At 73.6% G+C, this 55,052-nt stretch carries 56 protein-coding genes; 24 read left to right on the forward strand and 32 right to left on the reverse strand.

The features are described 5' to 3' along the window. The coding region (locus tag ACZ6JT_RS02405) for a histidine kinase dimerization/phospho-acceptor domain-containing protein (RefSeq protein ID WP_469206326.1) at window positions 1-1,053 on the reverse strand (1,053 nt) is incomplete at its 3' end. Between the two features lie 5 nt (window positions 1,054-1,058). Further along, the gene (locus ACZ6JT_RS02410; protein ID WP_469208141.1) at window positions 1,059-1,748 is read right to left on the reverse strand and encodes a response regulator transcription factor; all 690 of its coding nucleotides are present in this window, start codon (window positions 1,746-1,748) and stop codon (window positions 1,059-1,061) included. A gap of 351 nt (window positions 1,749-2,099) precedes the next feature. Between ACZ6JT_RS02410 and thpR the strand changes: the two genes are divergently transcribed. The 13 genes from thpR to ACZ6JT_RS02475 all read left to right on the forward strand — a co-directional run bounded on the left by thpR (window position 2,100) and on the right by ACZ6JT_RS02475 (window position 15,608). Further along, entirely contained in the window at window positions 2,100-2,687 is a 588-nt protein-coding gene (thpR, locus tag ACZ6JT_RS02415; protein ID WP_469206328.1) for an RNA 2',3'-cyclic phosphodiesterase, read from the forward strand. Window positions 2,688-2,757: 70 nt separating this feature from the next. Continuing rightward, the gene (gene bla, locus ACZ6JT_RS02420; RefSeq protein ID WP_469206330.1) at window positions 2,758-3,693 is read left to right on the forward strand and encodes a class A beta-lactamase; all 936 of its coding nucleotides are present in this window, start codon (window positions 2,758-2,760) and stop codon (window positions 3,691-3,693) included. 40 nt (window positions 3,694-3,733) lie between these two features. Further along, window positions 3,734-4,393, forward strand: coding sequence for a maleylpyruvate isomerase N-terminal domain-containing protein (locus ACZ6JT_RS02425; protein ID WP_469206332.1), 660 nt, complete (start codon window positions 3,734-3,736; stop codon window positions 4,391-4,393). Between the two features lie 71 nt (window positions 4,394-4,464). After that, on the forward strand, window positions 4,465-7,899 hold the full coding sequence (locus tag ACZ6JT_RS02430) for a hypothetical protein (RefSeq protein ID WP_469206334.1): 3,435 nt from the start codon (window positions 4,465-4,467) through the stop codon (window positions 7,897-7,899). Window positions 7,900-7,994: 95 nt separating this feature from the next. Then, window positions 7,995-8,498, forward strand: coding sequence for a metallophosphoesterase family protein (locus tag ACZ6JT_RS02435; protein WP_469206336.1), 504 nt, complete (start codon window positions 7,995-7,997; stop codon window positions 8,496-8,498). Window positions 8,499-8,723: 225 nt separating this feature from the next. Next, window positions 8,724-9,593, forward strand: a complete 870-nt coding sequence (locus ACZ6JT_RS02440; RefSeq protein WP_469206338.1) for a CAP domain-containing protein — start codon at window positions 8,724-8,726, stop codon at window positions 9,591-9,593. 192 nt (window positions 9,594-9,785) lie between these two features. Beyond that, window positions 9,786-10,340, forward strand: a complete 555-nt coding sequence (locus ACZ6JT_RS02445) for a hypothetical protein (protein WP_469206340.1) — start codon at window positions 9,786-9,788, stop codon at window positions 10,338-10,340. 265 nt (window positions 10,341-10,605) lie between these two features. Then, complete coding sequence (locus tag ACZ6JT_RS02450; protein WP_469206342.1) at window positions 10,606-11,376, forward strand: thioredoxin family protein; 771 nt, start codon at window positions 10,606-10,608, stop codon at window positions 11,374-11,376. Further along, window positions 11,373-11,987, forward strand: coding sequence for a TlpA family protein disulfide reductase (locus tag ACZ6JT_RS02455; protein ID WP_469206344.1), 615 nt, complete (start codon window positions 11,373-11,375; stop codon window positions 11,985-11,987). The genes ACZ6JT_RS02450 and ACZ6JT_RS02455 overlap by 4 nt, the downstream gene beginning before the upstream one ends. Further along, window positions 11,984-12,772: a cytochrome c biogenesis CcdA family protein gene (locus ACZ6JT_RS02460; protein ID WP_469206346.1), complete on the forward strand. Its 789-nt coding sequence runs from the start codon at window positions 11,984-11,986 to the stop codon at window positions 12,770-12,772. Before ACZ6JT_RS02455 ends, ACZ6JT_RS02460 begins: the two co-directional genes overlap by 4 nt. Window positions 12,773-12,851: 79 nt before the next feature. Continuing rightward, the gene (locus ACZ6JT_RS02465) at window positions 12,852-13,430 is read left to right on the forward strand and encodes a hypothetical protein (protein ID WP_469206348.1); all 579 of its coding nucleotides are present in this window, start codon (window positions 12,852-12,854) and stop codon (window positions 13,428-13,430) included. A gap of 37 nt (window positions 13,431-13,467) precedes the next feature. After that, window positions 13,468-14,190: a response regulator transcription factor gene (locus ACZ6JT_RS02470; protein WP_469206350.1), complete on the forward strand. Its 723-nt coding sequence runs from the start codon at window positions 13,468-13,470 to the stop codon at window positions 14,188-14,190. After that, window positions 14,187-15,608: a sensor histidine kinase gene (locus tag ACZ6JT_RS02475; protein ID WP_469206352.1), complete on the forward strand. Its 1,422-nt coding sequence runs from the start codon at window positions 14,187-14,189 to the stop codon at window positions 15,606-15,608. Before ACZ6JT_RS02470 ends, ACZ6JT_RS02475 begins: the two co-directional genes overlap by 4 nt. Before the next feature lie 185 nt (window positions 15,609-15,793). On the opposite strand, the gene ACZ6JT_RS02480 is transcribed toward ACZ6JT_RS02475, so the two are convergent. From ACZ6JT_RS02480 to ACZ6JT_RS02490, 3 genes are all read right to left on the reverse strand, one after another. After that, window positions 15,794-17,566, reverse strand: a complete 1,773-nt coding sequence (locus ACZ6JT_RS02480) for a methyltransferase (RefSeq protein ID WP_469206354.1) — start codon at window positions 17,564-17,566, stop codon at window positions 15,794-15,796. Window positions 17,567-17,674: 108 nt separating this feature from the next. Continuing rightward, on the reverse strand, window positions 17,675-18,886 hold the full coding sequence (locus ACZ6JT_RS02485) for a 4-hydroxybenzoate 3-monooxygenase (protein ID WP_469206356.1): 1,212 nt from the start codon (window positions 18,884-18,886) through the stop codon (window positions 17,675-17,677). 145 nt (window positions 18,887-19,031) lie between these two features. Continuing rightward, the gene (locus tag ACZ6JT_RS02490; protein ID WP_469206358.1) at window positions 19,032-19,436 is read right to left on the reverse strand and encodes a hypothetical protein; all 405 of its coding nucleotides are present in this window, start codon (window positions 19,434-19,436) and stop codon (window positions 19,032-19,034) included. Between the two features lie 171 nt (window positions 19,437-19,607). Here ACZ6JT_RS02490 and sigJ point away from each other — a divergent pair, with 171 nt between their 5' ends. Beyond that, the gene (gene sigJ, locus ACZ6JT_RS02495) at window positions 19,608-20,561 is read left to right on the forward strand and encodes an RNA polymerase sigma factor SigJ (protein ID WP_469206360.1); all 954 of its coding nucleotides are present in this window, start codon (window positions 19,608-19,610) and stop codon (window positions 20,559-20,561) included. 349 nt (window positions 20,562-20,910) lie between these two features. On the opposite strand, the gene ACZ6JT_RS02500 is transcribed toward sigJ, so the two are convergent. Beyond that, entirely contained in the window at window positions 20,911-21,324 is a 414-nt protein-coding gene (locus ACZ6JT_RS02500) for a response regulator (RefSeq protein WP_469206362.1), read from the reverse strand. Window positions 21,325-21,397: 73 nt separating this feature from the next. Here ACZ6JT_RS02500 and ACZ6JT_RS02505 point away from each other — a divergent pair, with 73 nt between their 5' ends. Further along, on the forward strand, window positions 21,398-21,586 hold the full coding sequence (locus ACZ6JT_RS02505) for a three-helix bundle dimerization domain-containing protein (RefSeq protein ID WP_469206364.1): 189 nt from the start codon (window positions 21,398-21,400) through the stop codon (window positions 21,584-21,586). Window positions 21,587-21,669: 83 nt separating this feature from the next. On the opposite strand, the gene ACZ6JT_RS02510 is transcribed toward ACZ6JT_RS02505, so the two are convergent. Further along, window positions 21,670-22,257 (reverse strand): hypothetical protein, encoded by a 588-nt coding sequence (locus ACZ6JT_RS02510; RefSeq protein ID WP_469206366.1) that lies wholly within the window; start codon window positions 22,255-22,257, stop codon window positions 21,670-21,672. Between the two features lies 1 nt (window position 22,258). Then, entirely contained in the window at window positions 22,259-22,801 is a 543-nt protein-coding gene (locus ACZ6JT_RS02515) for a hypothetical protein (RefSeq protein ID WP_469206368.1), read from the reverse strand. Window positions 22,802-22,950: 149 nt separating this feature from the next. Here ACZ6JT_RS02515 and ACZ6JT_RS02520 point away from each other — a divergent pair, with 149 nt between their 5' ends. Continuing rightward, entirely contained in the window at window positions 22,951-23,472 is a 522-nt protein-coding gene (locus tag ACZ6JT_RS02520; RefSeq protein WP_469206371.1) for a flavin reductase family protein, read from the forward strand. A 39-nt stretch (window positions 23,473-23,511) separates the two neighbouring features. On the opposite strand, the gene ACZ6JT_RS02525 is transcribed toward ACZ6JT_RS02520, so the two are convergent. From ACZ6JT_RS02525 to ACZ6JT_RS02540, 4 genes are read right to left on the reverse strand one after another with little or no spacing between them, the layout of a single operon-like run. Further along, window positions 23,512-24,180 carry an HAD family hydrolase gene (locus ACZ6JT_RS02525; RefSeq protein ID WP_469206373.1) on the reverse strand — a complete coding sequence of 223 codons (669 nt, stop codon included), beginning with the start codon at window positions 24,178-24,180 and terminating at the stop codon, window positions 23,512-23,514. Continuing rightward, window positions 24,177-25,241, reverse strand: a complete 1,065-nt coding sequence (locus ACZ6JT_RS02530) for an iron-containing redox enzyme family protein (protein ID WP_469208143.1) — start codon at window positions 25,239-25,241, stop codon at window positions 24,177-24,179. Before ACZ6JT_RS02530 ends, ACZ6JT_RS02525 begins: the two co-directional genes overlap by 4 nt. 5 nt (window positions 25,242-25,246) lie before the next feature. Continuing rightward, entirely contained in the window at window positions 25,247-25,450 is a 204-nt protein-coding gene (locus tag ACZ6JT_RS02535; RefSeq protein ID WP_469206375.1) for a CDGSH iron-sulfur domain-containing protein, read from the reverse strand. A 40-nt stretch (window positions 25,451-25,490) separates the two neighbouring features. Continuing rightward, window positions 25,491-26,177, reverse strand: a complete 687-nt coding sequence (locus ACZ6JT_RS02540; protein ID WP_469206377.1) for a HemK2/MTQ2 family protein methyltransferase — start codon at window positions 26,175-26,177, stop codon at window positions 25,491-25,493. Between the two features lie 316 nt (window positions 26,178-26,493). Between ACZ6JT_RS02540 and ACZ6JT_RS02545 the strand changes: the two genes are divergently transcribed. Next, a complete protein-coding gene (locus tag ACZ6JT_RS02545; protein WP_469208146.1) occupies window positions 26,494-27,231 on the forward strand; it encodes a VOC family protein in 738 nt (245 codons plus the stop codon). A gap of 227 nt (window positions 27,232-27,458) precedes the next feature. On the opposite strand, the gene ACZ6JT_RS02550 is transcribed toward ACZ6JT_RS02545, so the two are convergent. Then, window positions 27,459-27,821, reverse strand: coding sequence for a transglycosylase family protein (locus tag ACZ6JT_RS02550; protein ID WP_469206379.1), 363 nt, complete (start codon window positions 27,819-27,821; stop codon window positions 27,459-27,461). Window positions 27,822-28,194: 373 nt separating this feature from the next. Here ACZ6JT_RS02550 and ACZ6JT_RS02555 point away from each other — a divergent pair, with 373 nt between their 5' ends. Continuing rightward, window positions 28,195-29,109 carry an SAM-dependent methyltransferase gene (locus ACZ6JT_RS02555; protein ID WP_469206381.1) on the forward strand — a complete coding sequence of 305 codons (915 nt, stop codon included), beginning with the start codon at window positions 28,195-28,197 and terminating at the stop codon, window positions 29,107-29,109. After that, on the forward strand, window positions 29,106-30,233 hold the full coding sequence (locus tag ACZ6JT_RS02560; RefSeq protein WP_469206383.1) for a terpene synthase family protein: 1,128 nt from the start codon (window positions 29,106-29,108) through the stop codon (window positions 30,231-30,233). The genes ACZ6JT_RS02555 and ACZ6JT_RS02560 overlap by 4 nt, the downstream gene beginning before the upstream one ends. 57 nt (window positions 30,234-30,290) lie before the next feature. On the opposite strand, the gene ACZ6JT_RS02565 is transcribed toward ACZ6JT_RS02560, so the two are convergent. From ACZ6JT_RS02565 to ACZ6JT_RS02585, 5 genes are read right to left on the reverse strand one after another with little or no spacing between them, the layout of a single operon-like run. After that, window positions 30,291-31,688: a cytochrome P450 gene (locus ACZ6JT_RS02565; RefSeq protein ID WP_469206385.1), complete on the reverse strand. Its 1,398-nt coding sequence runs from the start codon at window positions 31,686-31,688 to the stop codon at window positions 30,291-30,293. Next, complete coding sequence (locus ACZ6JT_RS02570) at window positions 31,685-32,305, reverse strand: GTP-binding protein (protein WP_469206387.1); 621 nt, start codon at window positions 32,303-32,305, stop codon at window positions 31,685-31,687. The genes ACZ6JT_RS02565 and ACZ6JT_RS02570 overlap by 4 nt, the downstream gene beginning before the upstream one ends. Next, window positions 32,286-32,645 carry a DUF742 domain-containing protein gene (locus ACZ6JT_RS02575; RefSeq protein ID WP_469206389.1) on the reverse strand — a complete coding sequence of 120 codons (360 nt, stop codon included), beginning with the start codon at window positions 32,643-32,645 and terminating at the stop codon, window positions 32,286-32,288. Before ACZ6JT_RS02575 ends, ACZ6JT_RS02570 begins: the two co-directional genes overlap by 20 nt. After that, window positions 32,642-33,049, reverse strand: coding sequence for a roadblock/LC7 domain-containing protein (locus ACZ6JT_RS02580; RefSeq protein WP_314245219.1), 408 nt, complete (start codon window positions 33,047-33,049; stop codon window positions 32,642-32,644). Before ACZ6JT_RS02580 ends, ACZ6JT_RS02575 begins: the two co-directional genes overlap by 4 nt. A 6-nt stretch (window positions 33,050-33,055) precedes the next feature. After that, on the reverse strand, window positions 33,056-34,591 hold the full coding sequence (locus tag ACZ6JT_RS02585) for a sensor histidine kinase (protein WP_469206391.1): 1,536 nt from the start codon (window positions 34,589-34,591) through the stop codon (window positions 33,056-33,058). Window positions 34,592-35,073: 482 nt separating this feature from the next. Here ACZ6JT_RS02585 and ACZ6JT_RS02590 point away from each other — a divergent pair, with 482 nt between their 5' ends. Then, entirely contained in the window at window positions 35,074-35,415 is a 342-nt protein-coding gene (locus ACZ6JT_RS02590; protein ID WP_469206394.1) for a hypothetical protein, read from the forward strand. A 247-nt stretch (window positions 35,416-35,662) separates the two neighbouring features. Here ACZ6JT_RS02590 and ACZ6JT_RS02595 read toward each other — a convergent pair whose 3' ends face one another. From ACZ6JT_RS02595 to ACZ6JT_RS02615, 5 genes are all read right to left on the reverse strand, one after another. Then, entirely contained in the window at window positions 35,663-37,897 is a 2,235-nt protein-coding gene (locus ACZ6JT_RS02595; protein WP_469206396.1) for a sulfatase-like hydrolase/transferase, read from the reverse strand. A gap of 128 nt (window positions 37,898-38,025) precedes the next feature. Then, window positions 38,026-39,162: an aryl-sulfate sulfotransferase gene (locus tag ACZ6JT_RS02600; RefSeq protein ID WP_469206398.1), complete on the reverse strand. Its 1,137-nt coding sequence runs from the start codon at window positions 39,160-39,162 to the stop codon at window positions 38,026-38,028. A gap of 32 nt (window positions 39,163-39,194) precedes the next feature. Then, on the reverse strand, window positions 39,195-40,190 hold the full coding sequence (locus ACZ6JT_RS02605; protein WP_469206400.1) for an ABC transporter substrate-binding protein: 996 nt from the start codon (window positions 40,188-40,190) through the stop codon (window positions 39,195-39,197). 142 nt (window positions 40,191-40,332) lie between these two features. Continuing rightward, on the reverse strand, window positions 40,333-41,049 hold the full coding sequence (locus ACZ6JT_RS02610; protein ID WP_351594392.1) for an ABC transporter ATP-binding protein: 717 nt from the start codon (window positions 41,047-41,049) through the stop codon (window positions 40,333-40,335). Continuing rightward, a complete protein-coding gene (locus tag ACZ6JT_RS02615) occupies window positions 41,046-41,825 on the reverse strand; it encodes an ABC transporter permease (RefSeq protein WP_469206403.1) in 780 nt (259 codons plus the stop codon). Before ACZ6JT_RS02615 ends, ACZ6JT_RS02610 begins: the two co-directional genes overlap by 4 nt. A gap of 128 nt (window positions 41,826-41,953) precedes the next feature. Here ACZ6JT_RS02615 and ACZ6JT_RS02620 point away from each other — a divergent pair, with 128 nt between their 5' ends. Next, entirely contained in the window at window positions 41,954-42,523 is a 570-nt protein-coding gene (locus tag ACZ6JT_RS02620; protein WP_469206405.1) for a helix-turn-helix domain-containing protein, read from the forward strand. Between the two features lie 22 nt (window positions 42,524-42,545). On the opposite strand, the gene ACZ6JT_RS02625 is transcribed toward ACZ6JT_RS02620, so the two are convergent. From ACZ6JT_RS02625 to ACZ6JT_RS02635, 3 genes are all read right to left on the reverse strand, one after another. Then, window positions 42,546-43,832 (reverse strand): extracellular solute-binding protein, encoded by a 1,287-nt coding sequence (locus tag ACZ6JT_RS02625; RefSeq protein WP_469206407.1) that lies wholly within the window; start codon window positions 43,830-43,832, stop codon window positions 42,546-42,548. A 393-nt stretch (window positions 43,833-44,225) separates the two neighbouring features. Beyond that, window positions 44,226-44,690 carry a hypothetical protein gene (locus ACZ6JT_RS02630; RefSeq protein WP_469206409.1) on the reverse strand — a complete coding sequence of 155 codons (465 nt, stop codon included), beginning with the start codon at window positions 44,688-44,690 and terminating at the stop codon, window positions 44,226-44,228. Window positions 44,691-44,789: 99 nt separating this feature from the next. After that, window positions 44,790-45,575, reverse strand: a complete 786-nt coding sequence (locus ACZ6JT_RS02635) for an alpha/beta fold hydrolase (protein WP_469206411.1) — start codon at window positions 45,573-45,575, stop codon at window positions 44,790-44,792. A 147-nt stretch (window positions 45,576-45,722) separates the two neighbouring features. Here ACZ6JT_RS02635 and ACZ6JT_RS02640 point away from each other — a divergent pair, with 147 nt between their 5' ends. After that, window positions 45,723-46,139, forward strand: a complete 417-nt coding sequence (locus ACZ6JT_RS02640; protein WP_030722205.1) for a YciI family protein — start codon at window positions 45,723-45,725, stop codon at window positions 46,137-46,139. Further along, entirely contained in the window at window positions 46,139-47,284 is a 1,146-nt protein-coding gene (locus tag ACZ6JT_RS02645; protein WP_469206413.1) for an RNA polymerase sigma factor, read from the forward strand. The genes ACZ6JT_RS02640 and ACZ6JT_RS02645 overlap by 1 nt, the downstream gene beginning before the upstream one ends. Window positions 47,285-47,399: 115 nt before the next feature. On the opposite strand, the gene ACZ6JT_RS02650 is transcribed toward ACZ6JT_RS02645, so the two are convergent. The 5 genes from ACZ6JT_RS02650 to ACZ6JT_RS02670 form a co-directional block, all read right to left on the reverse strand. Continuing rightward, window positions 47,400-48,503 (reverse strand): sensor histidine kinase, encoded by a 1,104-nt coding sequence (locus ACZ6JT_RS02650; RefSeq protein ID WP_469206416.1) that lies wholly within the window; start codon window positions 48,501-48,503, stop codon window positions 47,400-47,402. Further along, window positions 48,496-49,191, reverse strand: coding sequence for a response regulator transcription factor (locus ACZ6JT_RS02655; protein ID WP_469206418.1), 696 nt, complete (start codon window positions 49,189-49,191; stop codon window positions 48,496-48,498). Before ACZ6JT_RS02655 ends, ACZ6JT_RS02650 begins: the two co-directional genes overlap by 8 nt. Before the next feature lie 9 nt (window positions 49,192-49,200). After that, window positions 49,201-49,905: a VanZ family protein gene (locus ACZ6JT_RS02660; protein WP_469206419.1), complete on the reverse strand. Its 705-nt coding sequence runs from the start codon at window positions 49,903-49,905 to the stop codon at window positions 49,201-49,203. 75 nt (window positions 49,906-49,980) lie between these two features. Beyond that, window positions 49,981-50,442 (reverse strand): MarR family transcriptional regulator, encoded by a 462-nt coding sequence (locus ACZ6JT_RS02665; RefSeq protein ID WP_469206421.1) that lies wholly within the window; start codon window positions 50,440-50,442, stop codon window positions 49,981-49,983. Between the two features lie 226 nt (window positions 50,443-50,668). Continuing rightward, window positions 50,669-51,046, reverse strand: a complete 378-nt coding sequence (locus tag ACZ6JT_RS02670) for a BlaI/MecI/CopY family transcriptional regulator (RefSeq protein ID WP_469206423.1) — start codon at window positions 51,044-51,046, stop codon at window positions 50,669-50,671. A 183-nt stretch (window positions 51,047-51,229) separates the two neighbouring features. On the opposite strand from ACZ6JT_RS02670, the gene ACZ6JT_RS02675 reads away from it, so the two are divergent. Then, entirely contained in the window at window positions 51,230-52,348 is a 1,119-nt protein-coding gene (locus tag ACZ6JT_RS02675; protein WP_469206425.1) for a nucleotide disphospho-sugar-binding domain-containing protein, read from the forward strand. Window positions 52,349-52,541: 193 nt separating this feature from the next. Here ACZ6JT_RS02675 and ACZ6JT_RS02680 read toward each other — a convergent pair whose 3' ends face one another. Next, complete coding sequence (locus ACZ6JT_RS02680) at window positions 52,542-54,983, reverse strand: SpoIIE family protein phosphatase (protein WP_469206427.1); 2,442 nt, start codon at window positions 54,981-54,983, stop codon at window positions 52,542-52,544. Window positions 54,984-55,052: the final 69 nt, after the last annotated feature.

Raw genomic sequence — 55,052 nt, forward strand, 5'->3', positions numbered from 1 at the left:
CCCCACACCCCTCTTCTCAAGCATGGGGGGGGGGGGGGGGTATGGGCAGGGTGGGTGGGGGGGGGGGGGTTGGGGGGTTGTGTTTTTGGCGGCGCCGGCCCCGGCGCCGGTGGGAGCGGGAACGGGAGCCGGAGCGGTGACCACGATGTCCGTGTCGAAGCCGGTCCGCACGACCGCCTCGGAGACGACCGCGCCGAGCGGGACGCGGTCGCGGACCGGCCGTTCGGCGCCGGCGTCCAGCCGGGAGATCTCCAGCAGGTCCTCGACCAGGCGGCGCAGATCGCGCACCCGGGCCCGGAGCAGATCCTCGGTCTCACCGCGCGGCAGCAGATCTGCGGCGGCCAGCAGGCCGCCGACGGGGGTGCGGAGCTCGTGGGCCACGTCCGCGGTGAACTGACGCTCGGTGCGCAGCCGTCGGCTGAGGCTGTCGGCCATGAGGTCGACGGTGGCGGCGATGTCGGCCACCTCGTCGCCGCCCTTGGTGGGCCCGGTCCGGGCGTCCAGGTCCCCGGCGGAGATCCGGCCGGCGGTCTCGGAGACCCGCCGCAGCCTACGGGCGAGCAGCCCGGCTCCGTAGACCGCCGGGGGCGCCGCGGCCGCGAGGGCGACCAGGGAGGCGAGTGCCATGCTCACGTCGAGACGCCGCAGCCGGTGGAGTTCCGAGCTCATGTTGACCCGGACGGCGAGCACCGGACCGTCCGGGCCGGCGGTCCGCTGGGCGGCCCAGACCGTGGGCCCCACGTTGCCTTCGACGTGCCCGTCGAAGGCCACGTGCCGGACTCCGTCGGCGGGGCGGCGCAGTGCGGCGGGCAGCTCGGCCGGGTCGAGCTCGGCACCGTCGATCAGCGTTCCGGTGCGCCGGTAGGTGGCCATGGCGGAGTACACGGTGTTGAAGGCCTGGGCTTCGGCCCGGCCGCGGATGTCCTGCGCGGTCCACAGGTGGACGAGGACGCCCACCGCGGCCACGACGAGGAACGCCGTGGCCGCGGCCAGCGCGGCGATCTTCCAGCGCAGGGACACGCGGGCCGGCCGCGGCCGGTGGAGCGCTCGCACCGGCCTCAGCGCCTGAGCTTGTAGCCGAAGCCGCGGACCGTCTCGATCCGGTCCCGGCCGAGTTTCCTGCGCAGCCGCTGCACGCAGAGGTCGACGACGCGGCTGTCGCCGTCCCAGCCGTAGTCCCACACGTCCCGCAGCAGGGTGTGGCGTTCCAGCACGATGCCCGGGTGGGCGGCGAACACCAGCAGCAGCTTCAGTTCGGTCGGGGTCAGCGCCACCGGGCTGCCGGAGACGAAGACCTCCAGGCCGCCGGTGTCGAGGGTCAGGTCTCCGAAGACCAGCGACTCGCCCTCGGACGGGGCCCGCCCGTCCGAGGGGGAGTCGCCGGCCGTACCGCCGGGATCCGGGGCGGGCGGCGCGGGTGCGTAGGTCGCCCGCCGCAGCAGCGAACGGATGCGGGCCACGAGCACGTACGTGTCGACGGGCTTGACCACGTAGTCGTCCGCGCCGGCCTCGAGACCGGCGACGACGTCGAGTCCGTCGCCGCGGGCGGACATCATCAGGACCGGCACCAGGCTGGTCTCCCGGACCCTGCGGCACAGGCCGATGCCGTCCAGGCCGGGCAGCATCACGTCCAGGATCAGCAGGTCGAAGCTCTCCTCGCGGAAGAGCTCCAGCCCGGCCAGCCCGTCGGCGGCGGTCTCCATCCGGTAGCCGTAGCGCTCGAGGGCGACGGTGAAGGACCGGCGCATCAGGTCGTCGTCCTCCACGAGCAGCACGCGAACGGGTCGCGCGGAGGCCGGGGCCGGTGCGGGGGCCGGGGGCTGGGCGGACGAGGACACGTGCGGATGACTCCTTGTTCGGACGGTCGCGGAACACGGGACCTGAAAGGAACGATATGGCAGACATCGGGCGGGGCCGCCCCCGCGCGGACCGGCGCACGCGTTCGATGGACGACCAAGCGCTCCCTGATACCCGCCCGATACAAACCGTGCCGCCCCGGGGTCGCCGCATCGGTGAGCCTGCTTTCGGCGGGCGGCGCCGCACCGCGCGCCGGGGCCGTGAAGATGACTGGACACGCCCGGACGCGATACGAAGTCCCCGTGAACGAAGAGATCCAGTCCGAGACCGTCCGCGTGTTCATAGCGCTCGCCCCGCCCGACGACGCGAAGGAAGAGCTGGCCGAGCGGCTGCGGCCGGCGTACGCCGCGTACCCGGACATGCGCTGGAACCGCATCGAGGATTGGCACATCACCCTGGCCTTCCTCGGCGAGCTCCCCGTCGCCGCCGTCCCGCTGCTCAAGGCGCCGCTCGCGGATCTCGCCGCGGCCCGGCGGCCCCTGAAGCTGGCCCTGCGCGGCGGCGGGCACTTCGACGAACGGGTCCTGTGGACCGGGATCGAGGGAGAGCTGGAAGGGCTGCACCTCCTCGCCACCGACGTGCGCGCGGCGGTCCGCGCCTGCGGCATCGACTTCCTGGAGCGGCCGCTGCGCCCCCACCTGACCCTGGCCCGCTCCCGCCGCAACGACCGCACCAGCGCGGTGGAAGCCGCGGCCGGGCTGGCCGCGTTCAGCGGCCGCCCGTGGCAGACCCGCCGGCTCCACCTCGTCGGAAGCAACACCGGCCGCGGCCCCGGACCCATTCACTACCGCGACATCCAGGCCTGGGGCTTCGACGGCGACCCGGACTGAGAACCCGTGGCCGGACGGAACCGTAATGATCATTTTTGGCGTCTTTGTCGTCACGTGATCGTCAAACGGAATGAGGAGAGCCGACGTGGAGCAGACCCGTCGAGCGGTACTGACTCTGGGAGCGGGGGCGGCGCTGGCCGCGGCCCTGCCGACGGGCGTGGCGCATGCGGCGCCGCACGGCGGGGACGGTGGGGACGGCGGCGAGGGCCGGGTCGTTCGGCAGCTGCGCGCGCTGGAGCGCGAGTACGGCGCGCGGCTGGGGGCGTACGCCCGGGACACGGCCACCGGCAGGACGGTGGCGTACCGCGCCGACGAGCTGTTCCCCATGTGCTCGCTGTTCAAGACGATGGCAGCGGCGGCCGTGCTGCGGGACCTGGACCGTGACGGCGCGTTCCTCGCCCGGCGCATCCTGTACACGCCGGACGACGTCACGGCCGCGGGCGGCGGCTCGGTGACGGAGCGGCCGGAGAACATCGCCGGCGGGCTGACGGTGGCCGAGCTCTGCTCGGCGGCCATCGCCCAAAGCGACAACGCCGCCGCGAACCTGCTGCTGCGCGAGCTGGGCGGCCCCACCGCGATCACCGACTTCTGCCGTTCGGTGGGGGACCGTACGACGCGGCTCGACCGGTGGGAGCCCGCGCTGAACTCGGCCGAGCCGTCGCGGGTCACCGACACGACCAGCCCGCGGGCCATCGGCCGGACATACGGGCGCCTCGTGCTCGGCGAGGCTCTGGCCCCTCGGCACCGGGAGCTCCTGACCCGCTGGCTGCTGGCCAACACGACGAGCGGTGACCGGTTCCGGGCCGGCCTGCCCGTCGACTGGGTGATCGGGGACAAGACGGGCTCCGGGTCGTACGGGACCAGCAACGACGTGGGCATCGCCTGGCCGCCGGGACGGCCGCCCGTGGTGCTGTCCGTCCTGACCACCAGGCCGGAGGCCGCCGCGCCGCGTGCCGACGCGCTGGTCGCGAAGACCGCCGGGACACTGGCGGCGGCGCTCACCTGACGGCCCGACACATCAGGTTCGTCGTACTAGGCTTGACACCGTGGACCTCTTCTCGGACTCCTGGGCGGCGTTGCGCGCGGCGGTGGCCGACCTGCCCGACGAGGACTTCGCACGGCCGTCCGGATGCGCCGGGTGGCTCGTGCGGGACCTCGTGTGCCATCTGGTCATCGATGCCCAGGACGTGCTGATCACCCTCGTCACCCCCGCCGCGACGGAGCCGACCCGCGACGCGGTGACCTACTGGAACCTCGTCGAGCCCCCGACCGGCGAGGACCCGCTCGACGCGCTGACCGTGCGTCTCGCCGCCGCGTACGGGGAGCCGTGGCTGCTCAGGTTCCACCTCGACGACGTCGGTTCCGCCGCCGGCCGCGCCGCCGCACTCGCGGATCGCGCGGTCCCGGTCGCGACCCGGGACGTGGTGCTCACCACGGGCGACTACCTCACCGCGTACGTGCTGGAGTGGACCCTGCACCACCTCGACCTGATCGCGCACCTCCCGAACGCGGCGGAGCCGCCCGCCGAGGGACTCGCCCGGTCGCGCGAACTGCTGGAGAAGATCGCCGGTGCGGCCTTCCCCGCGTCGTTCTCCGACAAGGACGCCTTGCTGATCGGCACCGGGCGGCGGGCTCCGACGGAAGCGGAGGAGGCCGAACTGGGCAGGTCCGCCACACCGCTCCAGGTCCCCCTGGTCCTCGGCTGACCGCGACCCGCCGGCCCCGCGCCGAATATCCGCTGGGACTCACGGGCGGGTCTCTGTGACAATCCGCCCTGATGATCACCACTGTCGAACAGCTGCTGTCCGCACTCGACTCCCTACCGCACCAGGCCCGCCTCCGGCACACCGCCGTGACCGCGCACGCGCTGGCGGCCCGCGGCGAGCTCCGGCCGCTGCTCACCGCACTCGACCGGCTCGGCCCGTACGAACGGCGGCTCGGTGCGCTCGCCGCGCTGGCCGGGGCGGACACCGACCACCTCGCCGCCCGCCTGGCCGACCCCGACCCGATCGTCCGCCGCTACGCCCTGCGCGCCGCCCGCACCTCGGCCGTACCCGACCGTGCCGTCGAGGCCGCCTACGACAACGCCCCCGCCGTTGTCCGCGCCGACCTCGCCCGGCTGCTGCGCGACGGCGGCCGGCCCGCCCTGGCCGAGCGCCTGCTGCCGCGGCTGCGGGCCGAGCGCGGCGACCGGGACGCGGCCCTGCTGCTGCCGGGCTGCTCACCGGAGTTCACCGCCCGGATGCTGCCCGAGCTCGCCGGCGCCGTCGCCTTCGAGGGCTGGAGCCTGCTGGCCCGCCGTCACCCGGCGGCCGTGCTCGACCAGGCCGAGCGCGACCTCGCCGCGCTGACCCCCCGGTTGCGCGCAGGCTGGTGGCCGCAGCACGCCAACGGGATCGCGGCGGCCCTGCCCGCCGCCCCCGCCCGGGTGCTCGACCTCCTCGAACGCTACGGCCCCGGGGACCTGCCCGACCCGCTGCACGACCGGCTCGCCGACCTCGTCGACGCGGACGCCGAGCGCACGGCGCGCTGGCTCGCCGATCCCGGCCGGCAGAGCTTCCGCTGGGAGCGCACCCCGAACCCGTCGGCGCTGCGCCGGCTGGTCGCGGCCGCACCGCCGTCCCTGCACCGGCTCGCCGCCCGCTGGTCCCACCGGGGCGCCTACGTCACCATGATGCGGGCCGTACCCGTCGCGGACCGGGTGGCCTTCCACGAGGCGGTCGCCGCCGCGAGCCGCCACCCCGTGTCGATGGGCACCCCCGATGCGGTACTGGCCCTGTTCCCCGCGGCCGAACGGCACGCCCGGGCGCGGGCGGAGGTCGCGCGGGGCCGTGCCGAACGGTGGTCCGTGTACGAGGTGTGGTCCTCCCTCGCCATGCTCCCGCCGGCCGAGGCCCGGCCGGAACTCCTCGCCGCCACCGGCTCCGGTGACGCCGACGACCGGGCACTGGCCTGGCGGGAGGTGACGGCCAACGCCGGGTACGCGGCGGACCCGGCGGAAGTGGCCGCCGTACTGGACCTGGCCGCGCGCCGGCTGCGCAACGAACGCGATCCGGTGCGCCGGTCCGTCCTGGAGGCCTTCGCCGCCCTGTCCGCGCCGCTGCTGGCGGCGGCCCTCACCGGGCCAGCGGGCCACGTCGGCCGCGACGACCTGCAACGGCTCTGCCTGGACGCCCTGCGCGCCCGCGACTGCGCGCCGGCCACCCGGACCGCCGTCCACACCCTCGCCGTCACCCTCCTCAACACCTCCGCCGACGGGGAGCTCCTCGGCCTCGCGGTGCAGCTGCTGGGGGCGCTCACCGCCCGCACCGGGGCACTCGCTCCGGCCGTCCGGCTGGACCGGGCACTGCGGCACGGCCGCGAACGGGCCGTGCTGGACGCCGTACGGCCCTGGCTGGAGACCGCGGCCGGGCGGGGCGATCCCACACCGCTGCTCGCCCTGGTCGAGGCGTTCGGCAACCGGGCGCGCCGGATACCCGAGCTCCAGGAGCGCCTCGCCGACGGCCTGCGCGAGTGCCCCGAGGGCGCGTTCGCCGGCCTGGCCGCGGCCTGGCTTGCGGACCCCGCGACCCGGGCCGGTCGGGTCGCCGTACTCCTGGAGCGGGAGCCCACCGCGGCGGCGCTCGGCCCCGTACTCGACGTGCTCGCCGCCGACCGCACCGACCTGCTGGACCACGCCCTGGCCGACCCGCTGCCCGCCGGCCGCTTCCCGGTCCCCGGCACGGCCCGCGCGCTGCCGTGCTTCCGCCGTGCGGACCGGTGGCTACCCCGTCAGCAGCGGGCCGCCGTACTCCTGGCCGAGACGGCCCTCGCCGACCCCGGCCGCTCCCTGGACGAACGCGCCGTGCTGCTGCGCGAGGCGGCCGCGGTCCCCGGGTACGGGTGGGACCTCGTCCGGCGGTACGGCGGCGCGGACGAAGCGGACTCGGACCCCGCCGCACCAGCGGACCCCGCCGCGGCGGCCGCCGCGGCCGTCGCCGACGGCCCGGACTCCGCCCTGCGCCTGCTGCTCGACAGCGTGGGGCGGGACGACGCGGCCGCGGTCTGGGCGGTCGCCGACCAGGTGGCGCTCCGGGCTCGCCCGGACGCCCTCGCCGCCCTCTTGCACGACCTGCTCACCCGGGAACGGGGGGTGAAGCTCACCGTCCGCAAGTCGGCCGCACGGCTGGCGGTCCGCCACCTTCCGCCGGCCGAGGCCGCGGGACTGCTGGCCCGGGCGGCGCTCGACGCCTCCGCGCACCCGGACCTGCGGACCGTGGCCGTCGCGTCGGCCCGTGCCCTGCTCCCCGCCGAGGCGGCCTGGTCACTGTTGGAGTCCGCCGTCGCCGACGGCCCGGAAGGCGCCCGCCGCGCCGTACTGTGCGGCCCCGCCGGGGTGGCTCGCGCGCACCGGTCTCGTTACGGCCGGCTGGTCACCGGTCTGCTCGCCACCGCCGACGACCTCACGACTCAGAGCGTGCTCTGGGCGCTGGAGGAATGGGCCGCGTACGCGCCCACGGTCGCGGGGACGCTCGCGGACATGGTCGCCGACCTGAGCTCCTCCCTCATCTGGGAGCCGGCCGGCAAGTCCCTGCTGGGCATCGCCGGATCGGAGCAGCCCCATCCGACGGGCGGAGCGGCACCCGGCAGCGCGGTCCACGGGGCCGTCGCCCGGCTGCTGGCCGCGATGGCGTCCGGCGATGGCGGGACCGGCGATGCGGTGGGCGCCGACGCCGACGGCGTTGACCTGCCCGCCCGCCATCGGCTGCAGCACCTCATCGGCTCGTCCGCCGTCACGGTGCCCCAGCGGTTGTGCGGCCCGCTCGCCCGGCAGTTGGCCTCCGAACCGCGGCTGACCGGCCTGCGCGTCTCCCTGCTCGTGCGGGCCGTCGATCCGGCCGCGCCCGAGGCCGAACTGACCGCGGCCTGTCGCGAGCTGAGCGCCGCCGTCGCGGACCGCCCCGCGCTGGCGGGCCGCTGCGCCGAGCAGCTGCTGCGGCGGCACCACTACGCCTCGCGCAGCCTGACGCACCCGGAAAGGGCACTGGCAACCGTACGCACCCTGACCGACGGCACCGGCACCGACGGGCTGTTCGCCGTGTCCCTCGCGGCCGCGCTCGGTCCCGGCCTGGACTGGCCCGGGCCCTGGAGAGCCGCCGTCCGCGTCCTGCGCCGTCACCGGGACGCGGAGGTCCGCGAGGCGGCCGACGCCGTCGACCTCAGCGCCGACTGACGACCGCGCCGGAGTGTGATGCGGCCCGGGCGGCGTACGGGGGGCTCGTTCCGGTTCCGCCGCGGGGCGACGGCGGCCTCGTCTACGGTGGGCCCATGAGGCTGCTGCTGACCTCCGACACCCATGTGCCCGCGCGGGCCCGGTACCTGCCGCAGGCCCTGCTGACGGCCGTCGACGAAGCCGACGTGGTGGTCCACGCCGGGGACTGGACCGACGAGGCCACGCTCGACGTGCTGGAGTCGAGGTCGCGGCGCCTGCTCGCCGTGTACGGCAACAACGACGGGCCCGCCCTGCGCCGCAGACTGCCCGAGATCGCCCGCGCCGAACTCGGCGGCCTGCGCTTCGCGGTCGTCCACGAGACGGGTCCGGCCACCGGGCGCGAGCGGCGTTGCGCGGCACGCTTCCCCGACGTGGACGTCCTGGTGTTCGGCCACAGTCACATCCCGTGGGACTCCACGGCCCCGAGCGGGCTCCGGCTGCTCAACCCCGGCTCTCCGACGGACCGCCGGAGACAGCCCCACCACACGTTCCTGACCCTCACGGTCGCGGACGGCGCCCTGCACGACGTCGTTCTGCACCGGCTGGCCGAACGGTCCTGAACCGCGGGACGCCGCATCCGGGCACCGATGCGGTACTTCGCCGCCGGGCAACGCGCATGCCGCGCCAGCCGAGTTGGGGCGATTGTCCGGCTCGTCCCTGTGTTGGCCCTGCGGGTTTCCTTAGGGCAACCTGAAGAACGCCTCCAGCGGCCTCTTCGCGCTGGTCGGCGACCTAGGCTCAGGCGGACTCCCCCTCCTCCCCTTCTCCTGTGAGGTGTCACCGTCATGAGCCGCAGCCACACTCCCGAAACGCCGTCCCGCGCCGAGGCGCGACGGAAGAGGACGGTGCGCACCCGCATCGTCCTGTCCGTCACCGCGGCGGCCGCGGCGGTGGCGGTCGGGGTCGCCGTGGCCGATTCCGACGGTGAGGCCGGCAGGGACAAGCGGGCCGACGGCGTCGCCGGCCAGGCGGCCGGGACCGCGGGGACCGGTGACGGCGTGGGGACGGCACCCTCCCCTGCCGTCCCCACGCCCACCACCGACGCCACGGCCACGGCGAGCCCGAGCCCGTCCGGCACGCCGGACGCCGGCGCCTCCGAATCCGCCGCGCCGAAGCCCGCATCCGAGGAGAGCAGCGCCCCGGCGAAGCCGGCCCCGACCCGGGCCGCCGACCCGACGCGCAAGCCGTCGACGACCACGGGCGGCGGTTCCGGGGGCTCGGGCGGTTCGGGTGGCTCGGGGGGCTCCGGCTCCGGCTCCGGCACCGTCAACGGCGATGCCGAGTCCGCCGTGCTCGCCCTCGTCAACAAGGAGCGGTCCGCCGCCGGGTGCGGCGCTCTGACGATGAACGCCAAGCTGAGCGCGGCCGCACGGACGTACAGCGACACCATGGCCCGCAGCGGCGTCATGTCGCACACCGGCCCCGACGGGTCCACCATGACCAGCAGGGTGGAGGCCGCCGGATACGGGTGGTCCCGCCTGGGCGAGAACATAGCCCGGGGGCAGGCCGACCCCGACGCCGTCATGAACGCGTGGATGAACAGCTCCGGCCACCGGGCCAATATCCTCAACTGCGCCTTCAAGGAGATCGGCATCGGTGTCCACAAGGGCGACGGCGGCCCGTGGTGGACGCAGGACTTCGGCACTCCGAGGTAGCGGCAACCGGCCCGGCGCGGCCCCTCTCCCCGGCGAACCAGCCACCCCCCACGTCCACGTCCTCCGACCCGTCCCATGGGCCGGAGGACGTCGGCGTTCCCCGGCCCGCCCGGCGGGCCCGCACACGGGGTTGCGGGGCTTCCCCGGGGGGAGGGGTGACGGTCCGGCCGGCGGGTCGGCCACTATGGGGCCGTGCCCCGGATTCCGCGTTACCTGTTCATATGGCTGTCGTGCACCGCCACCAGCGTGACCGCCGTGCTCGCCACGGTGCAGTTCGTGGTGGGCTCGACCAGGCACACGCCCCCGGTCGCGCGGTCCGCCCCGGTGGTCATCGACACCCCGCCGGCCTGGGAGGCGGGCAGCCCCGCGCCGAGCGAACCGTCCGCCTCGGCGTCAGCGAGCCCCTCCCCCACCCTGACGCAGCGACCGACCCCCTCGGCGGCGACCCCGGCCAAGGCCTCGCCGGGCACCCCCCGGACCACCGCGCCGAGGACCTCCGTGGACTGCGATGAGGGCGGAGCGGGCCTGCACACCGTCCCCTCGCAGGGCGGCAAGGTGACGGTGCGGTACGGGAGCCGGGGCGTGTGCCTGATCTCCGCGATCCCCAGCCGCGGGTTCAAGGCCACCACCGCGCAGACCTCGGACGACACCCTCACCGTCACGTTCTCCGGGGCCGACCACCGGTCGGTGGTCACGGCCACGATCGTCCCGTCGGCGAAGGCCAGCGTCCGCGAGTCGTCGTTCTGACATCGGTCCCTTTCGCGCGTTTCACGCCTTGTACGCCCTCATGCGCAAGGCTCCGGCGAAGCGGAAGGTGAGCGCTTCCTTAGGGCAACCTCAAGATCGTGCCGAGGCGGTTCCACGGGCCCGGCCGGGGCCTATGCTCGCGTCAGCCGAGCGGCCCTCGGCGCCGGGAACCGTATCCGGCGAACCCCCGGGCCGTCGGTTCCGCCGCGCCGGAAGGCATTCGGCCCTTCCCGCAGTCCGCATCGTGCCTTGGGGTGTCTTCGCCATGAGTTCTCGCCTGCTCCGACCCGTCCGCGCCGACCGCCGTACGACGGCGCCCCGGTCCGCCGCACCCCTGGGGACGCGCTTGCCGCTGGTCGCCGTCGCCGTGGTCGCGGCGGGACTGACCGCCGCCTGCGGGCCGTCCTCCCAGCCCGTCGGATCCGCCGCGCCGGCCAAGGCCGGACAGTCCTCGGAGGCCGCTCTCCCCTCCGCGTCGGAGTCGGCGACCGCGTCCCCCGAGGCCTCCGCGTCCGCCTCCGCCTCGCCGTCCGACTCCGCGTCCGCCTCCGCCTCCGCCTCGCGCGCCGCGAGCGCCTCGGCCGCCCCCTCCCGGACGCCCTCCAAGCCGGCCCGTACGTCCGCCGCGCCCGAGCCGGCCCGCGTACCCGGCCCCGGCTACGACAGTTCGGCCGACGCCCAGAAGCAGATAGAGGCGGCTCTGCGGGCGGCCAAGGCCGACGGGCGGGCCGTGCTGCTGGACTTCGGCGCGAACTGGTGCGGCAACTGCAAGGCCGCCGACAAGGTGTTCGCGCAGCCGCAGACCACCGCGCTCCTCGGAGACTCGTACCATCTCGTCAAGGTGGACATCGGCGGCAACAGCTCCGCCAACTCGGCGCTCCTGCGCAAGTACAGCCCGTCGGGCGGCACGTACACGATGCCCGTGCTGGTCGTGGTCTCCCCGTCGGGCACGGTGCGCACCGACACCCACGTCACGGGCAACCCGTCCCTGACCGCGGACGGCATCAACGCCTTCCTGCGCAAGTGGGCGTCATGAGACGACGGGTCCGCAGGGCCGTGCTCGCGCCGGCCGGCGCGGGACTCGCGGTGGCGGCCGGCCTGCTCCTCGCCGGTCTCCTGACGGACGACGGCGGCGTCGAGGCGGCGCCGGGCGGCGGGGCCGGCGGGATCAGCACCGCCGCCGGGGCGCGGGTCCTGGACCCGGGCGCCCGGCGGGACGCGCCCACGCTGGCCGGCGACGACCTGGACGGGAGGCCGACCGGCCTCGCCGGGCTCCGCGGGCACGTCGTCGTCCTCAACGTCTGGGGCTCCTGGTGCGGCCCCTGCCGGGCGGAGGCCGAGGACCTGGCGCGGCTCAGCCGGGAGACCCCGGGCGAGGAGGTCCGGTTCCTCGGGATCAACACGCGGGACCCGGACCGGGCCGCGGCCCGTTCGTTCGTACGCGAGCACGGCCTGGGCTTCCCCAGCCTCCACGACCCCGCCGGCGAACTCCTGCTCCGCTTCCCGCCCGAGCTGCTGAACCCCCAGGCGGTCCCCTCGACGCTCGTCATCGACCGCCGCGGACGCGTCGCCGTCGCCATCGGGGGCGCCGTCACCGACGAGCAGTTGCGGCCCCTGCTCGCGCGCGTCGTGGAGGAGGAGTCGTGACGGGGGTGGCGGCCGTGTACGGGACGCTCGCCGTCGCGGACGCGCCCTCCCTGGTGAACGGCACGCTGGCGATCGCGGCCCCCGTGGCGTTCGTCGCGGGACTCGTCTCCTTCCTCTCGCCGTGCGTACTGCCGCTCGTACCCGGCTACCTCAGCTACGTCACCAGCCTTTCGGTCGCCGACCTGGCGGACGCGCGCGGCGGGCGCCGCAGCCGCATGGCGACCGGGGCGCTGCTGTTCGTCCTCGGCTTCACCGCGGTGCTCGTCTCCGGCGGCGCCCTGTTCGGCTACTTCGGCCGGACCCTCCTGGCGCACCAGGAGACGGTCACCCGGGTGCTCGGCGTCTTCACGGTGCTCATGGGGCTGTCGTTCATGGGGTTCCTGCCGGGGTTCACCCAGCGGGAGTTCCGCAGCCACCGGCGTCCCACGCTGGGGCTGGCCGGAGCGCCCCTGCTGGGGGCGGTGTTCGCGGTCGGCTGGACCCCCTGCATCGGCCCGACGCTGGCCGCCGTGCAGGCCCTCGCGTGGACGGAGGCCAGCGCGGCCCGCGGCGCCCTGCTGATGGTGGCGTACTGCCTCGGGCTGGGTCTGCCGTTCCTCCTCGCGGCGCTGGCGTTCCGGCGCGCCCTGGGCGCGTTCGGCCTGGTCAAGCGCCACTACCCGTGGGTGCTGCGGATCGGCGGCGGCATGCTCGTGCTCGTCGGCGTGCTGCTCGCCGCCGGGGTGTGGAACGACCTGGTGTACCGGCTGCAGTTGTGGAGCGCGAGCTTCAGCACGGCTCTCTAGAACCGCCGTTCGCCCGGAGATCCCCCCAGAAGAAACGATTCGATTCCGTGATACGCGACACAGAAGTGCAGAGACACCCATGAACCTTTCCGTACACGTCGGACGTTCCCGGAAGGTCCGCATCGCGGCCGCCCTCCTCTCCCTGGCCGCGCTCGCGGCCTGCGGCCGGCAGCCCGCCGAGGGCTCCGACGCCGGCCCCAAGGCCGCCGCACCGACGACGCGCTTCACCGAGAACGGCGTCACCGTCACCCTCTCGGTGTCCGACTGGCGCGCCTCGAAGGGCACCGTCACCGCGGTGTTCACCCCCGAGCGCAAGGGGTTCCACCTCTACAGCATCGACCTGCCGGCCACCGGCATCGAGGACGTGGGCCGGCCGACGGCGATGACCGTGTCCGGGGCCCTCAAGGCGGAGGGCAGGCTGACGGCCGCCGAGGACGTACGGTCCATCAGCGTGCCCGGTGTCGACGCCCCGGTCCCGGTCTATCCCGACGGGCCGGTCACCACCACGCTCCCGGTCAGCGCCGACGGGAACGGGGAGGCGACCCTGCTGCTCGGCTACGCGAGCTGCAGTTCTCAGGACGGCTGCACCATCCCGGTCTCCGACCGCCCCGTGCGCCTGCGCGTCACCGGCGACGGTCCGGCCTTCGACGCCCCTTAGGGTCCGTCTTCCCCGACCCAGCCCCTAAGGTGTGCCCATGCCGAGCGTCCTGGTCGTCGAAGACGACCCCAACATCCGCCAGTCACTGATCGAGGTCCTGGCGGAGCACGGGTATGCCGTGCGCAGCGCCGGCGACGGGTTCGGCGCGCTGCGCGAGGTCACCCAGGCGCCCGTCGACGCGGTGGTCCTCGACCTGGGACTGCCCGATCTGGACGGAGGAGACGCCTTGCGGATGATCCGCGGCATATCCTCCGTGCCGGTGCTGGTGGCCACCGCCCGCGACGACGAGACCGAAATCATCAAGCTCCTCAACGCGGGCGCCGACGACTACCTGGTCAAGCCGTTCTCCGGCGGGCAGCTCGTCGCACGGCTCTCCGCCGTCCTGCGGCGCACGAGCCACCTCCCGCCGGCCGGAGCCCCGGCGGGCGCACCGGTGGCACCGGCCGCCGAACCGCTGCGCCCCACCACCGTGGGCGAGCTGGCCGTGGACCCGGGCGCGCGCACCGCGTACCTGGCCGGCCGGGAGCTGCGCCTCACCCGCCGGGAGTTCGACCTCCTGGCGTTCCTCGCCCACCACACCGGCCAGGTCGTCTCCAAGCGCCGCCTGCTGACCGAAGTGTGGCGCGAGCCGTACGTGGACGACCAGACCGTCGACGTGCACCTGTCGTCCCTGCGCCGCAAGCTGGGCGAACGCGCGGCGGCCCCGCGCTACCTGCTGACCGTCCGCGGCGTCGGCATCAAACTGGTGGCCCCGCGTTGAGACGCTCGCTGGCCGGAGTGGCCCTCGCGGTGACCTCCATGGTCGCCCTCTCCTTCCTCATACCGCTGGCCGCGCTGGTGATGTCGCTGGTCAAGGAACAGGGCGTCACCGCGGCCGAGCAGCGGGCCGCCGCCCTGGCGCCGGTCCTCGCGCTGACCACGGACCCGGCGGCCCTGCGGGAGTCGGCGGCGAGCCTGGACGCGGCCGAGCACCTGGTCGTCCATCTGCCGGACACCGGGCCCCTCGGCAGTTCCAAGGCGCCGGCCGCGCTGCTCGAACGGGCCCAGCGGGGACGCGAGTCCATCTCGCAGGAGGTTCCGCACGGCTGGATCTGCCTGCAGCCGGTGGTGCTGCCCGGCGAGCGGGTCGCCGTCATCGAGAACTTCGTTCCCGAGGAGGAACTGACCCGGGGGGTCAAGGAGTCCTGGGCGGTCATGCTCTTCCTCGCGGTGGGACTGATCGGCGGGTCCGTGCTGGTAGCCGACCGCCTCGGCGCGAAGGTCGTCAGGTCCTCGAAGCGGCTCGCGCAGGCCTCGCGCGCACTGGGCCAGGGCGACCTGGACACCCGTGTGGACCCGATGGGCCCCAGGGAACTGCGCGAGGCGGGCGTGGCCTTCAACGCGATGGCCCACCGGATGACCGAACTGCTCGCCGTGGAACGCGAACTCGTCGCCGACCTGTCCCACCGGCTGCGCACGCCGCTGACCGCCCTGCACCTGGCCTCGGAGCGGATGGCCGGCACTCCGGAATCGGCCAGGGTCGAGGCAGCGGTCGGGGAACTGGAGACGGAGCTCCAGGCCATCATCGCCACGGCGCGCACCCCGCTCGCCGTCGGGCCCATGGGCCAGGGCATGCTCGGCGCCGAACCCGCCACCGGCGAGCGGGCCACCGGCAACGGGGCTCCCGGTCCGCGCTGCGAGGCGGCCGACGTCGTACGCCGCCGCACGGCCTTCTGGGCGGTGCTGGCGGAGCAGCAGCAGCGGCCCTGCTGCCTCGACCTCACGCAGGAACCCACGGGCGTGGGCCTCTCCGAGGACGACGTGGCCGCCGTGGTGGACGCGCTCATCGGCAACATCTTCCGCCACACCCCGTCCGGGACCCCGTTCGGCGTCCACGTGGTGCGCACGGCCCACGCGGTGGAGCTGGTCGTGGAGGACGGCGGGCCGGGCATCCCGGATCCGGACCGGGCGCTGTCCCGTGGGAGCAGCACCGGTTCCACCGGGCTGGGGCTGGACATCGCGCAGCGGGCCGCGAGCGCCACGGGCGGCTCGATGCGCATCGCCCGCGGCCCCCTGGGGGGCGCGCACATCACGGTGACGTTCGCCCTGGCCACGCCGTCGCGGACGGGTCGGGGGCCCCGCCTCTCCCGCCGCCGGCCGACCTGGCGGGCGACCCGCCGGCCCCGGACGTCAGGCTGAGGACGGCCGCGGTGGCGGGACGCCGACGGCCGGCGCCGGAGGGCGACAGCGCGCCGGTCAGGAACGGGTCCAGTAGGCGTAGCCCTCCCCGGAGGCCGGCTCGCGGAGCCAGCTGCGGGTCTCGAAGCCGTCCAGGCGGCCGTGGCACACGGCCTCCCGTGACACCGTGACCCCGCCCCCGCCCATTAAGGCTGGGCAGGTGCCTTCCGGGCGTGCAGGACGTGGGCCTCCAGGGGCAGGGGGGTGCGGTCCAGCAGTTCGAGTCCGGCGTCGGTGAGCAGTCGGGCGTACTGGTCGGCACGGCGTTCGCGGCCTCCGACGTTGCACATCATGTGGAGGTCCCAGGCCGTGGCCAGCGAGGGGGAACCGTCGGCGGGCAGGAGGCGTTCGACGATCAGCAGGTCGGCGTGGGCCGGCATCGCGCGGGCACAGTGGCGCAGGATCTCCCGGCACCGGTCGTCGTCCCAGTCGTGGAGCACGCGGGAGAGGACGTAGACATCGCCGCCGTGGGGCACGTCCGCGAAGTCTCCGCTGCGGTAGTCGCAGCGGGCGCCGCACCCCGCGGCGTCCAGCGCGCGGCGGGCGGTCTCGACGGCGTGCGGGCGCTCCAGGAGCGTGCCGCGCAGAGACGGATGCGCGGTCAGGATGCGGCCGAGGAGCTCGCCGTTCCCGCCGGCCACGTCGACGACGGTCCGGGGGGCGGGTGCCTGGGCCGCGGCGGTGATCACCGGATGGGCGGGGAGCGGCCGGAACATGAGTGAACTCGCCGCCATGGAACGGTCGAAGAGGTCCGCGAGTTCCAGATCGCGGGCGAAGTGGTCGAAGTGGTTCTCCCCGAAGAGCTCGTCGAAGGCCGGCCTCCCGGTCCGTACGGTGTGGTCGAGCGCGGCGAAGGACCGGTAGAAGGGGCCCGCGTACATCAGTGCCAGCGGGCGCATGGAGTCCGGGGAGTCCGCGAGCAGCAGGCGGCCGAGCGGGGTGAGGCGGAAGCCGTCCTGCCCCTCGGGGTCCTCGGCCACGACGTCGAGCATCGCGAGGTAGCGCAGGAGCGTGGCCAGGCTGTCGGGGTGGGTTCCGGTGCGCCGGGCGAGTTCCCGGGTGCCGACGGCGGCGCCGGGTTCCATGGCCTCGGGCAGGCGCAGGCGGGCGAACGCGGCGAGGGCCTGGGTGGTCCACGCTCCCGTGAGGAGGTGGAGGAGCGTTTCGGCGGACCGGGCGTCGCCGTCCGGGCGCTCGTCGAGGCCGTCGAGGTGCGCGGCGAGGGCGTCGCGGTGGTCGCCCGGCGCGTAGAGCTCGAGCCGCCGGTAGTCGCACGCCGCGTCTGCGGGGGTGGTGAAGTACAGGACGGTGCCGTCCTCGTGCGGGTTGTACCCGCCGCCGTCGGGGCGGGCGCCGTGCCGGGCGAGTACCGCGCACAGGCCGTGCAGCGCCAGGGGGTCCGGGTGTTCCAGCTCGAAGGCGAGATGGGCCTCGTGGCCCCAGGCGCGTTCGTGCGCCGCGATCGGTGCCAGGTCGGAGTGCGCGGGCACCGGCAGGGTGAACACCTCCACCACGCGGCGCTCCCCGGCCGGGCCGTGGACGCGGGGGCGCAGGATCCGGACGTCGAGCTCGGCCGCGTCGCGGTGGTGGCGCCGGGCGAGCCGTGCCCGTACGACGACGCTGGGCTGTGCCGGGGTGTCGGCGGCGAGGCCGCACTCGACGAACCGGCCGCGCAGGTCCTGCGCGTCGGAGGGGAAGAGCAGCAGACCGACGTGGGCGAACCGGCAACGCGCGGCCACCGACTCCAGTTCCGCGCCGCACAGGCCGGGCAGCAGGAGGGGCAGCAGGCTGGCACTGTCGTGTTCCCGTACGAACGCGGTTGCCGCGCGCAGGCGGGCCGTGTCGTCGGGGACCGTCGTCTCGCCGGGAAGTACCGCTCCGGCGGGGAGGATCGATTCGTCGGGGAGGGTCGTCGTCATCGCGCAGATGTCCTATGGCCGGTGCTGGGGCATGGTGGGGTGGGGCGGAGCGGGGTGGGGCGGGGCCGGGTGGGCCGGGTGGGCCGGGTGGGCCGGGTGGGGCCGTGGTCACACGCCGACGTAGTTCTCGGCGAACCAGTCCTGGTGGGCGCGGGACGTGCGCAGGGAATCGAGGCGGGCGCGCCGCAGGGAGGCATGGAAGAACGATCCGCCTGACTGGTCCTGCCCGGGGATCGCGTGCAGCAGCCCGGTCATCCACTGGGTGAACTCCTGCGCGCGCCAGATGTGCGCCAGACACCGCGCCGAGTAACGGTCGAGGGCCGTGCCGTCCCCGGCGAGGGCCTCGGTCAGGGCTCCGGCCAGGATCTCCGCCTCCAGGACGGCGAGGTTCGCGCCCTTCGCGGCCGCCGGGGCGGTCAGGCTCGCCGCGTCGCCCGCCAGCAGGAGCGAGCCGTGGCGCAGCGGTTCGACGACGTCACAGGCCAGGTCGAGGACTCCGCGCTCGATGATCGGCCCCCGGTGCAGGGGGCCGTACTCGGTGGCGCGCATGCGCACGTCGAGCTCGTCCCAGATCCGCTCGTCGGACCAGGCGTCGGCGCGGGCGCCGCGCCGGCACTGCAGGTAGTAGCGCGTGACCTGCGGGCTACGGGCCATGTGCCCGGCGAAACCGCGGTCGTGGACGGCGTAGGCGACGGCGTCGAGGCTGGGCGGAGCTTCGGCGAGCAGACCGAGCCAGCTCACTCCGTGGTCGTGGTGGTGGCGCACCGCGTCGGGCGGGAGCGAGCGGCGGGCCGCTCCGTGCCGGCCGTCGCAGCCGGCGACGTACCGGGCGTCCCAACGGGTGGGGCGTCCGTCCGGCTCGCGGGTGGTGACGTAGGGCCGGGGGCCGTCGGCGTCGTGGACGGCGACCGCCTCGGTGCGGAAGCGGATGCGGCCGCCTGCGTCGAGGTAGCGCGTCAGGAGGTCGGTCACCAGGTTCTGCTGCGGGTAGACGGTGTGCTGCTCGCGGCGGCCCAGGGTGCCGTAGTCGAGGCGGAAACGGCCGTCGGCGGTGCGGAACTCGCACGTGCCGTGCGTGCGGCCGTCGCGGTGCAGCCCGTCGGCGAGACCGTGGCGGTCCAGGATCCGTACGGTGTTCGGGGCGAGGAAGCCGGCCCGGGCCCGGGTCTGGACATGGGAGCGGGCGGCGCGTTCGAGGACGACGCAGTCGATCCCGGCGGCGAGCAGGAGGTTCCCGAGCACGAGGCCGGCGGGGCCCGCTCCGAGAACGACGACATCGGCCGACTCACATAACGCTCGGCAATTCTGACTTTCTCTCATGGCGCGGGAATCATAAGCACTGAAAAGCGGGCAGATGATCAAGAGCAATTCGAATGCCGCAATCGAATGAAGATAGCCATATTCGTGGTGCGCGCCGGAGCCCCGCCCATCCCCCGAGGGCAGGGCACCGGCGCTTCCGCGGCGGCTACGCGCGCCTGCCGGCCCGTTCCGGCAGACGGGCGGACCACACCCGGCCCAGGTCCAGCACGCTCAGGCCGAACATCAGGACGCCCAGCGGGACATGGACCGACGGCACGCGCGCGATGCCGAGCACCACCTGTACCGAGGCGAGTACGAGGAAACCGGACGCGTACAGGATCGGACGGGGCGAACCGCCTCCCGGCCGCCACGCCAGGACCGCAGCGAGCACGTACAGCATCGACGCCCCGTACATCACGCGCGCTCCGACGCCGTGCAGCAATTCCCCGTGGGACGAGGACAGCAACAGTCCGGCCGTTGCCGCCTGGAAGAAGATGCCCGCCGTCTGCAGGGCTATCGCTACCTGCTGGAACGTCACCCTGCCCGGTGCTGCCGTCATCTGTGTGGCCATGGCGCGGTCCCCTCGTCTGCCTCGCGGCGGTGGATCGGTAGTGTCTCGTCCGTCCGACGACGCGGGCCCCCGAAGTGTGAGGCGAAGCATCGGCCTCACACTTCGGTGCGGTGTTTCGTCGGAGGGTCGAGAGCCGAAGCGGACGAGACGAACCAGGGAGCGGTCACGAGCATGAGCACCCCATCCGCGGCAGGGCACGACCGGTTGGATCCGGACCTGAGCGTGGTCGTCGGCGAGCGGCGCCAGCTGATCAACCTGGCCTACCGGCTGCTGGGTTCGCTGGCCGAGGCCGAGGACGCCGTGCAGGAGACGTACACCCGCTGGTACGCGATGTCGCGGCAGCAGCAGGAGGCCATCGAGTCGCCCGGCGCCTGGCTGACGACGGTGGCCGGCCGCATCTGCCTCGACGTGCTCGGCTCGGCACGGGCCCGGCGCGAGCGCTACGTCGGCGCGTGGATACCCGAGCCGCTGCCCGATCGTACGGAGTGGTTCAGCGGGCGGGCGGGCGACGGCGGCGGAGACCCGGACGACCCCGCCGACCGGATCACCCTGGACGAGTCGGTGAACATGGCCTTCCTCGTCGTGCTGGAGTCGATGACGCCGGCCGAACGCGTGGCGTTCATCCTGCACGACGTGTTCCGCTACCCCTTCCCCGAGGTCGCCGGGATCGTCGGCCGCACGCCCGCGGCCTGCCGCCAACTGGCCACCTCGGCCCGCCGACGGATGCGCGCCGCGCGGGCCCCGGCGACCGCGACGGCCGGACAGGCCGGTCTGGTAAGGGAGTTCAAGAAGGCGTGGGAGGCCAAGGACATCAAGGCGCTCGTCGGCCTGCTCGACCCCGCGGCCACGATGACGGCCGACGGTGGCGGCCTGGTCGGCACCGTCCTGCGCCCGGTCGAGGGCAGCGAGCGGATCGCCCAGTACCTGATCCACATCGCCGACAAGGCCCCCGGACTGACCCTCCTGGAACGGACGGTCAACGGCTCGCCCGGCCTGGTCGCCCAGCACTCCGGCGTCACCGTGACCGTGGCGGCGTTCAGCCTCACCGACGACCGCATCACCCGCATCTGGGCCGTGCGCAACCCGCAGAAGCTCCGACCGTGGACCGAGATCACCCGGAACTGACCCTCTCCCCGGCGTGGTTGGCCGGCCCGGCGGTAGGCGGTCCCGCCGACCACCGGCGTGCCGCTGCCGCGACTGACCGGCTCTGGATCGCGGCGGCGGCCGCGAAGGCGGAGGTAGGCCCGGAACGCCTGCGGGCGGTCCCCTCCGTAGTGCCTGATGAGCGGAGTGCGTGCGGCCAGGCCGGCCGTTTCGGCCCCGGTAGGCGTGCCCGCCGCGAGCACGAACAGCCCGAGGCCGTCCGCGAGGAGGAAGCCGGCCGTGGCCGGCGCCGGGACGACGAGGGTGGCCGCATGGACCTTGCCGAAAGTGGGCGCGTGGCAATCTCTTCAGGACCCGCCAGGGCACCTCGTCAGGGCATCTCGTCGGGGTCGCAGCTGGCTCGACGCAGGCCGATCGTGCGGAGGGCCCTCATCAGGGCTTCGGCGTCTCCCTCGCGCACGACGTGGACGGCCCCCTCGACCGCCAGGCCGGACACCGCGCGGGGCATGCGGGCCGCGGCCGTGCGCAGCACCACGCCGCTCGGCGGATCCAGGGCGCGCACCCCCTGGAAGACACGCAAGACGCCCGGATCCGCGTCGAGGCTGTCGAGCGCGGCCGGCAGGGACAGGACCGTGATGTCGGGCAGGAGGACACGGGCGTGCGCGAGCGCGACGGCAGGATCGTGCGCGTGGGATACGACCCGGAAGTGGGGGTTGCGCTGGATCCCCGAGCGCAGCAGCTCCAGCTGCTCCCCGTCGGGCACCCCGACCACCAACACCGTCATCACCTGTTCCATCCTGCGCCCCGGCAGGGCACGGGGCGACCCGGGACACGGGGCGGGACCCGCCGAGCGGCTGATGGAGGCGCACCCCCAACTGGACGCCGGCCTCGTGCGGGCCTCCGTCCAGACGGCGTACAACGAGCTCAGGTACGCACGCGTCCGCGCCTACCTGCCGGTCCTGGTGGAACGCCGAGCCAGGGACCTGCTCCCCTGCGGCAAACAGCCGGGCGCGTCCAGCATGACCGAGGCAGGGCCCCTAGCCTGAGTGCGCGGCCCTTGCCTAGCACCCGCACATGTGCGCGTCGCCCGGCCGGCCCACAGGGCCCTGGCCGGCCGGGCCTGCTCCCTTCAGGTGTTCAGGAGTCGGTTGAAGAACGACCGGTAGTGCTGCAGTGCCAGCCGCAGCTCCTCGGTCGCGACCTGCTCGCCCTGGCCCCACTGCCCCTCCAGCCCCTGCTTGTGGGCGGCGAAGGTACGGGCGAGGGTCTGCATCACCTCGGCGACGAGGGCGTCCGCCGACCTCACCGCCTCCTGCGGGTCGTCGACGAAGCGGCCCTGGATCTCGTTCCAAGCCTTGCGGTAGTCCGCTGTGTCCTCGGCACCGAGCAGCGGCTCGTCAGCGCCCCCTGCTCCTCCCGCTCCCCCGGCGGCCTCCGCCCCGTCGCTCCCCTGGGTCCGGTCCGTCAGGCGCTCGTCGCCGTTCTCGCCGGTCCCGGGCTCATCGGCGGCCGCGTCCATGGTGGCCTCCCCCGGGTACACGGGCGCCGTCCGCCCGCCGGCCGTGCCGACATCGCTGCCCACATCCCTGTCGGCATCCCTGTCCTCATCCCTGTCCGGATCCCTGTCGGCGTCCGCCGCCGGCACCGGATGGGCGATGTCCTCCGTCGTGATGCCGGCCTCGCCGACCCGTTCCTCGTCGCTTCCGTGGCTGCGCATCTCACCGGCTCCTCTGGTCGGTCAGGAGGTCGTCGAACAGGGCGCGGTAGTGGACCATCGCCCCACGGAGTTCCTCGGTCGTCGTCCGCTGGTCGGCGCTGCGCACCTTGACGTCGTGGGCGGCCCGGTAGTGCTCCAGGGTCCGGCCGTGTTCGACGGAGAGGTCACGCAGGCGGCCGCGGTAGTCGTCCGTCGGGTATCCCCGCTCGCGCATCAGCCGCGACACCAGCTCGTCGGCCTCCTCCACGGAGTCCTCCGGCCGGTCCACGAAATGCTCCTGGACGGTGCTCCACTCGGCCGCGTACCGGTCCCGCCGCTCGACGGGCAGTTCCTTGATCTCCAGCTGGTCGTGGCGTTGCTCGCGGTCGCGCAGCTCGCGCTCCGCGGCCATGCGGCCGCCCTCCGCCTCGACCGTGCGGTCGTATTCGGGTCCGAACCTGTTCTGCAGGTGCCGACGTCGCGCCATCATCCACAGGGCGACCGTGAGCGCGATCACGACGATCGCTGCGACCACGATGACGGCGATGAGTGTGCTGGTTGACATGTTCGGCCTCCGTTCCGGGGCCTCGTCGGATTCATTGACGCGGCTGCCCCTGTCTCCGCCGGGCAAACCCGCTCGGGGCGGCCCGGGCGGGGGGCGCGCGGTTCGAGGAGGATCTGCCGGGTAGCCGCTCAGCCGTGAGAGGAGTGCCCATGCCCAAGACCGGGCTCGATGCCTTCACCGGCGTACTGGACGGCCCGATGTACGTGGTCACGGTCGCGGCCGGCGGCGAGCGCGCGGGATGCCTGGTGGGGTTCGCCTCCCAGTGTTCGATCCGCCCGCCGCGCTTCGTCGTGTGGCTGTCCACGGCCAATCGCACCTACCGGGTGGCGCGCGGGGCCGCGTACCTCACCGTGCACGTGCTGCGCCGGGACCAGCACGGCCTGGCGGAGCTGTTCGGCGGCGAGACCGGCGACCGGGTGGACAAGCTCGCGCAGGTCTCCTGGTGGCCCAGCGGCCACGGCAGTCCGGTGCTGTCGGACGTGCGCACCTGGTTCGTCGGCAGGATCGAGGGGCAGATCGAGGGCGGCGACCACGTGGGTTTCCTGCTGGCACCCGTCGAGGAGGGCCCGCCGGAGGACGGGGAGGGAAACGGGGACGGTGCCGACGGGTCCGACGCACGGTTGCTGCGCTACAGCGACGCCGATGACATCTCGCCCGGCCACCCCGCGTGACGGCGGCGCGGGCTCACGGCCGTGCCGAGGACCCGACGCTCACTGCCGGTGCTCGGCGAAGGGGCTGCTGTCGAGGTGCGCGAGCAGGTCGGCGGGGTGCCGGTAGACGGCGCGGGCCCCGGCCTCCTCCAGGTCCCGCCGCGGGATGCCGCCGCAGAGCAGCCCCACGCACGCGACCTCGGCCCGGGAGGCCGCCTGCATGTCCCAGACCGTGTCGCCGACGAAGACGGCGTCGCGCGCGGCGGCGTCGGCGAGGCCGAGGGCGTGCTGCACCTGGTCGGGTGCCGGCTTGCCCTCGCTCACGTCTTGCGAGCTCGCCGTCGCGGTGATGGCGTCGTCCGCCCCGACGGCCCTCCTGAGCGCGTCGAGCTCGGCGTCCTTCGCCGAGGTCACGAGCACGACCCGCCAGCCCCGGCGGTCCAGCTCGCGCAGCAGCTCGGCCGCCGCGTCCAGCGGGGGCAGCCGGTCGAAGTACGTGCCGTAGAGGGTGGTGTGCGCGGCGTTGAGCGCGTCGTCCTCGCCCGTGTCCCGGTCCTCGCCCAGCAGGTGGGCGAGGAGGTCCTCGCCGGGCAGTCCGATCGCGCGGTGGATGTCGTGCATCGCCACGTCGTGACCCGCCTGTCGGAAGGCCTCCCACCAGCACACGACGTGCAGGTGATTGGTGTCGGCGAGGGTGCCGTCCACGTCGAACAGTGCGGCACGGTTCATGTCCGCCTCCCGCGGTGCTCGGCAGCCGGGACCGCCCGGACCGGCAGGGGCGAACGCAGGGCGCTGCGCCCCTGGTCCCAGGCCTCCCGGATATGGGCCGCGAGGCGGTCCTCCAGCAGGACGGTCGCCGCGCACCCGAAGGCGACGTCCGCCTCGAGGCCGGGCTCGTCGGCGAGGAGGCCTGCGACGACCTCGTGGCGTACGACCTGTTCGTGGACGGCGTCGGCCTCCACGTGTTCGGCGTAGAAGTGCTCGGCGGCGGGTCCCGCCCCGCAGCGCCGCATGGCCTTGGCCAGGCGTCTGGACCCGGGCGAGGAGGTGATCTCGACGCATGCGAAGTGGCCGATGAGAGCGCCGCGCGAGGCCCGGTGGAGACCGAGGAGTGACATGAGGTTGACGGTCGCGAGCAGGGGCGCGGGCGCGCGGTCCAGGTAGTGGCCGTACGCGGGATCCAGGCCGAGGTCGGTCATCAGGGCCGCGAAGAGCTCCGCGTGGACGCGGTCGGCGCGGCCGGCACCGAACTCGTCGTACTCGATGGCGACCATGGCGGCCTTGGCCCGTCCGGTGAGCCGGGGGATGACCCAGGCGTGCGGGTCCGCCTCCTTGCGGTGGTAGAGGGAGCGCAGGGCGGCGTACTCGCGCAACTGCCAGAGTTGCCCCTCCGTTTCGAGGTGGTGGCTGAGGCTGCCGGAGAGGTCGACGGGCTCGACGAGGAGCGGGGCGAAGGCCTCTTCGACCGTTCGGGGAGCGTCGGACAGCTCGGTGCGCAGGGCGTGGAGCATCCGGGTTTCGAGGGCTCCGCGCAGGCGCAGCAGGTCCGCGTCCCATTCGCGTTCGTCGTCCACGCCGTCGAAGCCGCGGTAGTGCAGTTCGTAGAGGAGGTAGAGAGCGAGCTGGAGGTCCTCACCCCACGGATCGGCCTTCAGCACGGCCCCGGTGGCGTACGCGGGCGGGCCGCCGGACCGCAGGGCCTCGGCCACGGCCTCGGACAGCGGGCCCCGCCCCTCGGGCAGGCGGGGGCCTGGGGCGGGAGCGGTCGTGCCGGGGCCGGGAGGGGTCATCAGGGTCATCGCGGGGTCCTGTCCTCGTGCGCCGGCGGGTCGGCCCGCTCGCGACGTCGGTGGCTGGTGTCGCACCAGGGGTACGTACGGCTGCGGCGGCAGGTGCAGACCGCGACCATGAAGCGGTCGGAGCGGGCGACGGTCCCGTCGGCCAGGACCATCTCGACCGGTCCCTCGACGAGGACCGGGCCCTGGGGATCCACGGACACCCGGCGGGGGTCCCGGCGCGGGTCCGGGCGGGGGGCGCTCTCAGAGGTTCCGGGCACGGATGACCACCAGCTCTTCCCACTCCTCGGCCTCGTCGGCCAGTCCCTGACTCTGCAGCCAGGCCCGTCGTGAACGCAGGACCGGCCCCCACGGCACGGAGGCCCTGACCGTGACCTCCGCCGCCAGCCCAGCGCCGGCCAGCCGGTCCACGGTCGCCTCGGCCCCGCACATGCCCGAGTGCACCAGGAGCAGCACGCCGCCGGGGCGCAGCAGGTCGGGGGCGCTCGTGCAGATGCGGTCGATGATCCCGCGCCCGTCGGGGCCGGCGTCCCAGGCCCGCTCCGGCCCGCGCGAGGGGAGTCGGGTCCCCGGTGCGGGGACGTACGGCGGATTCGCGACGACCAGGTCGTAGCGGCGCCCGGCGGTGCGGGCGGCGAAGTCCCCGTGCAGGACGCGCAGGGGCAGGCGCCGGCGCAGCGCGTTCAGTCGCGCCGTGAGCACGGCGGGCCAGGAGACGTCGACCGCCGTGACGCGGGCTCCCCTCCCGGCGGCGTGCAGGGCGAGGGCCCCGGTGCCGGTGCCGATCTCCAGGGCCTCGGTCCGCGGCCCGAGCTCCTCGTGGGCGAGCGCCTGCGCGAGGAGGCGGGTGTCCGCCTGGGGCCGGTAGACACCCGGCAGCGCGATGAGGCCGAGCGGCAGGGTGCCCGGGGTGAGAGTCGTACTGGACACCGCGTACCTCCGGGGTCGAGCGCGGGTCCGGCAGTGGCGGGCCCGCGTCATGGTTGGGAATGTGCGGCTGCCCCGTCAGCCGGTCCCCATCCGGAATCGCGTCGATCTTCGGAGGATCACACGGAAATCGATTCGGAACGGAGCGGCCGGTGAGCGTGCGGCGCGCCCACCGGCCCGTTCGACCGCGGGTCACGGCCCGGCGCCATGGCCGGGTCTACCGTGGAAGGGTCCCGTCCCACCTGAGCGGCAGATGAGGCTGACAGCTGTGTCGACGTCGAGCCACGAGATCTTCGGTGCCCCGTGCTGGGTCAGCCTGCTGGCCCGGGATCTCGGCTCCGCCCAGCGGTTCTACGGTGCCGTGCTCGGCTGGGAATTCCGTCCCACGCACCTGGGGCACGGCATGATGGTCGCCTTCCGCGACGGGGCTCCCGTGGCGGGTGTCGGCACGCTCGGCGGGAGCGCCGCCGCACCGGTGGTGTGGACGCCGTACTTCGCCGTCGACGACGCCGACGTGGCCGCCTCGCGGATCCGTGAACGCGGCGCCACCATGGCGGTCGGCCCCCTCGCCTTCGGCACCGGCCGGGCCGCCCTCGCGGCGGACCCCGCCGGGGCCGTCTTCGGCTTCTGGCAGGGCGAGGTCGTCCCCGACTGGTCCGTCGGACGGGGAAGCGCCCCGGCCTGGCTGGAACTGCGGACCCGTGACGCGTTCGCCGCGGCCATCTTCTACGGGGAGGTGCTCGACTGGGGCAGCGAGCAGCCGTCCTGCTGCACGGTCTCCTACGAGCACGACCACGTCGTCCTGCGCCACGGCCGCGACACCGTCGCCCGCATCAGCGGCGGCGCGCTCGAAGCGGCGCCCGACCCCGAGGTGCGCCCCCGATGGCACGTCCACTTCCGCGTGCCGGACCTCGAAGCCGCGGTCGACGCCGCGTCCCGCCTGGGCGGCCGGACCGCCTCCCCCGTGCAGACGTCCAGCATGAGCCGCTGGGTCGTCCTCGCCGATCCCGAAGGGGCGCTCTTCACCGTGGTGGCGCCCCAGGACACGCGCGACTGACCGGCCCGGCCGGCCGGAGCCGTGGCCCGGAGCCGTGGCCCGGGGCCGCGCGTCCGGGACGGAACCCGGCCTGGTCCCGTCCTCCTGGCGTCACCTCGGCACGCGCCCTCACACACCACACGTCAGCAGGAATCGGCTGACACGAGTCGCGAGGCCCACGTGCCGCTGTGGACGAGCCGGGTCGAGGACGTCGCACCGGACCGGGCCCGGCAGCGGATGTCCGACCTTCAGTGGCGGCGTGCGCAGGTCCAGGCCCCCATGCCCTGGATCCTGGCGAGTCTGCGCGCCGTCGCGATCTGCTCCTCCTTCGTGGCGAGGTCGGCGCGCGGTGCGTACTTGCGGCCGCCGGCCGCCTTCCAGCTCGACTGGGTGAACTGCAGTCCGCCGTAATGGCCGTTGCCCGTATTGGCCCGCCAGTTCCCGCCGGACTCACATCGGGCGATGGCATTCCAGTCGGGTTTCGGTCTCGAGTGGACGGCGGCGGCGTGGGCCCCGGACGCGTCCAACAAGGCCACGGTCAACAAGACAGCCGAGGCAAGCAGTTGACCGAGCATGCGCCGGCTGCGCCGGTCCTTCCGGTGGTACGACATCAGTCCTCCTTCGCTGTTGGGCGGACCTGCCGCGAACAGCGGGCGGGCCCGTGTACGACCGCCTTCGGCCGTGGCCACAGCAGAGCACGGACCGACGCGCTTCCCCCGGCACTTGTGGTCCGTGAAGGGGAGACGCCACCCGAACGGACGCTCTACAACCCCTCACGGAGGCACACCAGAGCCCCGGGGCGGCGCTCCGTCCGGCCTGTCGCCCGCGCCGCCGATGCGGCTTCGTGTTGCTCCAGTGGGCTGACGTGGGGCTCCTGAAGTGCCACGATGATCCGTGCTTCAACAGTGTGCCGTTCGGGACGCGGTGAGAGCGGTGACAGCGCGTCCCGGTGGCAGCCCTACCCCACGAAAGGGCGGACACCCCATGCGCGCCACACCTCTCGTATCGTCCTTAGGCAGCGAGCAGGGCCCGGCCACGGACGACATACGGCTCTACTACAGCCACAAGACACAGGAGATCCTCCAGAAGTACGGCCCGGGTCCCCGCGTCCACTTCCACGTGGGGCTGTACCCGGACGGCCCGCCGGACACCACCGTCTCCCAGAACATGCTCAAACAGCGCATGCTCGACGCCCAGGAGAGGATCGTCGAGCACGCGGCCCGGTCCTGGGGCGCGTACGAGGCACCTCCCCGGCGGCTGCTGGACATCGGCTGCGGTCTGGGCGGGACGTCGCTGTACTGGGCGCAGGAGCACGGGACATCGGTCACCAGCCTCACCGTCGCCGAGGAACACCTCCCGATCGTCCGGCACTTCGCCCGCCACGCCGGTGTCGGCGGGCGGGTCAACCCCGTACTGGCGGACGTCCACGACCTGGACGAGACCCGGGCGTACGACGCCGTCTACGCCAACGAGAGCAGCGGCTACACCGACCGTGCCCGGCTCTTCGACGTCGTCGCCAAAGCACTGGTGCCGGGCGGATGGTTCGGGATCCAGGAACACTTCATGGGCCGCTCCGAGTGGCGCGAGTTCATCGACGACTACTACAGAACGCGGCTGGGGCTGCGCGGCGAATACCTGGCCGCGGCCGAGGCGGCCGGCTTTGAACTCGTGCACGATGAGGACGTGACGGACTCGGTGGCGGAGTTCTGGGTGCAGTCCATGGCGTGGAACACCGCCGAACTCGACCGCCTGCGATCGGGCGCGCACGTCGAGCCCGGTGCGTGGACCCGCGAACGGCTCGAACAGTCGACGCTCGCACACAGCAGGTTCTTCCGGCTCTGGCGTGACCACGCCGTGCAGACCAGACTGCTGCGCTTCCGGTTGAGGGGTGGCCGATGACGGCGTCGTCCGCACCGGCGCCGCGCCCCTCGCTCCTCGGTACGCGCCTGCCGTCGTTCTACTGCCCCCTGGAGCGCGACCTCCTCCACCCCGAGGCGAAGCAGGTCGAGGCCCGCGCGGTCGAGTGGCTGGACGCCTTCGGCCTGTACCCCGATCCGGTAGAGCGCGCGTGGGGACTCGCCACCCACAGCGCCGACTTCTCCTGCCGGATCATTCCCGAGGGGAACGTGGAGGCCCTCCTGCTGTTCACCGAGTGGAACTACTGGGCCAACGCCGTCGACGACTGGCAGGATTCGGGTTCCGACGAGGTGGGGACGGGCGCCGTCGTCGAACACGGGGCCCGGCTGCTGCGGACCATCGAGGACCCCGGGGCCTCGGTGCTGCCCGAGGGACCCATGACCCGCGCGCTCCTCGACCTGGTGGGCCGCACCCATGCCCTGCTCACCCCCTACGAGTTGCGCAGGTTCGTCGAGGGGACGCGTGACTGGCTGCTCGGGGCGGCCTGGCGCGCCGCCCAGGCCGAGGCGGGGACCATGCCGGGGCTGAACGACTTCGTCGCCCTGGGACCGTTGGCGAACGGTACGCGTTTCTCCCTGACCTGGTCCGATGTCGCGCGCGGGGACCGGCTGCCGGCGGACGTGCTCTGCTCCCCCGCCCTGACGGCGTTGACGGACGCGGCGGGGTTCGTCGTCAGCGCGGACAACGACCTGTTCTCCTACGACAAGGACGACCATGTGGAGCCGCGCGAGGTGAACCTCGTCAACGTCCTGGCCCACCAGGAGAACTGCTCCCCCGGCGAGGCGGTGCCGATCGCGGTGGCCCTGCGCGACCGCGTGATGGTCCTCTTCACCAGGCTGCGGGCGCAGTTGGAGGGCGAAGTGGTGTCGGCGGACGGCGCGGACGGGGAACTACGCCGCCACCTCGCCGCGTTGGGTCACTACGTGGCCGGCTCCATCGCCTGGCAGAGCCGCGCCCCTCGGTACGCGAGTCCCCGCAACCGGCACGAACTGCCGCTCGCGGAGGCCCGGTTCGCACTCCGGTACGCCGATGCCCCCAGCGTCGACGGTACCGAGCCGCCGGATCTGCCGGCCCTCGCCTCCTGGTGGCGGCTCGTACGCGACTGAGCACGGCCGAGGGCCCCGGCCGGTTCGGTTCCGGGGCCCTCGGCGCGCGGTCCAGCCTCAGCGGCGGCCGAGCAGTCGGCGCCACCAGCTGACGCCGCGGCGACGGCGGCCGCCGACCGCGGGCGCCGCCGTCGGCTGCGGCGGGATGAACGTGTGGACGGGGTGCCCGGCCGGCTGCTCCTCCTCGGGCTGCGGGATCGGCACGGAGCGCGGGGCGAACCGTACCGGCAGCGAGAGCAGGTGGCGCGACATGAGGGTGCCCCGCCATTGGAGCTCGCTCGCGTCGACGGCCAGCTGGAGGTCGGGCAGCCGGTCCAGCAGGACCTCGATGCCGGTGTCCGCGATGGCGCGCCCGATGTCCTGGCCCGGGCACTCGTGCGGCCCGCTGCTGAAGGCCAGGTGGGAACGGTTGCCGTGGACGGAGACGTTGGGGTCGGGCCGGATCTGCGGGTCGGCGTTGCCCGCCGCCAGGCCGAGCAGGATCATGTCCCCGGCCTTCACCTGCTGGCCGCCGAGCAGGGTGTCACCGGTGGCCCAGCGCCCGATGATCGTGTTGATCGGCGGGTCGTCCCACAGGACCTGTTCCAGGGCGTCGGGCAGGGTCATGTGGCCCCCGGAGAGGCTGGCCCGGAAGCGCGGGTCGGTCAGTACGGTCCGCAGCGTGTTGGCGATCAGGTTGGCGGTGGTCTCGTACGCCGCGATCAGCACGACGCGCAGGTGCATCAGCACCTCGGTGTCGCTCAGGTTCGCGGGGTGCTCGATCAGCCAGGATGCCAGGTCGCGGGCGGGCCGGGCCTTGCGCTCCACGACCAGGTTCTCCAGCGTGGCGGTGACGTAGCGGTCGCTCTGGAGGGCCGTCTCGGTGCCCTGGAGCATGTCGCGTGCCGCGTTGACCAGCAGGGGTCCGTGTTCGTCGGGGGCCCCGACGAGCTGCGTCATGACCAGCATGGGGAGCTGGTCGGAGAAGGCCGACACCAGGTCGGCGTACCCCTCGGCCGCGATCTGGTCGACGAGCTGGTTGGCGAAGCGGGTCACGTAGCGGCGGATGCCGCGCTTGTCGAAGCGTTCCAGGGACTCCACCACGGCCGAGCGCAGCCGCTCGTGAACGGGTCCGTCGGTGAAGTTGCACACCGGCACCCAGGAGACCATGGGGCCGAGCGGGGTGTCGGCCGGGACCCGGCCCTCTCGCATGTCGCGCCAGCCCCGGGGGTCGCGGGCGAAGCGCGAGGACGTGCGCGCGACGTCCAGGTTCTCCCGGTGGCCGAGGACCAGCCAGGCCGGGAGGTCCCCGCTGACCAGGACCGGGGCCACCGCGCCGTGTTCGGCCCGCAGCTTCTCGTACAGCGCGAAGGGGTCGGCCTCGGCCTCCGCTCCGTGGAGCCGGTACAGGCCGCCCGCCGTCGCCGCGGCGGCGTGGGCGGGGCACTCGGGCGGTGGGGTGGGGGTGGTGCTCACATTGCCTCCTGGGTGGCTGCCTGGGAGTGCAGGTAGCGCATGAGGGTCAGCAGGACGTCGCGGGACGAGTCCCGCCTTCTGGCGTCGCAGACGAGGATCGGGACGGTGGGGGGCAGATCGAGGGCCTCGCGCAGTTCCTCCACCGGATGCTCGGGGGCGCCGGGGAAGGAGTTGACGGCCACGACGAAGGGGACGCCCCGCTCCTCCAGCCGTCCTATGACGTCGAAGCTGATCTCCAGCCGTCGGGTGTCGAGGAGTACGACCGCTCCGAGCGCGCCCTCGAAGAGCCCGCGCCACAGGAACCAGAAGCGCTCCTGACCTGGTGTTCCGAACAGGTACAGGACGAGTTCGTCGTTGATGCTGATGCGGCCGAAGTCCATGGCCACGGTGGTGGTGATCTTGCGGGCCACGCCCCAGGTGTCGTCGACACCGACGCCGGCCCGGGTCATGGTCTCCTCGGTCGTCAGCGGCTTGATCTCGCTGACCGCACCGACCATCGTCGTCTTGCCCACGCCGAAGCCGCCGACGATGACGACTTTCACGGCGGCCGCGGCCGTCTGCGGCAGTATGTCCGCCTCGCGCGGCCCGGCGGGCAGGTCAGAGTTTCTGAAGTCCATCGATCACTGCCTCGATCAGAGCAAGGTCGGGTAGCTGCGCGGCGGGAACGGGCGGACGGACGTACACGCGCTGAGCGGCCATCAGGTCTCCGACCAGCACGGTGACGACGCTCACGGGCAGGCGCGCGTACGCGGCGATCTCGGCCACCGACAGCGGTGACTGGCACATCCGGAGGATGGCCGCCTGCTCGGGCTGCATCTCGGGCCGGGAGTGCCCTTTGGCCACGACTAAGGTCACGAGGTCCAGGTGGACGGCGGTGGAGGGTCCACTGCGTCCGCCGGTGATGACGTAGAGCCGTTCGGGGCTGCCGTCCTCCCAGCTTGTGGGCGGCTCATTCACGCGGGCTGCCCGTCATGTCGGGGCGGGCTGCTCAGGTGGTCCCCCATTCGGGTCACCAGGTTGCGCATCTGCGCGCCCATCAGGCCCGCGTCCACGCCCTCGTCGGCGAGGACCGCGAGGTACGAGCCGTCGCCGGCGGCCATGAGGTAGAAGAACCCGCCGTCCATCTCGATCACGACCAGGCGCATCCTCCCCTCGGAGCGGGGCAGTTCGGCGGCCACCGCTCCGGCGAGGCTCTGCAGGCCCGCGCAGGCCGCCGCCAGGCGGTCGGCCGTGTCCGTCTCGGCCCCGTGCTGCGCCACGCAGAGCCCGTCCGCGGACAGGACGATCACGTGCCGCGTCTGCGGCACTCCGGCGGCCAGGTCCTTGAGCATCCAGTCCATGCTGCTGATTCGCTGAGTCATCACTGCTTACGCCCCCTTGGTCGCTGAACCCGACGCGCCCTCGGCGCCCGGCGCGTCGTGGCCGGGCGCACCGGACAGTCCGCTGTGGAAGGCCTCCAGCCACATCCCGGGGCCCTGGTCGTCCGCCGACTGCGGCTCCGCGGCCGGCCGGACGTCGAACGTGGTGGCACGGTCCTTCCGGCGTCGCTGCGGCAGGCCGGTCGCGGTGCGTCCGGTGTCCGGCTGCCCGCCGGCGGCGGGTGCCGGCCTGGGCACCGGGGACGGTGCCTGCCGAGGCGCGGAGACGCCGGCCGACGAGCGGTCGAAGGGGTGCTCGCGCGGTGTGGCGGCCACGGCCCTGGGCCCCGAGGAGGAGCCGATGCCGTGGGCGAGACCCGTCGCCGAGGACGCCGTGGTGATCAGGTGCTGCGGCACGATGACCACCGCGCGCACGCCGCCGTACGCGGACGAGCGCAGGGAGACCTGGAACCCGTAGGCCTGTGCCAGCCGGCCGACCACCGCGAGGCCCAGCCTCGGCGTCTCGCCCAGGTCGTTGAGGTCGATCCCGGACTGCGCCTGCGCGAGCATCTTCTCGGCGCGCCCGCGGGCCTCCTCGCTCATGCTGAGGCCGCCGTCCTCGATCTCCACGGCGATGCCCGACTGCACCTCGACGGCCGTGAGGTGGACCCGGGTGTGCGGCGGCGAGTACCGGGTGGCGTTGTCCAGCAGCTCCGCCAGGGTGTGGATCAGCGGCTCCACGATCGGGCCGACGACGGCGACCTCGGAGACCGAGTGGAGCTCCACCCGCTGGTAGTCGATGATCCGCGACATCGCGCCGCGCATCACGCTGTACAGCGTGACGGCCCTGCTCCACTGGCGGCCGGGGCGGGCGCCGCCGAGGACCGAGATGGAGTCGGCGAGCCGGCCGATCAGGGCGGTGCCGTGGTCGAGGCGCAGGAGGTCGCCGAACACGTCCGGGTTGGTGCCGTGCCGGTCCTCCATCTCGCGCATCTCGTGGGCCTGCTGGTGGACGATCGCCTGCACGCGGCGGGCGACGTTCACGAACGCCCGCTGCGCCGAGTCGCGCAGGCTCTCCTCGTTGTCGACGGCGTCGATGACGTGGGACAGCACGGCCTGCAGTGCGGCGCGGAAGCCCGGGGTGAGGGCCTCGTCGTTGCCCCAGCGGTCGCCCTGGCCGCCGCGTCCCCCGAGGGCCGTGAGCACCTCCTCGGCCAGCTCGCCCCTGCGCAGTCGCTCGATGGCCTCGGGCAGCACCGTCTGGGACAGGCGGGCCGCCTCGGTCTCCTGCCGGGACAGCGCGTGCCGCATGGCCGCGACCTGGGCGCGCTCGGCGGCGAGCGCGCGGCCACGCCGTAACGCCTCGACGAGCACCGCCGCGGTGCAGACGGCGGCCACGGCGATCAGGGCGGTGCCGAGCGGTGCGGTGGAGGAGGCGAGCGCGCCGACCAGACAGGCGGCGGCCACCAAGGCGACCGTGGGCAAGAGGCCGCTTGCTCTCCCCTCCACATGGGCGCTTTCGGGGGGAATGTCTCTTTGCTCCATCGGCGTCCTCGAACTATCGATAAGGGGGGACCTTCTGACCGGTGGGCGGGAGCATAACTACGCCCAACTTCCCGCATGTGCGGTTTCGTTGGAGTTCATCGGACCGGAGGAACCGATATGCGCCAAGGTCAGCGCCGGATTCCGGCGCCGGCGGGACGCCCTCCGCGACGCGTGGCGGTGTAGCGGGAGGTCGGCGGGGTACGGGCCCCGTTCGCGGCGCGTGAGCGGCCGCTCACCCTCCGATGGGTTCCGGCCGCGCCCCTTTGCCGGGCAGTGGCGGCCCGGACGGAAATGCGCTAGGGGGTGTTGCGACCGTCCGGTGCGGTGCCGGGCGCCGTGGGCGCGTGGGCACCGTGCGGGACTTTGGCGACACGCCGTAGGCCCTCTCCGGGGCGCGCGGTGCGTGGTCGGCTGCGCCACACTGTTGCCAGGCACCCCACACGGCCGGTGCCGTCGGAATCCCGGTGGGCGGGAGGCGCAGCGTGGTCATCAGTCACCGCATCGCCGAGGACACCCTGCACGTGCGGATCCTGCTCGAGCTGGACGTCACCAACCGGTCCGCGGCCGCCCTGCAGATCGAATCCCTCGTCCACGCGCACCGGCCCTCCCGGGTCACGGTCGAGCTGCCGACCGACGCCCCCTCCCCCATGACCTTCAGCGCGCTGGCCCGCGCACAGCGGATGTGCCAGAGCCTCGGCATCCCCCTCACCGCGACCGGGCCCGGCGAACACGCGCCCCCGCTGCCCCTCGACCCCGGCACCGGCCCCGGTGCCGGCGCGGCCCGGCCCCGGTCACTGGAACACGGCGCACGCCACGACCACTGACCGGACCCGGCCCCGGATCCGGCGGCTGTCCGGCCGGCTCCCCGGGCAGGGCGCTAGTTGAACGGCGCCGGTGTCATGAAGGCCTCCTGCGGGTCGCCGTCGTGCACCAGCGACTCGTGGGCGCCCGCGTCGTCGAAGGCGAAGCCGGCGCCGTAGCCCCGGGCCGCAGCCGCCCGGTGTTGCGGACCGTGCCGTCGGCCGTGGACACACCCGGGCCGACGTCGCCCGGAGGGAGAGGCGCTGCGGCTCAGACCACGGTCACCCGGGCGAGGGCCCAGGAGGTGTGGTCGAACGCCGTGTTGGCGTTGGCGTCCTCGACGACCAGGTGCAGCAGCTTCACGCCGCGCACGTCGAGGTCCACTGGTACGGGACCGCCCGCGCCGGTCAGCTTGCCGCTGGTGAACAGCACCTTCCCGTCGCCCCGCACGGAGGCCTTCGTCGCGCCGGTGGCGGCCTGGTTCTTCGAGAAGTCGTCGATGCCGACGAGCGCGGTGAAACGGTCCGCCGTTCCGCCGAGGTGGTAGACGATCTCGGAGGGTGCGTGGACGCCCAGCCCCTTCGCGTAGGTCACTCCGCCGAACGAGATCGGCGTGCCGTCCCCGGCCGCGCTGCGCCCGTTGGAGCGGTCACGTTCCACCGGACCCCAGCCGTTGGTGGCCGACACCCAGGCCAGGTCGCTCAGATAGGCGTCGGCGACCGGCGCCGGCGGCACCGTGGAGACCCGTTCCGTGGCGGAGTAGCGCAGGGGTCCGGTCGCCGACTCCGCGGTGCCGTCGACCGTCAGCGGCCACTGCGCGCCGGCGGCGGCCGTCGCCGGCGGGGTGACCTTCCAGGCCGTGGTCAGAGTGGTACCGGCGGCCAGCTGGTCCTGACCGGTCGCGGTGGTCGCCCGGACCTGCCAGCCGGCCGGGGCGCGCAGCGCGAGGAGCGCTTGGGTCCAGGGCTTGCCGGAGCCGTTGCCGAGGGTCGCGGTGACCGTGAAGGCCTCGCCGGGCACGGCCGGTCCCTGGATCTGCGCGCGCACTCCGTAGGGCCTGCGGACGTACGTGTCCACCCACGAGGAGCGCATGAGGGCGACCAGGGCGGCCGTGACGGACGGGTTGGCGGCGGCGACGTCGCGCTGTTCCCCGAGGTCGGAGGCGAGGTCGTACAGCTCGACCTGCCACTGTGCGTCGGGCAGCGCGTGGTTTCGGACGGGCGCGAACCGCACGGCCTTCCAGTCGTCCTTGCGCACGGCCTCGGCGAGCCAGGTGGCGCGGCCGCCGTCGGCGGTGTTGGCGCGGCTGGTGACGCCGAGTTCGTCCCGGTACCAGTAGAGGTGGTTGTGGCGGGCGGCGGCCGGGCTTCCGGCGAGCAGCGGCGCGGCCGACAGCCCGTCGATGTCCGTGGGCGCGGGTGCGCCGCCGAGTTCCGCCAGGGTGGGCAGCACGTCGGTGAGCGAGGTGGGGCGGTCGCTGGTGCGGCCGGCGCCGATCCGGCCCGGGGACCAGGCGATCAGCGGGACGCGGATGCCGCCCTCGTAGAGGTTGCGCTTGTAGCCGCGCAGCGGGCCGTTCGCGTCGAACAGGTCGGGGTTGACCCCGCCCTCCTCGTGCGGGCCGTTGTCGCTGGTGACGAGGACGACGGTGCTCTCGGCGAGACCGAGGGCGCGCAGCCGGTCGGTGACCTTCCCGACGAGCGTGTCGAAGTAGGTGATCTGGGCGGCGTGTCCCTTGTTCTGCTGGGTCCAGGTGCGGGAGGCGTACGCGCCGACGTCCGGGATGTCGCTCGGCGCGTGCGGCACGGTCGGCGTGAGGAAGAGCAGGAAGGGTTCGGCGGCATGGTCGGTGATGAAGTCCAGTGCGCGCTGCTCCAGGAGCTGGGGTGCGTAGGCGCCCTTCGCTCCGTTCGCGTTGGCGGCGATCGCCTCCTTCGCGCCGTTGTGCCACAGGTACTGCGGGTAGTACTCGTGGGCGTGCCCGTGGTCGATGTATCCGTAGAACTCCTCGAAACCGCGGGAGTTGGGGTGGCTGGGCTGGTCGCCCTCCTCCGGCCCGAAGCCCCACTTCCCGATGACCGCGGTCCGGTAGCCGCGGGCGCGCAGCACCTCGGCGAAGGTGGTGTCGCCGGCCTTCAGCGCGCCGGGGGCGCCGTTCGGATTGGCCCGGACCGGGGAGTGGCCGGTGTGCAGGCCGGTCAGCAGCGAGGCGCGGGACGGCGCGCAGACGGCTGCCGTCGAGTAGGCGTCGGTGAACCTCAGGCCCTCGGCGGCGAGCTGGTCGATCCGCGGTGTGGTGATCAGCTTCTGGCCGTACGCGCCGAGGTCGCCGTAGCCGAGGTCGTCGGCCAGGATCACCACGAGGTTCGGAGCCGCGGCGGCGGTCGCCGCGGCCTGCGCGCCCGAGGCCGCCTGCTCCGCCGCCTGCGCCTGCGGTGCGGCGGGGAGCGCGGCGAGGCCGAGGGTGGCCGCGGACCCGGCGAGGAAGTGGCGGCGGGTGGACATCAGGGGTGCTCCTCGGCTCTCGGGACGGGATCCGATCATGCGAAGGGCACCGGCCCGAAGGCCATGCACACGGCGTTAAAACCGTGTGACGGCCGTCAGGTGTGTCCGCCCGTCACCGGGCGGGGTGTTCACCCGCGCTGAGCGGGGCTCCCTCCGGTCAGCCAGGGGACCTGGTCGGCGGAGTAACGGTAGGCGCGGAAGACGGAGTTCTGGGCACCGGCCGAGGACTCCAGGCCGACGCCCTCGCCGAAGGACCGGAACTGCGGGACGACGAACTCCCAGACCACGTCGCCGTCGGGCGTCACCTCGAAGAGCCGTCCGAAGGAGCCCTCGGCGACGAAGGTGTTGCCGTTCGGCAGCCGCTGCGCGCTGGACATGTACGGGCTGTAGAAGTTCTGCGGCGGGTTGTCCTGGTAGGACCACACCTCCTTGCCGGTACGCGGGTCCAGCTCCAGCACCCGCGAGTACGGCACGGAGGTCGTGTCGCGGTAGGTGCCGTTGTCGAAGACGAGGATGTTGCCGCCCGGCAGCTCGTGCGGGTGGTGCTGCTGCGCCAGTACGTCGGGGCCGATGTGCCACAGCACGGACCCGTCGGCCCGGTCGACGGCCACGGTGGAGGACGCGCTGCGGAAGCCCACCACGATCGAGCCGTCGGCGCTCTCGTTGACGGTGTTGGCCATGGGCCAGTGCTCGCGGGCGAAGTGCGGGTTGAGCGGGAACTCCTCCGGGTCGAGGTGCTCGATGGCGGCCCAGCGCCACACCTCTTCCCCGTCCCAGGTCAGCTCGTACACCACGTCCCCGTAGATCACCCCGCCCGGCGCCTCGGAGCCGGGGATGCCGCCCCGGATGCGGGCCGCGTCGGCCGGGTCCAGCGGTTCGACGACCGTGACGATGAGGTTGCCGTTGCGCAGGATCGAGGCGTCGTGGTGGTGGAAGGGGTGCCTGACCTCGCGGATCACCGTGGAGTCGGGGGCCAGTTCCTGGAAGATGCCGCCGTGGTAGACGTCCCAGATGGGGAAGAGGGTCGGGCTGTCGGTGTCCTTGGCGGCGTAGAAGAGGTTCCCGTTCGGGAGGAGCTGCGCCTGGCGGCCGGGCGGGTGCGGGGAGTTCCAGGTGTGGACGGACCGGCCCTCGATGTCGACGAGGTGGATCTCGCCGGCGCTGGTGATCGGGGTGTAGAGGGTGAGGCCGCCGTGGCTGCGCTCGGGGTCGTGGGCGATCAGGCCGGTGCCGCGGCGGCGCAGGGTGTTCTGGTCGACGGTCATGGGGATCGGGGTCTCCTCGGGTGGGTGTGGGTTCAGCGGACGGTGACGGCGGCGGCGTCGGCCGCCGTCAGCGGGCCGGGGTTCAGGTACCGCAGCAGGGCGGTGCGGTCGGCGGCGCCCGGCAGGTTCTGGGTGGCCTTGGCCCAGGCGGCCTCCTCCTCCAGCTGCGCCAGCAGCTCGGGGCTGAGGGTCGCGCCGTAGGTGTAGCGGGGCTGGTAGGTGTCGACGTAGCCGGCCTGGAGCGCGCCCTTGGACTGGGCCACCAGGGCCTGCCGTGCGCCGGCCGGGTCCTCGCCGATCGCGCGCTGGGCGCGCTGCAGGGTGCGCAGGACGGCCGTGGTGGTCTCCTCGGTCGCCTTGGGGCCCGCGATCAGCAGGGTCCGTGCGGTGTAGCCGCTGAACGGGAGCTCGGCGTACCGCTCGCCGAGGGTGGTGCGCGCGGCGTCGTAGAAGCTGGGGAAGGTGACGCCGGCGTCGATGTCACCCCGGGCCAGTGCCGGAGTGACCTGGTTCGGGGCGAGGTTCACGACGGTCACGTCGGCCGCCGTCAGCTGTACGGAGGCGAGCATGCGCGAGAGCGCGTACTCGACGTTCGTGCCCTGCGGGACTCCGACCTTGCGGCCCTTCAGCGCGGCGAAGCCGGTGATCTGCCGGTCGGTCCGGGTGAGCAGGCGCCAGTCGGAGAAGCGGGACAGGTCCGCCACGATCCGCAGGTCGCGCCCGCCGAGCGCGGCCGTGACCGCGGGCAGGTCGCCCACGACGCCGAGCTGTGCCTGGCCGCCGAGGACGGCGTTCAGGGCGTCGCGCCCGGTGGGCTGGGTGGTCACGGCGGCGTCGATGCCCTCGGCGGACCAGAGCCCGCGTTCCTGGGCCACGTAGACGGGCGCACCGCCGAGGTGGTCGCTGCCGGCCAGGGAGACGGCCGGGCGGTCGCCGCCCGTGGGGGTGGGGCCGCCGGCGCAGCCGGAGGTGAGCACGGAGAGCAGCGCCGCCATGAGTGCGACGGCGGCCACGCGGGGTCTGGGCACGGGAAGGTCCTTCCGGGGACGGTGGGGTGGTGGGGAGTCGATCGCGGAACGTGGGATCGAGGAATGCAGGAACGGCGAATGGAGCAACGGGGAATGGAGGAAGGGGGAATGGGGGAAGGGGGAATGGGGGGCTTCGGCGGCTTCAGTCGGAGCCGAGGTGACGTGCGATCAGTGAGCGCAGGTCCGGGTCGGGGGGTCCGTCGGGCACCCGGTGGTCGGCCAGCACCCGCCCGGGGGACCCGCCGAGGACGACGACCCGCTGGGCGAGGGCCAGTGCCTCGTCGATGTCGTGCGTGACGAACAGCACGGTCGTGCCCCTGCGCTGCCACAGCTCCCGCAGCAGGCTCTGCATGCGGGTCCGGGTCAGGGCGTCCAGGGCCCCGAACGGCTCGTCCATCAGGAGGACTTCGGGCTCGGCGGCCAGGGCGCGGGCCAGTGCCACGCGTTGCTGCATGCCGCCGGAGAGCTGCGCCGGGTACTTGTCGGTGCCGTCCGCCAGGCCGACCTCGGCGAGCGCTGCCAGGGCGCGTCGACGGCGTTCCGCGCGCGGCAGCCCGAGCCGCTTGAGGGCGAACTCGACGTTGCCGCGGGCGGTGCGCCAGGGGAAGAGCGCGTAGTGCTGGAAGACCACGCCGCGGTCCGGTCCCGGTCCGCGCACCGGCCGCGCACCGGCCGTCACCGTGCCGGTGGCGGGCGGTACGAACCCGGCCACGGCGCCCAGCACCGTCGACTTGCCGCATCCGCTCGGCCCGAGCAGGGCGGTGAAGGATCCCGCGGGGAGTTCCAGGTCGGTCCGCTCCAGCACGGGGGCGGCGCCGTAGCCGAGGGTCAGTCCCTCCAGTCGTACAGCAAGGCTCATGACGTGCTCCAGTGCACGAACCGGCGGCCGATCGCGGCCAGGAGGAGGTCGACCACCACGCCGAGGAGGCCGAGCACGAGCAGCCCGGCGAACATCCGGTCCACGCGCAGGAACTGACCGTCGACCTGGAGCCGGTACGCCAGTCCGCTGTCCGCTCCGCCGAGCTCCGCGGCCACCAGGGCGAGCAGCGCCACGGAGGCCCCGTACCGCAGGGCCGCGAGCAGGGCGGGTGCGGCGGCGGGCAGCAGCACCTCGGTGAACCGGCGGTGCAGCGGCGCGCCCAGTGACCGGGCCGCCCGCAGGTGGGAGACCGGGACCCGGGAGACCCCGTCGTGTACGTAGAGCCATACGGCGAGCAGTACGGCGTACGCGATCAGCAGGCGCTTGGCGGTCTCTCCGATGCCGAACCAGGCGGTGGCGAGCGGCACCAGGGCGATGGCCGGGATCGGGCGCAGGAAGGAGACGACCGGGGTGACGGCGGCGGAGAGCCGCGGCAGGTAGCCGGTGGCGAAGCCCAGTGCGCTGCCGACGAGGGCGCCGAGCGCGAATCCCTGCCCGGCACGGGCCAGGCTGGCGCCGAGATCGGCGGCCAGGATGCCGCTGCGGGCGCTGTCCGCGAGCGCGGCCAGGGTCTCGGCGGGCGTGGGCAGGAGTCCCGGAGCCACCGCGCCGGACCAGGCGAGCAGGTACCACAACGCGAGCACGGCGGCTGCCGCGCCCAGGGCCGGGCCCAGTCGGCCGAGGGCCCGGCCGGGTGCTGAGGGGATGGCTTGCACGGTGCGGCTCCTCCGTCGTCGATAAGTGAGGTCAATAATTGACCACGCTTATGAAGGGAGTGTTGCGGCAGTGCTAAACCTCGCCGGGCCCGCCGGCCCTTGATCGGCGATGCGGTACGTTCGGCTGCGTGCCTCGACCCGAACCCACGCCCGAGGCGATCGAGGTCGGACGGGTGATCCGGAGCTGTCGCAAGCAGCGCGGCGTCTCCATGGCCGCCCTCGCCGCCCGCTCGGACCTCTCGCAGCCCTTCCTCAGCCAGCTCGAACGCGGCCTGGCCACCCCCAGCCTCAGCTCGATCTACCGGATCGCCGAGGCGCTCGACGTCACGCCGGGCACCTTCCTCAGGCCGCCCGGCCGCCCGGGAGCGGTCAGCCACGAGAGCGATCCGCAGGTGATCCGGGTGAGCGAGACCGCGGGGCAGGTCGCACAGGTGCTCATCCCCGGCGGCAGCAGCACGCTGATGGAGGCGTACGAGCACCACTTCGAGCCCGGCCAGGGCGAGCGCGGCTGGTTCGAACACCCCGGCGAGGACTTCCTCTACGTCCTGGAGGGCGAGGTCGTCCTGGAGGTCGAGGGCGAGGCGCCGCTGACCCTGCGCGCCGGGCAGAGCGCCCACCACCGGGGCGAGGTCCCGCACCGCTGCCGCCTGGCGGGCCCCTCCGCCGCCCGCACCCTCCTGGTCATCGCGAGCGCCTAGGGGGTCGTACCCGGGCGGGCCTTCACCTCTGGTCGCCGGCCTGCGCCGCCTTGTCCGCGATCTCCTCCAGGACGGCCTTCGGGTCGCCGTCCGGTTCCACGGCGCGTCCGATGTTGCGCTTGATCGTGTCGCTGACCGTCACCCACGACGGGTCGTCCACCGGATAGAGCCGGGCGGTGCGCAGCGCGCTCAGGAAGTCCTCATCGGTCTGGCTGAGGCCGCCGCCGGCCGGGGTGCGCGCGGCGGAGGCGGTGGCCGGCAGCAGGTGGTAGCGGCCGACGAAGTCCGCCAGGTTCTTGTCCTGGTAGACGAATTCCAGGAACCGGCCGATCTCGGCTCCCTTGCCGTTCTGCTTGAAGGCCACCATCCAGTCGGCCACGCCCACGGTCGGCGGGATCTCCTCGGTGCCGAGCGAGTCGGCGATCGGCATGGCGACGGCGCCGACCGTGATGCCCTTCGCGGCCGCGTCGTGGGCGAGCGACGGGTAGCCGTTGAGCATGCCGACCTCGCCCCGCAGGAACGCGGCGAAGGCGTCGGCGCGGTTCAGCCGGGACGGCGGGGTGGGTCCGACCAGGCCGGGGGTGACCATGTTGTCCTTGACCCACTGCCAGGTCCGGATGTTCCTCTCGGAGTCCAGGCTGTAGTTGCCGCTGCCGTCGGCGTAGCCACCGCCGTTGCTGAGCTCCCAGATCAACGCCTCGGCATGCGCCTCCTCCGGGCCCAGGGGCATGGCGTACGGGAACTTCACGCCCTTGTCCTTGAGCGCCTTGGCGGCGGCCTTGAGTTCGGACCAGGTCCTGGGGGCCTTCTTGATGCCGGCCCTGTCGAAGAGCGCCTGGTTGTAGAACAGGAGGCGGGTGCTCGCCACGAAGGGCAGTCCGTAGAGGTGGTTGTTGACGGTCCCCGCCTCGGCCAGAGGCTGCAGGAAGTTCGCCTCGGCGCCCACCGAGAGGAGCTCTTCCGCGGGGTAGAGCTTGCCCTGGGCCGCGAAGTCCGAGTAGGAGCCCATGAGCGCCATGTCGGGCGCCCTGCCCTCCTTGACCATCCGGGAGACCTCGCGGTCGATGTCGGCCCACGGCAGCAGCCGGACCTCGACCTTGACACCGGGGTGGGCGGCCGTGAAATCACCGGTCACCTTGTCCCAGTAGGCCTTGGAACTGGTGGCCGGGGTGTCGCCGTACTCGGCGGCCACCAGGCGGAGCGTTCCGCCGCCCCCCTCGCCGTCTCCCGAACTGCCGCATCCGGACAGTGGTATCAGCAGGCCGAGCACAACCGCGGTGGCGGCCGTGCCGAAGGTCTTTCGTCGCACGGGTGTATTCCCCTGATGTCGCTCGGATGTCGCTGCTCGTCGCACACACCGGCCGGGGGCAGGTGCCCGGCGGCCCGGTGGCCCGGTGGCCGGAATCATCTCCCGATGTTGGAGTGATTGATTCCACGCAGGGGACATGTGTGGTCGATGATCCAACCGCCTGCTCTCCGGCCTGTGGGTTCCGACATGCGAGGAGTCGTTTTGACGCGCGTAGAGGGTCGGCGCACGCGTCCGTGCTCAGCCGCACCCCGCTCGGCGCCCAGCCGGCCCTCCAACTGCTCGTGGGGCTCTGGGACCTTCCGGGTCCGGTGCGGTGCTACGCGACACCCGGGCGCCGGATCCCAGGCCCTGCGGGAGCCCGGCCTCCGAGCCCACTGCCCGGCAGGACTGGCGTCACCGGTGGCAGCGGTGCCGGCGGTGGTGGTGGTGGCAGCCGTGTCCGTTGACGCCGTCCACGAGCAGGGACACACCGATGCCCAGCAGCCACACGTCCTTGGCCAGGGCGATGCCCTGCTCGGTGGGACGCAGGCTGCCTTCCTCCCGCATCCCCGGTGTCCGCAGGTACAGCCCCAGGGTGCCGAGGGAGAAGGCGGTCACCGCGGCCCCGGCGACAGCGGCGGGAACGACCGGCACGAGCAGCGCCGCGGCGATGGCCAGTTCCCCGGCGGAGAGCAGGCGGACGAACTTCTGCGCGTCCTGCTCGCCCAGGAACGGGTAGGTGGTGGCCGCGAACTGATGCAGTCCCACGGCGGTGTCCTCGTCCGCACCGCGCTTCGAGAGGCCGGAGCTCAGGAAGAACGTGCCGGCCGACAGCCTGAGCGGTAGCTGCCGCGCCAGGGAATCCCATGCGCATGCCATGTGGAACCTCCCGGGAATGGCCCCCCTACCACCCTGCCACCGCTTGGGACCCTGTCAAACGGACGTCGGTGCGCCCGGCCGGGCGGACGCGCCGACAGGTCAGCGCTCGGCGCGCGCGAGCCATTCGGCGAGGAGGGCGCGCAGCAGGTCCGGCTGCTCGTGCGGCAGGGCGTGTCCCGCTTCGTCGACCACGGCGAGCGAGGCGTGCGGGTGGTGGTCGAGGAGGTCGACGGCGGCGGCGTACCCGACCGTGGAGTCCAGCCGCCCCGCCACCACCACGGTCGGACCCGCATAGGCCGCCGGGTGGCCGGGCGCGCGGTCGGGGGTGAGGGCCCACCGTTCGCCGATGCGCTCCATCGCCGCCTCGTCGACGAGCGCGGCGGCCGGGGCCACGTACCGCTCGTACCGTTCGAGCATTTCCGGGGTCTGGATCACGAAGTAGCTCCGGAAGACCTCGTCACCGAGCTCCCCCGAGCCGGCGACGGCGCGGTGCTCCGGCACGTCGCGCACTCCCGGCACCAGGGGGCAGACGAGCGCGAGACCGGCGACCTGGGCCGCGCGCCTCGCCGCCATCGCCTGCGCGAAGTAGGCACCCGCCGAGTGACCGACGAGGAGGTACGCGGCCCCGCCCGTGACCTCGTCGGCGAAGCCGAGCAGCGCGTCGAGCACGTCGTCGGCGCTGCGCAGCGTTTCGGGGGCGGTCGTGCGGCCCGTTCCGGGGAGGTCGGGATAGATCCGTCGCAGCCCCGCGGCGCCCGCGAGGGCCGGCTCGAAGCAGGCCTCGGTCTCGCGGTGGTCGACTCCGCCGCCGTGGAGCACCAGCACGGGCCGACCCGTCCCGTGCTCCACGTAGTGGACCGGCACCCGGCCGACGCTGATCTCCATTCCCGCATGCTAGTGCTGTGCCCTGTCCGCGCGCGGGTGGCAAAGCCGGGAAAAAACCTCGGGCGAGGATGTCGAGAACGCGGGACCGGCTCCGTCCCAGGGGTGAAGGCGACCACAATGGGTCGCACAGCACCGAGGAGAGTCCCCATGGCCAAGTACCTGCTGCTCAAGCACTACCGCGGCGCCCCGGCCGCCGCCAACGACGTCCCCATGGACAAGTGGACGCCGGAGGAGATCACGGCGCACGTGCAGTACATGCGCGACTTCGCGACCCGGCTGGAGGGGACCGGCGAGTTCGTCGACGGTCAGGCGCTCGCCCCCGAGGGGACGTGGGTCCGGTACGACGGCGAGGGGCGGCCTCCGGTGACCGACGGCCCGTTCGCCGAGACCAAGGACCTCATCGCCGGCTGGATGGTGATCGACGTCGACAGCTACGAGCGCGCCGTCGAGCTGGCCGGGGAGCTGTCGGCCGCCCCCGGCGCGGGCGGGGAGCCGATCCACGAGTGGCTGGAGCTCCGCCCGTTCCTGGCCGCGCCCCCCACCATCGCGGAGTCCTGCCACTGATGGACGAGGTCCTGCTCAGGAGCCTCACCCCGAGCGTGCTCGCCGTCCTCGTCCGCCGCGGAGCCGATTTCGCGGCGGCCGAGGACGCCGTACAGGACGCTCTGGTCGAGGCCGTCCGCGTGTGGCCGGACGACCAGCCGCGGGACCCGAAGGGCTGGCTGATCACCGTCGCGTGGCGCCGGTTCCTCGACGCGACCCGGGCGGACACCGCCCGCCGCCGCCGCGAGGACCTGCTCGAGGAGGAGCCGGCGCCCGGTCCCGCGCCTTCGGCGGACGACACGCTCCAGCTGTACTTCCTGTGCGCCCACCCGTCCCTGTCCCCGTCCGCCGCCGTCGCGCTCACGCTGCGCGCCGTCGGCGGGCTGACCACCCGCCAGATCGCCCGGGCCTACCTGGTGCCCGAGGCGACCATGGCGCAGCGCATCAGCCGGGCCAAGCGCACCGTCTCAGGCGTGCGGTTGGACCAGCCCGGCGACGTCGCCACCGTGCTGCGCGTCCTCTACCTGGTCTTCAACGAGGGCTACTCGGGCGACGTCGACCTCGCCGCCGAGGCCATCCGGCTCACCCGGCAGCTCGCCGCCTCGATCGACCACCCCGAGGTGGCCGGGCTGCTCGCCCTGATGCTGCTGCACCACGCCCGGCGCGCCGCCCGGACCGCGCCCGACGGCAGCCTGGTACCGCTCGCCGAGCAGGACCGGGGCCGGTGGGACACCGCCTCGATCGCCGAGGGGGTCGCGATCCTGCAGGCGGCCCTGGCCCGCGACCGGCTGGGCGAGTTCCAGGCCCAGGCCGCCATCGCGGCCCTCCACGGCGACGCCCGCAGCGCCGAGGAGACCGACTGGGTGCAGATCGTCGAGTGGTACGACGAGCTCGCGCGCCTGACCGACAGCCCCGTCGTCCGGCTCAACCGCGCGGTGGCGGTGGGCGAGGCCGACGGACCGCGCGCGGGTCTGGCGGCGCTCGCGGCGCTGGACGCCGCGCTGCCCCGGTACGCGGCGGTGGCGGCGTACCTCCACGAGCGCGACGGCGACCTGGAGACAGCGGCACGGCTGTACGTCGAGGCGGCCCGCAAGGCCTCCGACACCGCCGAGCGCGACCACCTCACCCGCCGGGCCGCCCGCCTCAACGCCCGCCGGCGCCCCTGACTTCCCGGGCGGCCGGCGACATCGGGCATCGTGAACGTGTCAGCCGAACGCGTTCGAGCACGGGGCTACGACACAACCTGCGACCAAGCCGGCCCCGTGGCCCGCCCGACGATGCCTACGGCGTGCCCGGGAGCCGGACCGTGACGAGGAGGCCGCCGGCGGGGCGGGGGACCAGGTCGAGGGTGCCGTCGTGAGCGCGGACGATGCTGTGCACGATCGCCAGGCCGAGGCCGACGCCGGCGTCCTCGTCGGTGCGTACGCGTTCCGTTCCGCGCTGGAAGGGTTCGACGAGGGTCGGTACCAGTTCCGGTGGGAGCGGACGGCCAGTGTTCTCGACCCGTAGCACGCTCGTGTCGCCGTACGACTCGGTGTGGACCGTCACCGTGCCGCCGGCGGGGAGGTTGTGGACGACGGCGTTTTGGACGAGGTTCGTCGCCATCCGCAACAGGAGCTCCGCGGAGCCGCTGGTCCGGGCCGGCCCGCCGGTGACGTCGAGCGTGATCCGGCGCTGTTCGGCGAGGGGCAGCAGCGTTTCGGCGGCCTCTTCGGCGATGAGGGAGAGGTCGACGCTCTCGCGGCGGAAGTTCCCGCTGTCGCCGCGGCTGAGCAGCAGGAGGGCCTCGGTGAGGGCGATCGCCCGCGTGTTGACGGCGTGCAGGCGTTCGATGAGTTCGGCCCGGTCCAGTGTGGGGTCCTTGCGGGCGACGTCGAGGAGCGTCCGTGAGATGGCGAGGGGGGTGCGCAGTTCGTGGGAGGCGTTCGCGGCGAACCGCCGCTGCTCGGCGACGCGGGACTCGAGTCGTTCGAGCATCAGGTCGAACGCGTCGGAGAGTTCCCGGAACTCGTCCTGGCGTCCCCTGATGCGGATGCGGTGGGACAGCGACCCGTTCCCGGCCTTCCGCGCCGCATCCGTGATCTGTGTCAGCGGTGCGAGCATCCGGCCGGCGAGGAGCCACCCTCCGACGAGCCCGAGCACCAGCAGGAACGCCAGTACCGCGGCTGCCCTCGGTGCGAACACGCGCAGGAGGTTGGACCGGACGGGAAAGACGCCGTGGGTGGGGTTGCCGGTGGAGCCGGGGACGATGAGTGCGCGATCGGGGACGTAGCGCAGGAGGAACACCCACACCGCGGCGAGCAGCAGGACACCGGCGAGCATGAGGAATCCGGCGTAGCTGAGGGTGAGCTTGGAGCGGGCGCTCAGCCCGCGCGCCCTAGCCACGGTCCGCTCCCTCGTCTCCGGTCTCCGGCCGGGTGGTGATCCGGTAGCCGACGCCGGGCACGGTGGCGATGATCCACGGTTCGCCGAGCCGCTTGCGCAGTGCGGAGACGGTGATGCGCACGGCGTTGGTGAGTGGGTCGACGTTCTCGTCCCAGGCCCGTTCCAGCAGTTCTTCGGCGCTGACGACCCCGCCCTCGGCGGCGACGAGGACTTCCAGCACGGCGAACTGCTTGCGGGTGAGTGCGACGTAGCGTCCGTCGCGGAAGACCTCGCGGCGGAAGGGGTCGAGCCGCAGCCCCGCGATCTCGCGGACCGGGGGCCGGGCGTACCCGCGTCTGCGGTCGAGCGCCCGCAACCGCAGGACGAGCTCCCGCAGCTCGAACGGTTTGGTGAGGTAGTCGTCGGCGCCGAGCTCGAAGCCGGAGGCCTTGTCGTCGATCCGGTCGGCGGCGGTGAGCATCAGGATCGGGATGCCGCTGCCGGAGGCGACGATGCGCCGGGCGACCTCGTCGCCGGAGGGTCCGGGGATGTCGCGGTCGAGGACCGCGAGGTCGTAGGAGTTGACGCTGAGCAGTTCCAGGGCCGTGTCGCCGTCGCCGGCGATGTCGGCGGCGATCGCCTCCAGCCGCAGACCGTCCCGGACGGCTTCCGCCAGGTAGGGCTCGTCCTCCACGATCAGTACGCGCATGTCCGAAGCCTAGGCAACCGGTGCCGGTACGGGGCGGGGCCGGTCCGACGGCACCGGTGCCGTGGTGCGCCACCAGCGGCGCGACGCCAGCCCGGCCAGCACGGCGCCGGCGGCGTTGACCAGTACGTCGTCCACGGAGGACACCCGGTCCAGCCGCAGCACGTACTGCGCGGTCTCGACCAGGACCGAGCAGCCCGCCCCGAGCGCCAGGATCCGCGGCACGGACGCCAGGGCGGCGAACCGCATCGGGGCGAAGAACCCCAGCGCCGCGAAGACCAGCAGGTTGCCGCCGATCCCGAGCGGCCCCATCGTGACCAGGTCCCGCAGGGGTACGAGGCTCACCCGGGCGGGGACGACGCCGGCCCCACCGCCCGGCATCATGGTCATCCAGACGAACGGCACCGTCCCGTGGACCATGCCCACCTCGGCCAGCGACATCCGCCATGCCGAGTCGGCGCCGGCGGCACGCCGGCGGTGCGCCAGCGCCCACGCCACCAGCAGGGCCGGTGGCAGCGCGACCAGCGTCATCAGCACCACGCCGTTGAACGTGTCGAGGCAGCCGTGCCACCGCCCTGCCACGCACGCGGGAGCGGACATCATGAGCGGCCGCCGTATGACGAACAGGGCGCTCGCCACGGCGAGGACGGCCAAGACGAGGAGTACGGTCCGGCGCGCGCGGCGGGATGGTGCCGAGCGGGATGCGGTGTGGTTCATGCCCTCATTGGAGTCGCAGGGCCGTTGCAGGGGCGTATGAGGTTTTCGATACGTCCGCGATATGCGGGAGGGTCCTCAGCGCGCGGCGCCGGCGCGGGCGGCCGTCGCGCACACCCGCCGCAGCAGGTAGTGCAGCTGGCTGCGCTCGCCCTTGGTGAGGGAGGCCAGCAGTACGTCCTGCACCGACAGCGTGTCCTCCCGCATCGCGCCCAGCGCCGCCGCACCGGCCGCGGTGAGCGTCACCACCTCGTGCCGGCCGCCGATGGTGACGACCATGTCCTGTACGAGGCCCTGGGCGAGGAGGTCGCCGATCACCCGCGCGACGTCGGCCGGCGGCGCGTCCATCCGTTCGGCCAGATCCCGGCGGGCGTGCGGCCCCAGGTCGGCGAGGGTCCGGAGGACCGTCACGTGGGGCGGGCTCATCCCGCGCGCGTCCGAACGCTCCGCAAGCAGTACGTCCACGGCCCGGCCGGCCGCCGCCAGGAGATGCACGGTCTGCTCGGCGGGACTCGACGATCCGCTCCCCCTGTCGTACACGTCGCTTCCAATCACTGGGGAGGGGGACGTCACCTCCGACCCAGGACTCGCGGACTCGCAGGCGCTCCGGCCTGGAGAGGCAGGTGAAGTAGACCCGGCCTGAGCTTACTTGGACCCCGCCGATCGGTCTACATCGAAGTCGTCACTCGATGTCTCGGCGAGCCCGCAGGCCTTCGGCCGCGCGTTCCCCGTACTCGTACGGCCCGTGCGCCGGGACCAGCCCCCGTCAGCTCTCCTCGGTCTGCAGGAGGAGGCGCCGCAGCGCCTCCTCGTCGTCCCCGGAGAGGGAGGAGACGAACCGCTTCAGCACGAGGTCGCGCTGCGGCTCCTTCTCCAGCTCGCGGCGCATGCGGCCGGCCGCCAGACCTGCGGCGTCGTCGGCGGCGGCGTAGGCGAAGCCCCTGCCCTCGCGGGTCCGGACGACCGTCCCCTTCCCGTACATGCGGGTCAGGATCGTCGTCACCGTCGTCCTCGCCAGGTCCCGGCCGAGCGCGAGGTTGATCTGCTGCGGCGTCAACGGCCCCTCGGCCGCCCACAGGACCGCCAGCACGTCCGCGACGAGTTCACCGTGCGGACGCCTCGCGTCCGCGCCGTCCTCCACCATCCCGCCACCGCCCTGCTCAATGCATAGGTTTGCCTTGCCTTAGCCAACTCTAGGGGGCACTCGCATCCCCACGGGCTTCAGAATCGGCTGAAACTCGCCCACCTCAGAGGAAACTGACGCCGCGGCACGTGCGTTCGAAGATCTGGAAGAAGAATCAAGGAGCTCCACGCTAGGAGTAACGCCGTGCGCGTACTGTTCACCGGCCCCGCTGCGGCGGGCCACCTGTTCCCGATGGTGCCGACCGCCCAGGCGCTCCAGGCCGCCGGGCACCAGGTGCTCTTCGCCGGTTCGGCCCCGCTCGACCAGCTGCGGCAGACCGGCGTCCCCACCGTCGAGATCGGCGACGGCTCGACCCTGATGGATGCCTTCCGGCGCGCCTCGGACAACACCGACCCGCAGTTCGTCACGGACGGCACGAGCCCGGAGGACATGCAGCGGCAGGCCGCCGCCGGTTTCGCGGAGCACAGCCGGGTCACCATCGACGGCCTGCTCGCCGTCGCCACCGCCTGGCAGCCGGACCTCATCGTCCACGCCGCCTTCCAGGCCGCCGCACCCCTGGTCTCGGCGGCCCTCGGCATACCCGCCGTGGTGCACAACTTCGGCGTGATGTCCGGCTTCGACATGGTCGGCAGGCTCGCCGACGTCCTGGCGGACGAGTACCGGGCCCGCGGGCTCGAAGGCCCGGCGACCCGGACCGTCCTCGACGTCGTGCCCGCCTCCCTCGGCGGGGACGGCACCGGCCTGCGCGTCCGCTACGTCCCCTACAACGGCGGCGGCACGGTGCCCCGCGATCTCGTGGCCCGGGGCTCCCGGCCCCGGATCGCCGTCACCCTCGGTACGGTGGTGACCGCCTTCGCGGGCGTCGACCCGGTCAGCCGGGTGATCGCCGAGGCCGCCTCCGTGGACGCCGAGTTCCTGCTCGCCGTGGGCGACACCGACCTGAGCCCGCTCGGCACCCTCCCCGCCAATGTCCGCCCCCTGCCCTGGGTGCCGCTGGCCCAGCTGCTGGACACCGCCGACGCCATCGTGCACCACGGCGGCTCGGGCACCATGCTCACCGCCGCCGCTCGGGGTGTCCCCCAGCTGATCCTCCCGCAGGGCGCCGACCACTTCATCAACGTCGACGCCGCGACCGGCTTGGGCTTCGCCCTCCGCGCCAGCGGCGACAGCGTGGACGCCGACCTGCTCGGCCGCCTCGTCACCGACGACGACCTGCGCAAGGGCGCCGCCACCATCCAGGCCGACATATCCGCGCTGCCCTCCCCCACCGACCTGGTCGCCTCCTTCGAGGCCCTCAGGTAGCGCCGAGGCGTCCCGGGCGCCCGGTCCGGCGTGTCCGGGTAGCGCGGCTCCGTACGACGGGCCGCGCACCCGGGAGGGCGGGGCCGGCCTGACCGCCGCTCCGCCGCTCCGCCCGCACGCCCGCTTCCAGGCCCCCGGTCCGCTTCGAGCCCGGCACGCTCCCAGCAGGGCCCGCCCCGCCGGGGCGGCGGGCTCACCGAGCCGGGTCCGCGCGGTGCCAGGGGATCTCGGCCCACACCTGCTTGCCGCCGCTGAGCGGCACGGAGCCCCAGGCCGTCGCCGTCGCCTCGACGATGAGCAGCCCACGGCCGCCGGTCGCCTCCCAGCTCAGCGACACCGGTTTGACGGGGCTGCGCGGCGACGCGTCGTTCACGGCGATCCGCAGCCGGTCCGTCGACAGGGTCAGATCCATCCCCACCTCGCCCTGGGTGTGCGCGATGGCGTTGGTGACCAGCTCGGACACGATCAGCAGAGCCGTGTCGAGTTCCTCCACCACTCCCCAGGCCCGCAGGGTGCGCGCGGTGAAACGGCGCGCGTGCAGGACCGCCTTGGGCAGCCGCCACACCGTCCAGTGGCTGCGCTTCGGCCGGCCCTGGGTGCCGTCGTAGCGCAGCAGCAGCAACGCCACGTCGTCGTCGCGACGGCCCACGCGCAGGACCAACTCGTCGGCCAGTCCGCCGACGTCGACCGGATCGGCCTCGGCGGCCAGGTCGCACACCCGCCGCATGCCCTCCTCCAGATGCAGCCGGGCGGACTCGACCAGACCGTCCGTCAGCAGGATGAGCACGGTCCCGGGGAGCAATCCGATCTCGGTCATCGGGAATTCGGCTGACTCCAGCACGCCCAGGGGAGGCCCGCCCTCGACCGCCATCTCCTCGGTGACACCGTCCGGATGGCGCACGATCGGCGGCAGATGGCCGGCCCGGACGACCCGGGCGATGCCCTCCTCCATGTCGAGGTCCACGTACCCGCAGGTGGCGAACAGGTCGGTCTCCATGCCGACGAGCAGCCGGTTGGCCCGCGCGACGACCACGTCGGGCGGATGGCCCTCCACCGCGTAGGCCCTGACCGCCGTACGCATCTGGCCCATGATGGTGGCGGCTCCCGCGCTGTGCCCCTGTACGTCCCCGATGACGAAGGCCACATGGGCGTCGCCGAGGGGAATGACGTCGTACCAGTCGCCGCCGACCTCGAGGCCGGCCGTCGCGGGCAGGTAGCGGGCCACGGCGACCCCGCCCGGCAGCTCCGGGAGCTTACGGGGCAGCAGACTGCGCTGGAGCATGGTGGCGAGTTCGTGCCCGGCGTCCAGTGCGTGGGCGCGCACCAGCGCCTGCCCCGCCAGCCCCGCGGTGGCGGTCAGCAGCGACCGTTCCTCGGGGCCGAACCGGTGCTCCGTGGCCCACCCCACCAGGCACACCCCGATCATCCGGCCTTCGGCGGGCAGCGGCAGCACCGCGAGACCACCGGGCCCGACGCCCAGCAGGCCCGGTTCGAGATCCGCGCCCGGCGGCCACAGGCTCATGTGTCCGCCGCGCAGCGCGCTCTGCAGGGTGGGCAGGTCACTGAGCGCCACGTCGGGCCACTCGGAGCGCCACTCCGAGCGCCAGACCTCGGGCCAGGCGTCGGGCTCGGGAGGATCGAGGGCGGTGACCCTGAGCCGTTCGAGTTCCAGTTCGCCGACCGCGACCCGGCAGGCGCCGAGCGGCTCGCGCAGGGCGGCGACCACCAGTCGGCTGACCTCGCGGATGGTCGCCGCGCCTGCAAGCGTGGCCGACAGCCGCTGCACGACGGAGACCTCGTCGGCGCTGGGGCGCAGATAGGTGGCGTCGGCCACCACGCCCAGGACGCGCCGGGGGGCGCCGGCGGAGTCCAGCTCCACACGGCAGCGCAGCCCGAGCCAGCGCAGCTCGCCGTTGGGCCGGCGGATGCGGAACGCCAGCTGCTGTCCGCCTGCGGCGGCCAGCCGGTCCGGCTCCACGATCGCCATCAGCGCGGGCATGTCGTCGGGAACGGCGCAGGCCAGCAGGGTCTCCACCTGCCCGTCGAACTGCTCGGGGGGCAGACCGAGCAGGTCGAGCACGTGCGCGTGGGCCTCCATGCGGCCGGTGCTCAGTTCCAGGATGAACGCGCCGCCCTGGTCGGGCACCAGGGATTGGCCCAGATGTGCCTGCGGGGCCTTGCGTCCGGCGAAGCGGGCGGCGACCGATTCGAGTCCGGCCGCCACCTGATCGGCGTAGAGCTCCAGGAGGCTGCGGTCGTCGGCGCTGAAGCCGTCCCCGACCTCGCCGGCGACGATCAGGCACCCGAGCTCCTGGTCGCCGTGTCCCAGCGGGAGCGCCCCCAGCGAGATTTTGGCCGGCGACTGGGGGGCGCCGTTCCCGACCCTGGTGGGGAAGTGGTGGGGATCCTCCTCGACGAAGGTGGCGAGCTCCTTGGGGGTCAGCCACAGCGGGCGGCCGGAGCGGAAGGCGTTGGCGGCGGGCGAATGGCCGGCCACGGCGAGGACCGCGGGCAGTCCGTAGAGGACCCCGCGGTTTCCGGTCAGCTCGGCCAGATGGAGTTCCCTGTCCTGGTCGGCGACGACGTAGACAGCGGCGAGCTCGGCCCCGCAGAACGCAAAGCGATGTCTGGTCACCGTCCGTGTCGCCTCCTGCCGAGGACGTCCCGCGGTGCGCCCTCTTCCTCCATGCTGTCGCGTCCGGGA

Source organism: Streptomyces sp. NPDC046308 (assembly GCF_055588065.1).

What these genes read in the sequence shown, in the direction of transcription:
- ACZ6JT_RS02585 (WP_469206391.1), bottom strand. Translation starts at nt 34,591, where the DNA reads ATGGAGCAAAGAGACATTCCCCCCGAAAGCGCCCATGTGGAGGGGAGA.
- ACZ6JT_RS02645 (WP_469206413.1), top strand. Translation starts at nt 46,139, where the DNA reads ATGGACGAGGTCCTGCTCAGGAGCCTCACCCCGAGCGTGCTCGCCGTC.
- ACZ6JT_RS02485 (WP_469206356.1), bottom strand. Translation starts at nt 18,886, where the DNA reads ATGAGAGAAAGTCAGAATTGCCGAGCGTTATGTGAGTCGGCCGATGTC.
- ACZ6JT_RS02655 (WP_469206418.1), bottom strand. Translation starts at nt 49,191, where the DNA reads ATGCGCGTACTGATCGTGGAGGACGAGCCCTACCTGGCGGAAGCCGTC.
- ACZ6JT_RS02530 (WP_469208143.1), bottom strand. Translation starts at nt 25,241, where the DNA reads ATGACCCCTCCCGGCCCCGGCACGACCGCTCCCGCCCCAGGCCCCCGC.
- ACZ6JT_RS02635 (WP_469206411.1), bottom strand. Translation starts at nt 45,575, where the DNA reads ATGGAGATCAGCGTCGGCCGGGTGCCGGTCCACTACGTGGAGCACGGG.
- ACZ6JT_RS02525 (WP_469206373.1), bottom strand. Translation starts at nt 24,180, where the DNA reads ATGAACCGTGCCGCACTGTTCGACGTGGACGGCACCCTCGCCGACACC.
- ACZ6JT_RS02505 (WP_469206364.1), top strand. Translation starts at nt 21,398, where the DNA reads ATGGAGGCGCACCCCCAACTGGACGCCGGCCTCGTGCGGGCCTCCGTC.
- ACZ6JT_RS02510 (WP_469206366.1), bottom strand. Translation starts at nt 22,257, where the DNA reads ATGCGCAGCCACGGAAGCGACGAGGAACGGGTCGGCGAGGCCGGCATC.
- ACZ6JT_RS02600 (WP_469206398.1), bottom strand. Translation starts at nt 39,162, where the DNA reads ATGACCGTCGACCAGAACACCCTGCGCCGCCGCGGCACCGGCCTGATC.
- ACZ6JT_RS02640 (WP_030722205.1), top strand. Translation starts at nt 45,723, where the DNA reads ATGGCCAAGTACCTGCTGCTCAAGCACTACCGCGGCGCCCCGGCCGCC.
- ACZ6JT_RS02560 (WP_469206383.1), top strand. Translation starts at nt 29,106, where the DNA reads ATGACGGCGTCGTCCGCACCGGCGCCGCGCCCCTCGCTCCTCGGTACG.
- ACZ6JT_RS02490 (WP_469206358.1), bottom strand. Translation starts at nt 19,436, where the DNA reads ATGGCCACACAGATGACGGCAGCACCGGGCAGGGTGACGTTCCAGCAG.
- ACZ6JT_RS02570 (WP_469206387.1), bottom strand. Translation starts at nt 32,305, where the DNA reads ATGGACTTCAGAAACTCTGACCTGCCCGCCGGGCCGCGCGAGGCGGAC.
- ACZ6JT_RS02550 (WP_469206379.1), bottom strand. Translation starts at nt 27,821, where the DNA reads ATGTCGTACCACCGGAAGGACCGGCGCAGCCGGCGCATGCTCGGTCAA.
- ACZ6JT_RS02450 (WP_469206342.1), top strand. Translation starts at nt 10,606, where the DNA reads ATGAGTTCTCGCCTGCTCCGACCCGTCCGCGCCGACCGCCGTACGACG.
- ACZ6JT_RS02630 (WP_469206409.1), bottom strand. Translation starts at nt 44,690, where the DNA reads ATGGCATGCGCATGGGATTCCCTGGCGCGGCAGCTACCGCTCAGGCTG.
- ACZ6JT_RS02455 (WP_469206344.1), top strand. Translation starts at nt 11,373, where the DNA reads ATGAGACGACGGGTCCGCAGGGCCGTGCTCGCGCCGGCCGGCGCGGGA.
- sigJ (WP_469206360.1), top strand. Translation starts at nt 19,608, where the DNA reads ATGAGCACCCCATCCGCGGCAGGGCACGACCGGTTGGATCCGGACCTG.
- ACZ6JT_RS02410 (WP_469208141.1), bottom strand. Translation starts at nt 1,748, where the DNA reads ATGCGCCGGTCCTTCACCGTCGCCCTCGAGCGCTACGGCTACCGGATG.
- ACZ6JT_RS02440 (WP_469206338.1), top strand. Translation starts at nt 8,724, where the DNA reads ATGAGCCGCAGCCACACTCCCGAAACGCCGTCCCGCGCCGAGGCGCGA.
- ACZ6JT_RS02520 (WP_469206371.1), top strand. Translation starts at nt 22,951, where the DNA reads ATGCCCAAGACCGGGCTCGATGCCTTCACCGGCGTACTGGACGGCCCG.
- ACZ6JT_RS02465 (WP_469206348.1), top strand. Translation starts at nt 12,852, where the DNA reads ATGAACCTTTCCGTACACGTCGGACGTTCCCGGAAGGTCCGCATCGCG.
- ACZ6JT_RS02580 (WP_314245219.1), bottom strand. Translation starts at nt 33,049, where the DNA reads ATGACTCAGCGAATCAGCAGCATGGACTGGATGCTCAAGGACCTGGCC.
- ACZ6JT_RS02435 (WP_469206336.1), top strand. Translation starts at nt 7,995, where the DNA reads ATGAGGCTGCTGCTGACCTCCGACACCCATGTGCCCGCGCGGGCCCGG.
- ACZ6JT_RS02515 (WP_469206368.1), bottom strand. Translation starts at nt 22,801, where the DNA reads ATGTCAACCAGCACACTCATCGCCGTCATCGTGGTCGCAGCGATCGTC.
- ACZ6JT_RS02610 (WP_351594392.1), bottom strand. Translation starts at nt 41,049, where the DNA reads ATGAGCCTTGCTGTACGACTGGAGGGACTGACCCTCGGCTACGGCGCC.
- bla (WP_469206330.1), top strand. Translation starts at nt 2,758, where the DNA reads ATGAGGAGAGCCGACGTGGAGCAGACCCGTCGAGCGGTACTGACTCTG.
- ACZ6JT_RS02595 (WP_469206396.1), bottom strand. Translation starts at nt 37,897, where the DNA reads ATGTCCACCCGCCGCCACTTCCTCGCCGGGTCCGCGGCCACCCTCGGC.
- ACZ6JT_RS02470 (WP_469206350.1), top strand. Translation starts at nt 13,468, where the DNA reads ATGCCGAGCGTCCTGGTCGTCGAAGACGACCCCAACATCCGCCAGTCA.
- ACZ6JT_RS02660 (WP_469206419.1), bottom strand. Translation starts at nt 49,905, where the DNA reads ATGAACCACACCGCATCCCGCTCGGCACCATCCCGCCGCGCGCGCCGG.
- ACZ6JT_RS02430 (WP_469206334.1), top strand. Translation starts at nt 4,465, where the DNA reads ATGATCACCACTGTCGAACAGCTGCTGTCCGCACTCGACTCCCTACCG.
- ACZ6JT_RS02555 (WP_469206381.1), top strand. Translation starts at nt 28,195, where the DNA reads ATGCGCGCCACACCTCTCGTATCGTCCTTAGGCAGCGAGCAGGGCCCG.
- ACZ6JT_RS02500 (WP_469206362.1), bottom strand. Translation starts at nt 21,324, where the DNA reads ATGACGGTGTTGGTGGTCGGGGTGCCCGACGGGGAGCAGCTGGAGCTG.
- ACZ6JT_RS02480 (WP_469206354.1), bottom strand. Translation starts at nt 17,566, where the DNA reads ATGACGACGACCCTCCCCGACGAATCGATCCTCCCCGCCGGAGCGGTA.
- ACZ6JT_RS02670 (WP_469206423.1), bottom strand. Translation starts at nt 51,046, where the DNA reads ATGGTGGAGGACGGCGCGGACGCGAGGCGTCCGCACGGTGAACTCGTC.